This window comes from Amycolatopsis sp. cmx-8-4 (assembly GCF_046548675.1).
In the GTDB taxonomy this organism is placed as follows: domain Bacteria; phylum Actinomycetota; class Actinomycetes; order Mycobacteriales; family Pseudonocardiaceae; genus Amycolatopsis.
Genome location: NZ_JAEBDZ010000040.1, coordinates 1 through 55,127, shown reverse-complemented (window position 1 = coordinate 55,127; position 55,127 = coordinate 1). Strand labels below are relative to the sequence as shown.

General features: G+C 69.7%; 58 protein-coding genes, 1 tRNA gene and 2 pseudogenes. 46 read left to right on the top strand and 15 right to left on the bottom strand.

Annotated features, from left to right (window positions below; translation table 11 throughout):
• Window positions 1–12 precede the first annotated feature (12 nt).
• Window positions 13–375, bottom strand: coding sequence for an SSI family serine proteinase inhibitor (locus ACLJQZ_RS43815; protein ID WP_410627136.1), 363 nt, complete (start codon window positions 373–375; stop codon window positions 13–15).
• Between the two features lie 28 nt (window positions 376–403).
• Window positions 404–2,041 carry a PucR family transcriptional regulator gene (locus ACLJQZ_RS43810; RefSeq protein ID WP_410627135.1) on the bottom strand — a complete coding sequence of 546 codons (1,638 nt, stop codon included), beginning with the start codon at window positions 2,039–2,041 and terminating at the stop codon, window positions 404–406.
• Between the two features lie 145 nt (window positions 2,042–2,186).
• Here ACLJQZ_RS43810 and ACLJQZ_RS43805 point away from each other — a divergent pair, with 145 nt between their 5' ends.
• Entirely contained in the window at window positions 2,187–3,677 is a 1,491-nt protein-coding gene (locus ACLJQZ_RS43805) for a CoA-acylating methylmalonate-semialdehyde dehydrogenase (RefSeq protein ID WP_410627133.1), read from the top strand.
• A gap of 75 nt (window positions 3,678–3,752) precedes the next feature.
• Complete coding sequence (locus tag ACLJQZ_RS43800) at window positions 3,753–4,607, top strand: aldo/keto reductase (RefSeq protein WP_326943281.1); 855 nt, start codon at window positions 3,753–3,755, stop codon at window positions 4,605–4,607.
• Between the two features lie 96 nt (window positions 4,608–4,703).
• On the opposite strand, the gene ACLJQZ_RS43795 is transcribed toward ACLJQZ_RS43800, so the two are convergent.
• Genes ACLJQZ_RS43795 through ACLJQZ_RS43780 form a run of 4 tightly spaced genes read right to left on the bottom strand, consistent with a single transcriptional unit; the run spans window position 4,704 to window position 7,151 of the window.
• A complete protein-coding gene (locus ACLJQZ_RS43795; RefSeq protein WP_410627132.1) occupies window positions 4,704–5,198 on the bottom strand; it encodes a hypothetical protein in 495 nt (164 codons plus the stop codon).
• Window positions 5,195–6,400: a hypothetical protein gene (locus ACLJQZ_RS43790; RefSeq protein WP_410627130.1), complete on the bottom strand. Its 1,206-nt coding sequence runs from the start codon at window positions 6,398–6,400 to the stop codon at window positions 5,195–5,197. The genes ACLJQZ_RS43795 and ACLJQZ_RS43790 overlap by 4 nt, the downstream gene beginning before the upstream one ends.
• Window positions 6,397–6,708 (bottom strand): type VII secretion target, encoded by a 312-nt coding sequence (locus tag ACLJQZ_RS43785; protein ID WP_326943278.1) that lies wholly within the window; start codon window positions 6,706–6,708, stop codon window positions 6,397–6,399. The genes ACLJQZ_RS43790 and ACLJQZ_RS43785 overlap by 4 nt, the downstream gene beginning before the upstream one ends.
• A gap of 8 nt (window positions 6,709–6,716) precedes the next feature.
• Window positions 6,717–7,151 carry a YbaB/EbfC family nucleoid-associated protein gene (locus tag ACLJQZ_RS43780; RefSeq protein ID WP_410627128.1) on the bottom strand — a complete coding sequence of 145 codons (435 nt, stop codon included), beginning with the start codon at window positions 7,149–7,151 and terminating at the stop codon, window positions 6,717–6,719.
• A 210-nt stretch (window positions 7,152–7,361) separates the two neighbouring features.
• On the opposite strand from ACLJQZ_RS43780, the gene hrcA reads away from it, so the two are divergent.
• The 21 genes and pseudogenes from hrcA to ACLJQZ_RS43675 all read left to right on the top strand — a co-directional run bounded on the left by hrcA (window position 7,362) and on the right by ACLJQZ_RS43675 (window position 23,515).
• The gene (gene hrcA / locus ACLJQZ_RS43775) at window positions 7,362–8,384 is read left to right on the top strand and encodes a heat-inducible transcriptional repressor HrcA (RefSeq protein ID WP_410627173.1); all 1,023 of its coding nucleotides are present in this window, start codon (window positions 7,362–7,364) and stop codon (window positions 8,382–8,384) included.
• 31 nt (window positions 8,385–8,415) lie between these two features.
• Entirely contained in the window at window positions 8,416–9,588 is a 1,173-nt protein-coding gene (dnaJ, locus tag ACLJQZ_RS43770; protein ID WP_410627126.1) for a molecular chaperone DnaJ, read from the top strand.
• Window positions 9,589–9,591: 3 nt separating this feature from the next.
• Complete coding sequence (locus tag ACLJQZ_RS43765) at window positions 9,592–10,344, top strand: 16S rRNA (uracil(1498)-N(3))-methyltransferase (protein WP_410627124.1); 753 nt, start codon at window positions 9,592–9,594, stop codon at window positions 10,342–10,344.
• A 452-nt stretch (window positions 10,345–10,796) separates the two neighbouring features.
• Window positions 10,797–11,156: a histidine triad nucleotide-binding protein gene (locus ACLJQZ_RS43760; RefSeq protein WP_410627122.1), complete on the top strand. Its 360-nt coding sequence runs from the start codon at window positions 10,797–10,799 to the stop codon at window positions 11,154–11,156.
• A gap of 90 nt (window positions 11,157–11,246) precedes the next feature.
• A pseudogene (locus tag ACLJQZ_RS43755) lies at window positions 11,247–11,990 on the top strand (PhoH family protein); the annotation flags it as partial.
• A pseudogene (locus ACLJQZ_RS43750) lies at window positions 11,979–12,794 on the top strand (LAGLIDADG family homing endonuclease); the annotation flags it as partial. The pseudogenes ACLJQZ_RS43755 and ACLJQZ_RS43750, both read left to right, overlap by 12 nt.
• 162 nt (window positions 12,795–12,956) lie before the next feature.
• On the top strand, window positions 12,957–13,400 hold the full coding sequence (locus ACLJQZ_RS43745) for a PhoH family protein (RefSeq protein ID WP_410627171.1): 444 nt from the start codon (window positions 12,957–12,959) through the stop codon (window positions 13,398–13,400).
• Window positions 13,397–13,975 (top strand): rRNA maturation RNase YbeY, encoded by a 579-nt coding sequence (gene ybeY / locus ACLJQZ_RS43740; RefSeq protein WP_410627120.1) that lies wholly within the window; start codon window positions 13,397–13,399, stop codon window positions 13,973–13,975. The genes ACLJQZ_RS43745 and ybeY overlap by 4 nt, the downstream gene beginning before the upstream one ends.
• Before the next feature lie 9 nt (window positions 13,976–13,984).
• Window positions 13,985–15,331: a hemolysin family protein gene (locus ACLJQZ_RS43735; protein ID WP_410627118.1), complete on the top strand. Its 1,347-nt coding sequence runs from the start codon at window positions 13,985–13,987 to the stop codon at window positions 15,329–15,331.
• Window positions 15,324–15,662 carry a cytidine deaminase gene (locus ACLJQZ_RS43730; RefSeq protein ID WP_247055064.1) on the top strand — a complete coding sequence of 113 codons (339 nt, stop codon included), beginning with the start codon at window positions 15,324–15,326 and terminating at the stop codon, window positions 15,660–15,662. The genes ACLJQZ_RS43735 and ACLJQZ_RS43730 overlap by 8 nt, the downstream gene beginning before the upstream one ends.
• A complete protein-coding gene (gene era / locus ACLJQZ_RS43725; protein ID WP_247055062.1) occupies window positions 15,659–16,555 on the top strand; it encodes a GTPase Era in 897 nt (298 codons plus the stop codon). Before ACLJQZ_RS43730 ends, era begins: the two co-directional genes overlap by 4 nt.
• 1 nt (window position 16,556) lies before the next feature.
• Window positions 16,557–16,859, top strand: coding sequence for a CD225/dispanin family protein (locus ACLJQZ_RS43720; protein WP_247055060.1), 303 nt, complete (start codon window positions 16,557–16,559; stop codon window positions 16,857–16,859).
• 28 nt (window positions 16,860–16,887) lie between these two features.
• On the top strand, window positions 16,888–17,211 hold the full coding sequence (locus ACLJQZ_RS43715) for a CD225/dispanin family protein (protein WP_410627115.1): 324 nt from the start codon (window positions 16,888–16,890) through the stop codon (window positions 17,209–17,211).
• Entirely contained in the window at window positions 17,208–17,657 is a 450-nt protein-coding gene (locus ACLJQZ_RS43710; protein ID WP_247055057.1) for a DUF2752 domain-containing protein, read from the top strand. The genes ACLJQZ_RS43715 and ACLJQZ_RS43710 overlap by 4 nt, the downstream gene beginning before the upstream one ends.
• A gap of 185 nt (window positions 17,658–17,842) precedes the next feature.
• Window positions 17,843–18,940, top strand: coding sequence for an RDD family protein (locus ACLJQZ_RS43705; RefSeq protein WP_410627113.1), 1,098 nt, complete (start codon window positions 17,843–17,845; stop codon window positions 18,938–18,940).
• A gap of 72 nt (window positions 18,941–19,012) precedes the next feature.
• Window positions 19,013–19,474 (top strand): CD225/dispanin family protein, encoded by a 462-nt coding sequence (locus tag ACLJQZ_RS43700; protein ID WP_247055052.1) that lies wholly within the window; start codon window positions 19,013–19,015, stop codon window positions 19,472–19,474.
• Window positions 19,475–19,523: 49 nt separating this feature from the next.
• A complete protein-coding gene (gene recO, locus ACLJQZ_RS43695) occupies window positions 19,524–20,348 on the top strand; it encodes a DNA repair protein RecO (RefSeq protein ID WP_410627111.1) in 825 nt (274 codons plus the stop codon).
• A 42-nt stretch (window positions 20,349–20,390) separates the two neighbouring features.
• On the top strand, window positions 20,391–21,242 hold the full coding sequence (locus ACLJQZ_RS43690; RefSeq protein ID WP_247055050.1) for an isoprenyl transferase: 852 nt from the start codon (window positions 20,391–20,393) through the stop codon (window positions 21,240–21,242).
• Window positions 21,239–21,664: a YbjN domain-containing protein gene (locus tag ACLJQZ_RS43685; RefSeq protein ID WP_247055048.1), complete on the top strand. Its 426-nt coding sequence runs from the start codon at window positions 21,239–21,241 to the stop codon at window positions 21,662–21,664. The genes ACLJQZ_RS43690 and ACLJQZ_RS43685 overlap by 4 nt, the downstream gene beginning before the upstream one ends.
• 76 nt (window positions 21,665–21,740) lie before the next feature.
• Window positions 21,741–22,784, top strand: a complete 1,044-nt coding sequence (locus ACLJQZ_RS43680) for a permease (protein WP_410627109.1) — start codon at window positions 21,741–21,743, stop codon at window positions 22,782–22,784.
• Window positions 22,781–23,515, top strand: a complete 735-nt coding sequence (locus ACLJQZ_RS43675; protein WP_410627107.1) for a TIGR03943 family putative permease subunit — start codon at window positions 22,781–22,783, stop codon at window positions 23,513–23,515. The genes ACLJQZ_RS43680 and ACLJQZ_RS43675 overlap by 4 nt, the downstream gene beginning before the upstream one ends.
• Window positions 23,516–23,525: 10 nt before the next feature.
• Here the strand turns inward: ACLJQZ_RS43675 and ACLJQZ_RS43670 are convergent, their stop codons facing one another.
• Window positions 23,526–23,939 carry a Fur family transcriptional regulator gene (locus ACLJQZ_RS43670; protein ID WP_410627105.1) on the bottom strand — a complete coding sequence of 138 codons (414 nt, stop codon included), beginning with the start codon at window positions 23,937–23,939 and terminating at the stop codon, window positions 23,526–23,528.
• Complete coding sequence (locus ACLJQZ_RS43665) at window positions 23,939–24,319, bottom strand: ArsR/SmtB family transcription factor (RefSeq protein ID WP_410627103.1); 381 nt, start codon at window positions 24,317–24,319, stop codon at window positions 23,939–23,941. The genes ACLJQZ_RS43670 and ACLJQZ_RS43665 overlap by 1 nt, the downstream gene beginning before the upstream one ends.
• A 269-nt stretch (window positions 24,320–24,588) precedes the next feature.
• Here ACLJQZ_RS43665 and ACLJQZ_RS43660 point away from each other — a divergent pair, with 269 nt between their 5' ends.
• The 12 genes from ACLJQZ_RS43660 (at window position 24,589) to ACLJQZ_RS43605 (ending at window position 37,415) form a co-directional block, all read left to right on the top strand.
• Complete coding sequence (locus ACLJQZ_RS43660; RefSeq protein WP_410627101.1) at window positions 24,589–25,680, top strand: hypothetical protein; 1,092 nt, start codon at window positions 24,589–24,591, stop codon at window positions 25,678–25,680.
• Window positions 25,681–26,319, top strand: a complete 639-nt coding sequence (locus ACLJQZ_RS43655) for a class F sortase (RefSeq protein ID WP_410627100.1) — start codon at window positions 25,681–25,683, stop codon at window positions 26,317–26,319.
• 80 nt (window positions 26,320–26,399) lie between these two features.
• Complete coding sequence (locus ACLJQZ_RS43650) at window positions 26,400–27,059, top strand: class F sortase (protein WP_410627098.1); 660 nt, start codon at window positions 26,400–26,402, stop codon at window positions 27,057–27,059.
• A 92-nt stretch (window positions 27,060–27,151) separates the two neighbouring features.
• Window positions 27,152–28,540 carry a glycine--tRNA ligase gene (locus tag ACLJQZ_RS43645; RefSeq protein WP_410627097.1) on the top strand — a complete coding sequence of 463 codons (1,389 nt, stop codon included), beginning with the start codon at window positions 27,152–27,154 and terminating at the stop codon, window positions 28,538–28,540.
• Window positions 28,541–28,700: 160 nt separating this feature from the next.
• Complete coding sequence (locus ACLJQZ_RS43640; protein ID WP_410627095.1) at window positions 28,701–29,633, top strand: ABC transporter ATP-binding protein; 933 nt, start codon at window positions 28,701–28,703, stop codon at window positions 29,631–29,633.
• Entirely contained in the window at window positions 29,630–30,370 is a 741-nt protein-coding gene (locus ACLJQZ_RS43635) for an ABC transporter permease (protein ID WP_410627093.1), read from the top strand. The genes ACLJQZ_RS43640 and ACLJQZ_RS43635 overlap by 4 nt, the downstream gene beginning before the upstream one ends.
• Window positions 30,371–30,408: 38 nt before the next feature.
• On the top strand, window positions 30,409–31,614 hold the full coding sequence (locus ACLJQZ_RS43630) for a sensor histidine kinase (RefSeq protein WP_410627091.1): 1,206 nt from the start codon (window positions 30,409–30,411) through the stop codon (window positions 31,612–31,614).
• On the top strand, window positions 31,611–32,216 hold the full coding sequence (locus ACLJQZ_RS43625; protein ID WP_410627089.1) for a DNA-binding response regulator: 606 nt from the start codon (window positions 31,611–31,613) through the stop codon (window positions 32,214–32,216). The genes ACLJQZ_RS43630 and ACLJQZ_RS43625 overlap by 4 nt, the downstream gene beginning before the upstream one ends.
• 32 nt (window positions 32,217–32,248) lie before the next feature.
• Window positions 32,249–32,902 carry a YdcF family protein gene (locus ACLJQZ_RS43620; protein ID WP_410627087.1) on the top strand — a complete coding sequence of 218 codons (654 nt, stop codon included), beginning with the start codon at window positions 32,249–32,251 and terminating at the stop codon, window positions 32,900–32,902.
• 45 nt (window positions 32,903–32,947) lie between these two features.
• Window positions 32,948–34,225 (top strand): deoxyguanosinetriphosphate triphosphohydrolase, encoded by a 1,278-nt coding sequence (locus ACLJQZ_RS43615; RefSeq protein WP_410627085.1) that lies wholly within the window; start codon window positions 32,948–32,950, stop codon window positions 34,223–34,225.
• Between the two features lie 284 nt (window positions 34,226–34,509).
• Complete coding sequence (locus tag ACLJQZ_RS43610; protein ID WP_410627083.1) at window positions 34,510–35,604, top strand: serpin family protein; 1,095 nt, start codon at window positions 34,510–34,512, stop codon at window positions 35,602–35,604.
• A gap of 95 nt (window positions 35,605–35,699) precedes the next feature.
• On the top strand, window positions 35,700–37,415 hold the full coding sequence (locus ACLJQZ_RS43605; protein ID WP_410627169.1) for a glycosyl transferase: 1,716 nt from the start codon (window positions 35,700–35,702) through the stop codon (window positions 37,413–37,415).
• Between the two features lie 82 nt (window positions 37,416–37,497).
• Here ACLJQZ_RS43605 and ACLJQZ_RS43600 read toward each other — a convergent pair whose 3' ends face one another.
• On the bottom strand, window positions 37,498–38,184 hold the full coding sequence (locus ACLJQZ_RS43600) for an alpha/beta fold hydrolase (RefSeq protein WP_410627082.1): 687 nt from the start codon (window positions 38,182–38,184) through the stop codon (window positions 37,498–37,500).
• Window positions 38,185–38,234: 50 nt separating this feature from the next.
• Between ACLJQZ_RS43600 and ACLJQZ_RS43595 the strand changes: the two genes are divergently transcribed.
• The gene (locus tag ACLJQZ_RS43595) at window positions 38,235–38,774 is read left to right on the top strand and encodes a DinB family protein (RefSeq protein ID WP_410627080.1); all 540 of its coding nucleotides are present in this window, start codon (window positions 38,235–38,237) and stop codon (window positions 38,772–38,774) included.
• Between the two features lie 203 nt (window positions 38,775–38,977).
• On the opposite strand, the gene ACLJQZ_RS43590 is transcribed toward ACLJQZ_RS43595, so the two are convergent.
• Both ACLJQZ_RS43590 and ACLJQZ_RS43585 read right to left on the bottom strand, forming a co-directional pair.
• Window positions 38,978–39,328, bottom strand: coding sequence for a VOC family protein (locus ACLJQZ_RS43590; RefSeq protein WP_410627078.1), 351 nt, complete (start codon window positions 39,326–39,328; stop codon window positions 38,978–38,980).
• A gap of 24 nt (window positions 39,329–39,352) precedes the next feature.
• On the bottom strand, window positions 39,353–39,958 hold the full coding sequence (locus ACLJQZ_RS43585) for a TetR/AcrR family transcriptional regulator (RefSeq protein ID WP_410627077.1): 606 nt from the start codon (window positions 39,956–39,958) through the stop codon (window positions 39,353–39,355).
• 102 nt (window positions 39,959–40,060) lie between these two features.
• On the opposite strand from ACLJQZ_RS43585, the gene ACLJQZ_RS43580 reads away from it, so the two are divergent.
• The 3 genes from ACLJQZ_RS43580 (at window position 40,061) to ACLJQZ_RS43570 (ending at window position 42,260) form a co-directional block, all read left to right on the top strand.
• Window positions 40,061–40,762 (top strand): carboxymuconolactone decarboxylase family protein, encoded by a 702-nt coding sequence (locus ACLJQZ_RS43580; protein WP_410627075.1) that lies wholly within the window; start codon window positions 40,061–40,063, stop codon window positions 40,760–40,762.
• 98 nt (window positions 40,763–40,860) lie between these two features.
• Complete coding sequence (locus ACLJQZ_RS43575; RefSeq protein ID WP_410627073.1) at window positions 40,861–41,427, top strand: carboxymuconolactone decarboxylase family protein; 567 nt, start codon at window positions 40,861–40,863, stop codon at window positions 41,425–41,427.
• Between the two features lie 62 nt (window positions 41,428–41,489).
• On the top strand, window positions 41,490–42,260 hold the full coding sequence (locus tag ACLJQZ_RS43570) for a hypothetical protein (RefSeq protein WP_410627071.1): 771 nt from the start codon (window positions 41,490–41,492) through the stop codon (window positions 42,258–42,260).
• Here the strand turns inward: ACLJQZ_RS43570 and ACLJQZ_RS43565 are convergent.
• On the bottom strand, window positions 42,232–43,182 hold the full coding sequence (locus tag ACLJQZ_RS43565) for a sigma-70 family RNA polymerase sigma factor (protein WP_410627069.1): 951 nt from the start codon (window positions 43,180–43,182) through the stop codon (window positions 42,232–42,234). The two genes, ACLJQZ_RS43570 and ACLJQZ_RS43565, sit on opposite strands and share 29 nt — an antisense overlap.
• A gap of 64 nt (window positions 43,183–43,246) precedes the next feature.
• Here ACLJQZ_RS43565 and dnaG point away from each other — a divergent pair, with 64 nt between their 5' ends.
• Genes dnaG through ACLJQZ_RS43550 form a run of 3 tightly spaced genes read left to right on the top strand, consistent with a single transcriptional unit; the run spans window position 43,247 to window position 46,491 of the window.
• The gene (dnaG, locus tag ACLJQZ_RS43560) at window positions 43,247–45,154 is read left to right on the top strand and encodes a DNA primase (RefSeq protein ID WP_410627067.1); all 1,908 of its coding nucleotides are present in this window, start codon (window positions 43,247–43,249) and stop codon (window positions 45,152–45,154) included.
• Between the two features lies 1 nt (window position 45,155).
• A complete protein-coding gene (locus ACLJQZ_RS43555) occupies window positions 45,156–45,680 on the top strand; it encodes a hypothetical protein (protein ID WP_410627065.1) in 525 nt (174 codons plus the stop codon).
• Between the two features lie 49 nt (window positions 45,681–45,729).
• Window positions 45,730–46,491: a trans-aconitate 2-methyltransferase gene (locus ACLJQZ_RS43550; RefSeq protein WP_410627063.1), complete on the top strand. Its 762-nt coding sequence runs from the start codon at window positions 45,730–45,732 to the stop codon at window positions 46,489–46,491.
• On the opposite strand, the gene ACLJQZ_RS43545 is transcribed toward ACLJQZ_RS43550, so the two are convergent.
• A complete protein-coding gene (locus ACLJQZ_RS43545) occupies window positions 46,488–46,664 on the bottom strand; it encodes a hypothetical protein (protein WP_410627061.1) in 177 nt (58 codons plus the stop codon). The two genes, ACLJQZ_RS43550 and ACLJQZ_RS43545, sit on opposite strands and share 4 nt — an antisense overlap.
• 164 nt (window positions 46,665–46,828) lie before the next feature.
• On the opposite strand from ACLJQZ_RS43545, the gene ACLJQZ_RS43540 reads away from it, so the two are divergent.
• From ACLJQZ_RS43540 to ACLJQZ_RS43530, 3 genes are all read left to right on the top strand, one after another.
• Window positions 46,829–46,901 (top strand) — tRNA-Asn (locus ACLJQZ_RS43540).
• Window positions 46,902–47,299: 398 nt separating this feature from the next.
• Entirely contained in the window at window positions 47,300–47,785 is a 486-nt protein-coding gene (locus ACLJQZ_RS43535; protein WP_410627060.1) for a hypothetical protein, read from the top strand.
• 174 nt (window positions 47,786–47,959) lie between these two features.
• Entirely contained in the window at window positions 47,960–48,163 is a 204-nt protein-coding gene (locus ACLJQZ_RS43530; protein ID WP_410627058.1) for a hypothetical protein, read from the top strand.
• A 23-nt stretch (window positions 48,164–48,186) separates the two neighbouring features.
• On the opposite strand, the gene ACLJQZ_RS43525 is transcribed toward ACLJQZ_RS43530, so the two are convergent.
• Window positions 48,187–49,356, bottom strand: coding sequence for a restriction endonuclease (locus ACLJQZ_RS43525; protein WP_410627056.1), 1,170 nt, complete (start codon window positions 49,354–49,356; stop codon window positions 48,187–48,189).
• A 329-nt stretch (window positions 49,357–49,685) separates the two neighbouring features.
• Here ACLJQZ_RS43525 and ACLJQZ_RS43520 point away from each other — a divergent pair, with 329 nt between their 5' ends.
• Window positions 49,686–52,892: a CHAT domain-containing protein gene (locus ACLJQZ_RS43520; RefSeq protein ID WP_410627054.1), complete on the top strand. Its 3,207-nt coding sequence runs from the start codon at window positions 49,686–49,688 to the stop codon at window positions 52,890–52,892.
• A 25-nt stretch (window positions 52,893–52,917) separates the two neighbouring features.
• Here the strand turns inward: ACLJQZ_RS43520 and ACLJQZ_RS43515 are convergent, their stop codons facing one another.
• Window positions 52,918–53,865: a hypothetical protein gene (locus ACLJQZ_RS43515; RefSeq protein ID WP_410627052.1), complete on the bottom strand. Its 948-nt coding sequence runs from the start codon at window positions 53,863–53,865 to the stop codon at window positions 52,918–52,920.
• Between the last annotated feature and the right edge of the window lie 1,262 nt (window positions 53,866–55,127).

Here is a 55,127-nt window from a genome sequence, read left to right as displayed (position 1 = left end):
GAAGGCGCTGCGTCAGAAAGCGAAGACGTCGTCGGAGTCGCGGACGGCCTCGCAGCGGTTGGCGTAGGTCGTGCGGAACGACACCGGCCGGCCGCGCCAGGTGCCGGCCACCGTGATGTCGACCGGGGCGTAGATCAGCGTGCACGCCTGGTGCCGGCCGCGGATGCGGGTGAAGTCGCCGTTCACGCTTTCGAGGACGTCGCACGCCTTCCCGCGCTTCGGGTGCGTGCCGCCGGTCGGGTCGCAGGTCAGCACGACCGAGCCGATCCGGTCGGCGGTGTCGTGGCTGGTCAGCTGCAACGTCGACGCCGGCGGCTGCGCGGGCGCGAGACAGCTCAGGCTCAGCAGGCAGGCAGCGAACGGGAGGAGGGCCATATCGGTCTCATCGGCAGGCCGAAGGTGATCACTGTGCTGCACGTCCGGGTGAGTCTTCTTCGCTCGGCCGGGTGAGGTCCACCGCCAGCAGCGCGACGTAGAGCGAGAGCATCGACTCCGGCTCCTCCAGCCGGACGCCGAGGACCTGCTCGATCCGGGCGAGCTGCTGGTAGTACGCCGTCCGCGAGGTGTGCGCGGCCGCGGCCGCCGCGGACTTGTTGCCGCCCTGCTCGCAGTAGTGCCGCAGCGCCTGCACGAGCCGGCTGCCGGACGCGGCGTCGCGGTGCAGCAACGGCCCCAGCTCGCGGGTCGCGAACGCCGTCACCCGCTCGTCCCCGGCGAGCAGGTGCAGCAGGCCGCGCAGCCGGACGTCGGACAGCCGGTGCAGCACCCGCTCTTCGCCGGCGCCCAGGGCGGCGGCCGCGACCTGCCCGGCTTCCAGCAGCGTCCGGCTCGCTTCGGCGGGCGAGAGCACCGTGGTGCCGACCGCGAGCACCCCCGGGGCGCTGCTGCGCGCCTCGTGGACGTCGGTGGCGAGCCGCTGCAGCACCGCGTCGGCGTTCGCCTCGGGGGACAGCGCGATCAGCGCCCGCACCCCGATGTCGTCGGTCGCCACCAGTGCCGACACCTTCGCGCGGCGCGCGGCCAGCGCCGTCGCCTCGGCCAGCTCGCGCAGCACCGGCGGCGCGGACAACGCCGGCCGTCCGGTGCCGGTGAACCGCGGCCGCACCGCGAGCCCGACCAGCTGCCGCCCGGCCAGCGGCACGGCCAGCGCGGACGCCCGGGCCAGCAGCTCCGCCGACGGCGCGGGCGAGGCCAGCAGCTCGGCGAGCACCGCGCGGTGGGCCTGGCGCTCCAGGCCGTCGGAGTCCTTGGCGACCAGCCGGTGCACGGCGAGCGCGGACGCGGCGCGTTCGGCGACCACGCGGTGGCGGTGCGGCGGCTGGTCGGCGCACACGACGATCAGCCGCGCCCAGTCGTGGCCGCGCGCGCCGACGATCGTGACCAGCCAGCCCGCGTTCGCGTGGTAGCCGGTGCGCTCGCCGACCTGGACCACCCGGGACCGCGCGGGCCAGCCGGTGAGCAGCTCGGCCGGGTCGGTGCCGGCCGCGTCGTAGGCCAGCACCTCGTGCGAGAGCGTCTCCAGCACGACCGGCTGCTCGGTGAGCCGCGCGACCTCGCCCAGCACGACGCCGGGTTCGGCGCCCGCGACCGTGAGCGCGGTGAACGTCTCGTGCACCCGCTCGGCCGCGCGCAGCTCGGCGACCTGGGCGTCGACGATCTGGCCGTTGACGGCTTCGGTGACGCTCACGAACCGCGTCTCGCGTGACAGCGTGACCAGCGGAAATCCGTGCTCTTCGGCGGCCTCGACCAGGGCCGCGGGCAGCTTGTCGCTCCAGTGCCGGACCAGCTCGATCACCACGCCGGCGGCGCCGACGCCGGCCAGGTCGGCGACGTAGCGGGCCAGCGACGGGCCGTCGTCGGGCAGCGCGACGCCGGTCGTCAGCACCAGCTCGCCGCCGCGCAGCAGGTGCGCGATGTCGGCGACCTCGGCGACGTGCGCCCAGCGCACGGGCGCGTCCAGCCCGGCGGCGCCCGCTACGACGTGCGGCCGGCCCTGGCGCAGCACCGGCAGCGCGAGCACGTCGGCCACGGTCGGGTACACGGCACCTCGCTGGTGATGGTTGCGAAGATCGGCAGGGGACAGACTGTACGGCCGGGGCGGCGAGTCCGTACACGTTGCCGATGGCGTCCGCGTGGCGCCCGCCCGGACACTCGCAGGGACGTCCCCGAGCGAAGGAGTGCCCGTCGTGACCGACCGCATCAGCCACTGGATCGACGGCAAGCCGTTCACCGGGACCCCGGCCCGCACCGGCGACGTCTTCGACCCCGCCACCGGGCAGGTCCGCGCGCAGGTCGACTTCGCCGGGCAGGCGGAGGTCGACCAGGCCGTGGCGGCCGCGACCGCGGCGCTGCCGGGCTGGCGCGGGACGTCGCTGGCCGGCCGGACGCGGGTCCTGTTCGCCTTCCGCGAGCTGCTCTCGGCGCGCAAGCACGAGCTGGCGAAGATCGTCACGAGCGAGCACGGCAAGGTCGAGTCCGACGCCGCCGGCGAGATCGCCCGCGCGATCGAGAACGTCGAGTACGCCTGCGGGGCCGCGCAGCTGCTCAAGGGCGGCTTCAGCGAGAACGCCTCCACCGGCGTCGACGTCTACTCGATCGCCCAGCCGCTCGGCGTCGTCGGCGTGATCTCGCCGTTCAACTTCCCGGCCATGGTGCCGCTGTGGTTCGTGCCGAACGCGCTCGCCTGCGGCAACACCGTCGTGCTCAAGCCCAGTGAGAAGGACCCGTCGGCGGCGGTGTTCCTCGCCGAGCTGTTCGCCGAGGCCGGGCTGCCCGCAGGCGTGCTCAACGTGCTGCACGGCGACAAGGTCGCGGTCGACGGCCTGCTGGAACACCGCGACGTCAAGGCGATCTCGTTCGTCGGGTCGACGCCGATCGCGCGGTACGTCTACGAGACCGGCACCCGCCACGGCAAGCGCGTCCAGGCCCTCGGCGGCGCGAAGAACCACATGATCGTGCTGCCGGACGCCGACCTCGACCTGGCCGCCGACGCCGCGGTGTCCGCCGGGTTCGGCTCGGCGGGGGAGCGCTGCATGGCCGTGTCGGTCGTGGTGGCCGTCGACCCGGTCGGCGACGAGCTGGTCGCGAAGATCGCCGAGCGGATCGGGAACCTGAAGGTCGGCGACGGGCGTGACCCGGAGTCCGAGATGGGCCCGCTGGTCACCCGCGCCCACCACGAGCGCGTCGAGTCCTATGTGGACGCCGGGGTCGGGGCGGGCGCGGCGCTGGTCGTCGACGGCCGCGGCGTCGAGGTGCCCGGTGACGGTTTCTGGCTCGGCCCGACGCTGTTCGACCACGTACGCCCGGAGATGTCGATCTACACCGACGAGATCTTCGGCCCGGTGCTGTCGGTGGCGCGCGCGGCGTCCTACGACGACGCCCTGGACCTGGTCAACGCCAACCCGTACGGCAACGGCACGGCCATCTTCACCGGCGACGGCGCGGCCGCGCGGCGGTTCCAGAACGAGGTCGAGGTCGGCATGGTCGGGGTCAACGTCCCGATCCCGGTGCCGGTCGGCTACTACTCCTTCGGCGGCTGGAAGGACTCGCTGTTCGGCGACAGCCACGCCTACGGGCCGGAGGGCTTCCACTTCTTCACGCGCACCAAGGTCGTCACCTCGCGCTGGCCCGACCGGTCGCACGCCGGGGTGAACCTCGGGTTCCCGCGCAATTCCTGACGTGATCCGGGATTGTCCGGGGTGCTCCGCGGGTTGAGACCCGGTGGAGCACCCCGGACGACGATGGGACGAAAGATGAGTGCGAAGAACTCGGGCACCTTCACGATCGGTGGCGACCTGCCGGTGACCCGGCTGGGGTACGGCACGATGCAGCTCACCGGGCCTGGCGTCTGGGGCGACCCGAAGGACCCGGAGGAGGCCGTGCGCGTGCTGCGGCGCGCCGTCGAGCTGGGTGTCACGCTGATCGACACCGCCGACGTCTACGGCCCGTTCGTCGCCGACCTGCTGCTGAAGAAGGCCCTGCACCCGTACGCCGACGACCTCGTCATCGCGACCAAGGCCGGTTTCACCCGGCAGGGGCCGAACGAGTGGATCCCGGTCGGCCGGCCCGAGTACCTGCGCCAGCAGGTCGAGCTGAGCCTGCGCCACCTCGGCCTGGAGCGGATCGACCTGCTGCAGCTGCACCGGATCGACCCGAAGGTGCCGGTCGCCGAGCAGATCGGGGAGCTGAAGAAGCTGCAGGACGAGGGCAAGATCCGGCACATCGGCCTGTCCGAGGTCGGCGTCGCGGATCTGCAGGAGGCGCAGAAGACCGCGGAGATCGTGTCCGTGCAGAACATGTTCAACCTGGTCAAGCGCGACGCCGAGCCGCTGCTGGAGCACGCGACCGAGCACGGCATCGCGTTCATCCCGTGGTTCCCGCTGGCCACCGGCGCCCTCGCCGGCCCGGACAGCCCGCTGAGCACCCTGGCCAAGGAGCACGACGCGTCGCCGTCGCAGCTCGCGCTGGCCTGGCTGCTCAAGCGCTCGCCGGTGGTGCTGCCGATCCCGGGCACGTCGTCGGTCGCGCACGTCGAGGACAACATCGCGGCGGCGGACATCGAGCTGACGGACGCGGAGTTCGACGCCCTGTCCGAGGCGGCCGCCTGACCCCCTGCGGGAAAGCCGTGAAGGCATCCTTACCGGCCATAAGAGCCGGGAAGGAGGCCTTCACGGCTTTCAGGTGGTGGTGAGGGCGGGAGATCGCTAAGCGGGGAGCACGTTGATCAGCAGCTTGCTGCGCGGCGTGATCAGGACGGTGTTGACCCGGTCCGGCCGGATCCGCCCGCGGAGCTCGCGCTCCAGCGGGTAGGTCCGGCCGCCGGCGCGCAGGCTGAACGTCTCGACGCTCTTGAACCCGGCCGGGCTGTGGTGCAGGCCGATCGGGTACTCGTCGGTGAGGCGCGCGGTGTCGAAGTCGTGCGTCCAGCCGGTGACGGCGAGCAGCCGCCCGCCGAGGGCGTCGGCCAGCCGCCGCCAGCTGATGTAGGCGAACCAGGCGGTCAGCGCCAGGATCGGGACGACGGTGCCCAGCACCTCGCCCGCGGTGTCGGCCACCGTCGCGACGAGCACCGCGACCACCACCCCGGCGATCGCCACCACGGCGGCGGCCCAGAAGTTGAGGTCGAGCAGCTTCCCGCGCTGGGCGGGGTGGAGCTGCCCGTTGCGGTTGGCCAGCTCCACCTCGGCCTGCTCGATCACTCGCCCTCGCCCTCGGGGTGTTCCTTCTCGTAGGCCTCCGTGGCCTCGTGGTTCCGGTCGATCTGCTCGTTCTCCTGGCGGCGGCCCTCGGTCACGACGCCGACGGTGTCGGCCGTGCTCCAGTGCACCTTCTCGTTCGGGTCGAGCAGCTTATGCTGGTTCAGCACGCTGCGGCCCTCCTCGGAGTACTTCTCGCCGGGACCTTCGACCTTCTCGCGGCCGGGCACGTGCTCCTTGGCGGCGTCGCTCCACCCCTTGGCCGTCTCCTCGGCGGTCTTCGCCTCCTTGCCGGCCTGCTTCAGCTCGTTGGCCTTGCGCTCGATGCCCGCGGCCGTGTCGACGCTCTTGTCCACCAGCTTGTCGACGCCCTTGCCCACCTTCTTCAGCGCGTTCGCCGCGCCTTCGAGGGCCGCCTTCGACTTGCCGGCGCCCTTGGCGAGGCTCTCCAGCTTCTCGACGACCTTCGTGATGCGCGTGCTGATCTTCTCCGCGAGCACCCCGCCCTCGACGACGGAGTCGGCGATGAACGCCGCGATCGTGCCGCCGAAGGTGCACCACGACGCCGCGAGCGCGGCCAGCGCCTTGACGATCAGCTCGCCGACGAACGACGAGATCAGGTCGCGGATCAGGCCGCGCTCGGTGCCGACCAGCGCGGCGCCGACGTTCATCGCCGTCGACGCGCTGTCGGCGTGCGAAGCCGCTCCGCGCAGGACGCCGACGTAGCTCTCCGCCGTCCGCTGGTAGGCCTCCGCGGAGCCGCAGTCGCTGAACGACTGCCCGACCTTCGCCGCCTTCTGCTCGTACTGCTCGGCCGTCTCGGTGAGCTGCTTGGAGATGTTCGACCAGGTCACGGCCTTGGCGGTGACGGCCTCGGGCTTGCCGGCGAGCTTGTCGAGGCCATCCTTGAGGAAGCTGATGTGCTCGATCAGCCAGCCGACGCCGGCGCTGGCCAGCGTGCCGAGCGGGTCCATCGCCGCGCCGAGCAGGTCGAGGGCGTCCGTGCCGACGTCCATGGCGAGGTTGCCCCAGTCGCCGTTGCGCGCGTCGGTCAGCGTCGAGGCGGCGTCGCTGAAGATGCCGGCGCCGCCGGTCTGGGCGTTGACGTTGTCCAGCTCGCCCTTCGAGCCGTCACCCATCCCGCTCCAGAAGCCGCCTGCCGGCTCGCTGGTCGCGACGAGGGGGTTCTCCTGCGTCTCGGTCATGCCGGCAGCTCCTTGCCGATGCCTTCGATGAGGCTCTTCGTGTGCTGCTCGTGCTCGCTGAACGCCGTGTGCGCGGTCTTCACCCGGTCCGCGACGTCGTGCCCGGCGTCGACGGCGGCCTGGAGGAGGCCGTCGGCCTGGTCGACCCAGCCCTGGATCGGGACGGCGAAGACCTGCCCGACGATGCCGAACGCGTCGAAGTCGAGCGCCTGGGCGGTGCCCGCGGCGTCGAGCGCCTGCTGCACCCGGCCGGCGATCTCGCGGATCTCGTCCTCGTGGCCGCCGAGGACGTCGAAGTCGACCTTCATGGCCGTCATCACAGCCCCCGGCGCAGGATCGGGCCGCCGAAGTCCTCTTCGTCACCCGGCCGCGGCGGCGGTTTCCGGGGGAAATCCCGAGGTGATTCCTCTTCGGGCAATTCGGGCTCCGGAATCTGTTCCCGGAGGAATTTCATCGCGTCGCTGTCGGCGCCGATCACCGGCGCCATCACGCTCGTCAGCTGCTGGGCCGCCTGCACCTGGGCGCGTTTCGCGGTGGCCACGACGGCGGCGGCGAGGCGGGCGCGCGGCAGCTCGTCGGCACGCGGCCCGAAGGTGAGTTCCTGCAGCGCACCGCTGGTGTTGACGGTCACCGTGACGGCGCCGTCGGCGCTCGTGGCCGTCGCCGAGATGTGCTGGAGCCGGACCTTGGCCTCCGCGGCGCGCCGGGCGATTTCGGGCATACCGGCCGAAGCGGGTTCACTGGTGTTCACGGCGACCTCGAAAGTCGGGGGAGGGCATGCGGATCAGAGGCAGCAAACCCCGTTTCGGTTCCGCCGACAACCCGAAAATCTTTCCGAGAACAACGCATGGGAATTCATTTGTCCGTTCTTTACCCGGAGCGAGACGGGCGGTGTTGAGCGCGACCGGCTCAGGCTTCCGTAAACTCGGCATGAGCAGCGAGCGAAGTGGGTGAGGAACGGGTGGCCAACGCGGACGAACGCCGCTTCGACGTGCTGCGCGCGATCGTCGCCGACTACGTCTCCAACCAGGAGCCGGTCGGCTCGAAGACGATCGTCGAACGGCACAACCTGGGCGTGTCCAGCGCGACCGTGCGCAACGACATGGCCACCCTCGAAGAAGAGGGCTACATCACCCAGCCGCACACCAGCGCCGGGCGGATCCCGACCGACAAGGGCTACCGGCTCTTCGTCGACCGGCTGTCCGAGATCAAGCCGCTGAGCGCGGCCGAGCGCCGCGCGATCACGACATTCCTCGACAGCGGCACCGACCTCGACGACGTCCTGCGCCGCTCGGTCCGGCTGCTCGCGCAGCTGACCCGGCAGGTCGCCGTCGTCCAGTACCCGATGCTGACCAACGCCGCGGTGCGCCACCTCGAAGTGGTGCCGCTGACCCCGGCCCGGCTCATGCTGGTGCTGATCACCGACTCCGGCCGCGTCGACCAGCGGACCGTCGACCTCGGCGACGTCATCACCGAGGACGGCGTCGCGCGGTTGCGCACGGTGCTCAACGCCGCGATGGCCGGCCGGCGGCTCAACGAGGCCGCCGCGCGCGTCGCCGAGCTGCCCGACTCCTCGCCCGGCGAGCTGCGCGACGCGCTCATCCGCGTGTGCACGGTGCTGGTCGAGTCACTGGCCGAACACCCCGAAGAACGCCTGGTCCTGGGCGGTACGGCGAACCTCACCCGCAACGTCGCGGACTTCCCCGGCTCGCTGCGCCAGGTCCTCGAAGCGCTCGAGGAGCAGGTCGTCGTCCTCAAGCTCCTCGCCGCCACCCGCAACCCCGGTGCGATCACGGTGCGCATCGGTGAGGAAAATGAGGACGAGCAGATGCGCAGCACCTCGGTCGTCTCGATCGGATACGGCCAGGACATGGTGCTCGGCGGCATGGGGGTGGTCGGCCCGACCCGGATGGACTACCCCGGCACGATCGCCGCGGTGCGCGCGGTCGCCAACTACGTGGGTCAGATCCTGTCCGGCCGCTGAGCCGGGCAGAGCAGAAGGAGAAGCAGAGACGGTGGCGAGGGACTACTACGGCATCCTCGGGGTGGCGAAGAACGCGAGCGACCAGGACATCAAGCGCGCGTACCGGAAGCTGGCCCGAGAGCTGCACCCCGACGTCAACCCGTCGGAGGACGCGCAGCACAAGTTCGGCGAGGTGACGACCGCCTACGAGGTGCTGTCCGACCCGCAGAAGCGCAAGATCGTCGATCTCGGCGGCGACCCGATGGACGGCGGCGGCCGCGGCGGCGCGGGGGGCGGCGACCCGTTCGCCGGCTTCGGCGGCCTCGGCGACATCATGGACGCCTTCTTCGGCGCCGCGGGGGGAGCGGGAGGCGGTCGCGGGCGTGGCCCGCGCAGCCGCGTCCAGCCCGGTTCCGACGCCCTGATCCGGCTCGGCCTCAGCCTCGAGGACTGCGCGACCGGCGTGGACAAGGAGATCGCCGTCGACACCGCGATCGTCTGCGACCTCTGCCGCGGCGCGGGCACCACCGAGGGCACCGGCGTCAAGACCTGCGACACCTGCGGCGGCGCCGGCGAGGTCCAGTCCGTCCAGCGGTCGTTCCTCGGCCAGGTCGTCACGGCCCGCCCCTGCCCGGTCTGCCGCGGCTTCGGCGAGGTCATCTCCGACCCCTGCCGCCAGTGCGGCGGCGACGGCCGCATCCGCGCCCGCCGCAACGTCACCGCGAAGATCCCGCCGGGCGTCGGCGACGGCATGCGCATCCGGCTGTCCGGCCAGGGCGAGGTCGGCCCCGGCGGCGGCCCGGCCGGCGACCTGTACGTCGAGATCGACGAGACCCCGCACGAGGTCTTCGTCCGCCAGGGCCACGACCTGCACTGCAACTTCCGCATCCCGATGACCACGGCCGCGCTCGGCGCCACGGTGCCCATCGCCACCCTGGTCGACGGCGACTACGAGCTCGACGTCGAACCGGGCACCCAGCCCAACGCCGAGCTGGTCCTCACCGGCAAGGGCATGCCCCGGCTGCGGTCCTCGGGCCGCGTCGACGGCCGCGGCGACCTCCACGTCCACATCGACGTCGTCGTCCCGACCAAGCTCGACGAAGCCCAGCGCGAGCTGCTCATGGACCTCGCCACGCAGCGCGGCGAAGAAGTCCCGACGCTGGCGTCCAACGGCAACAAGCACGGCGGGCTGTTCTCCAAGCTGCGCGCCAAGAACCACCGCTGAGCCGTGCCCGACACCACCCTGCCGGTCTTCCTCGCCGAATCGGTGCCCGCGTCCGGGCGCACCGTGCTCGACGGCGAGGAAGCCCGGCACGCGGCGACCGTCCGCCGCCTGCGCGTGGGGGAGCGGCTGATCCTCTCCGACGGCGCCGGCGGCCTGGCCCGCTGCGTCGTCGACGCCGTCCAGCCCGGCCGCGACGCGCTGCTGACCCTCACGATCGAGGAACGCTGGACCGAAGAGCCACCCGCACTGCGCGTCGTGGTGGCACAGGCCCTCGCCAAGGGCGACCGCGGCGAACTCGCCGTCGAACTCGCCACCGAGGCCGGCGCCGACGCCATCGTCCCCTGGCGCGCCGCCCGCAGCGTCGCCAAGTGGGACGACGGCGGCCGCGGCGACAAGGCCCTCGCCCGCTGGCGCACCACCGCCCGCGCGGCCGCGAAACAAGCCCGCCGCGCGCACGTCCCCGACGTCACCGAACCCGTCGGCACCCGCGAGCTCGCCGGCCTCGCCGCGACGATGTCCCTGGTCATCGTCCTCGAATCCGACGTCCCCGACCGGCTCACCGACCTGGCACTGCCCGACACCGGCGACATCCTCCTCGTCGTCGGCCCCGAAGGCGGCATCACCGACGACGAACTCCACACCCTCCGCGAAGCCGGCGCCCGGGCCGTCCGCCTCGGCACCACCGTCCTGCGCACCTCCACCGCCGCGGCGGTCGCCCTCGGCGCGCTGGGCGCCCTCACCACCCGGTGGCAGTGAAAAGATCACCCCCGAAAAAAAGGCTGGTTTTTGCGCCCAGTTATGGCGCGATCACACTCCGACCCGTTACTCTCGTTTACTAACGCGCCACACAGTGTTTCGGCGCGCTACTGGGAAAACACAGACCCCGCCGGGCACCTCCCCCCTCGGTCCGGCGGAGCCGCGCAAGCGGCGGATCGACCCCCAGGATCCGCCGCTGCGCGGCATCTTCCTCCGCTTCGCTCCGTCAGTTGCCGCTTCGCTTCGGTGTGTCTTCTGGGGGTCAAACCCCCAGACCCCCAGCCGGGGCAAGCCCCGGACCCCCGCGGCTTTTGTGTTGCTCTCGTTCAAAAGGCGCGTTCCTTGCTTGGGCCTTCGGCCCTCGCCTCGTGTGGTCGGGTTGCTTGCTCGCTCGCTTCACTCGCATCGGCTCGTGTGGGCGGCTTCCGGGGTTGGTGGCTAGGGTTTGTTCTATGAGTGAGGACGAGACGCTCTTCGAGCGGATCATTGCTGGTGAGATCCCTGCCGATGTTGTGTACTCAGACGAGGCGACCTTTGCGTTCCGGGATATTCGGCCTCAGGCTCGGGTTCATGTGCTTGTGGTGCCCAAGAAGCGGTATCGGAACCTTGGGGAGCTTGCCGCTGCTGATCCCTCGCTGTTGGGGCGGGTTGTTGGGGCCTGTCGTGCCGTTGCTGAGCTTGAGGGCGTCCTTGACAGTGGGTATCGGGTGGTTTTCAACACTGATGGGGATGCCGGGCAGACCGTGTTCCACGTGCATGCTCATGTGCTTGGTGGGGAGCCCCTGGGGTTCTTCGGGGCTCATGCGGGCTGATTAGCGGAAACCCGTCTGCGTTCTGTCGGTGGGTGCCAGTAGCATCGAGGGGTCAGTAGTCCCTCACCGAGAAAGCAGGGCCGAGGCCACGTGGCCGGAACCGCACCGGGTGGAGCCGCCCGACCCGACGTCCCCGGAGACGTCCCCAAGACCGACGACAACGCTGCCACCCAGGCGGCACAGTCCCGGTTCCCGATCCCCGACGCCGCCGCCCTCAGCCTGCTCGGCTCCCGCGACGAGAACCTGCGTGTCGCCGAGGAACTCCTCGCCGCCGACGTGCACGTGCGCGGCAACGAGGTCACCCTGACCGGCACCCCCGCCGACGTCGCCTTCGCCGAACGCGTCTTCGCCGAGCTCGTCACCCTCGCCACCGGCGGGCAGCAGGTCGGCCCGGACACCGTCCGCCGCACCATCGGGATGCTGAGCACCGGGGACGCGTCCCCGGCCGAGGTGCTCAGCCTCAACATCGTCTCCCGCCGCGGCAAGACCATCCGGCCCAAGACGCTCAACCAGAAGCGCTATGTCGACGCCATCGACAAGCACACCGTCGTCTTCGGCATCGGCCCGGCCGGCACCGGCAAGACCTACCTCGCCATGGCGAAGGCCGTCCAGGCCCTCCAGGCGAAGCACGTCACCCGCATCGTGCTCACCCGCCCGGCCGTCGAAGCCGGCGAGCGCCTCGGCTACCTGCCCGGCACCCTCAACGAGAAGATCGACCCCTACCTGCGGCCGCTCTACGACGCGCTGCACGACATGGTCGAGCCCGAGTCGATCCCGCGGCTCATGCAGGCGGGCACCATCGAGATCGCGCCGCTGGCCTACATGCGCGGCCGCGCGCAGCCTGTCGACACACCGGTGCTGACCCCGGACGGCTGGCGCCCGATCGGCGAGCTGGCGGTCGGTGACCTGGTCGTCGGCTCCAACGGTGAGCCGACCCCCGTCCTCGGGGTCTACCCGCAGGGGGAGAAGGACATCTACCGCGTCACGGCCGGCGACGGCTCGTCGACGCTGTGCTGCGGTGAGCACCTCTGGACAGTCCGGACCGCGGCCGACAAGCGCCGCAACAAGCCGTGGCGTGTCCTCGAGACGAAGGAGATGATCGGCAAGCTCCGGGCCGCGCACACGCGCCGGTACGAGCTGCCGATGCTGACGGCGCCGGTCTGCCACCCGCAGCGTGAGGTCCCGATGGACCCGTACGCACTGGGACTTCTCCTCGGTGACGGCTGCCTGACCGGCTCGACCACACCGAGTTTCGCGACCGAGGACCCGGAACTCGCCCTCGCGCTCGGCGCGGCACTGCCCGGCGTCGTCGTGCGGCACAAGGAAGGTCCCGACTACGTTCTCAACCGGGTACGGCAGCCGGGCGACGTGATCACACTCGAGAACCCGGTCACGGCCGCCCTGCGTGCCCTGGACCTGCTCGGAACACGTTCACACACGAAGTTCGTGCCCGAGGTCTACCTCCGGAACTCCGCCGCCGTCCGGCTCGCCGTCCTGCAGGGGCTCCTGGACTCCGACGGAGGGCCGGTCACCCAGCTCGCCCGCACCTGCCGCATCCAGTACACGACCACGTCGCCCCACCTCAAGGACGACGTGATCGGCTTGGTCCGTTCGCTTGGCGGGGTCGCCTACATCCGCAACCGGGCCGCCCTCGGCCGCAAGCCGGGCCGGGCCAAGGGGCGGGACGTCGGCTACCGGCACGACGCCCACGTCCTCGACATCCGGCTTCCGGCCGGGGTCGAGCCGTTCCGTCTCGACCGCAAGCTGGTCAAGTACCAAGCGGCGGGGGGTGGGCGCCCGATGCGGTTCATCGACCGCATCGAACCGGCCGGCCGGGCGGAAGCCGTGTGCATCCAGGTCGCGGCGGAGGACTCGCTGTACGTCACCGAGGACCACCTGCTCACGCACAACACCCTCAACGACGCCTTCATCATCCTCGACGAGGCGCAGAACACCACGCCCGAGCAGATGAAGATGTTCCTCACCCGGCTCGGCCAGGGCTCCAAGATCGTCGTCACCGGTGACATCACCCAGGTCGACCTGCCCAACGGGCAGCGCAGCGGCCTCCGCGTCGTGCGCGACATCCTCGGCGGCGTCGAGGGCCTGCACTTCGCCGAACTGACCAGCCAGGACGTCGTCCGGCACAAGCTCGTCGGCGACATCGTCGACGCCTACGAGAAGTGGCAAGCCGTGCAGGACGCCCAGGACCAGCAGAGCAACGGCTGGAAGGGCAACCGGCGTTGAGCATCGAAATCGCCAACGAGTCCGGCGTCGACGTCGACGAGACGTCCATCGTCTCCGCGGCCCGCTACGCCCTCGAGAAGATGGAGGTCAGCCCGCTCGCCGAGCTGTCCATCCTGCTGGTCACCCTCGAAGTCATGGAAGACCTCCACGAACGCTGGATGGACCTGCCCGGCCCCACCGACGTCATGGCCTTCCCGATGGACGAGCTCGACTCCTCCCGCCGGCCCGACGCGCCCGACGCGTCGCCGGCGCTGCTCGGGGACATCGTGCTCTGCCCGGCGTTCGCGAAGGACCAGGCCAAGACCGCGGGCCACCGCCTGATCGACGAGCTGCACCTGCTCACCGTGCACGGCTGCCTCCACCTCCTCGGCTACGACCACGCCGAGCCCGCGGAGGAACGCGAGATGTTCGCCCTCCAGAAGCGCATCCTCGGCGAGTACCAGGACGCCGTCGCCGCCCTGGAGAAACGCAACGCCCAGCGCAACACCGACGACCGCGTCCTCGGCATCGCCGGACTCGACGCGGACGCCGAGCCGGCCGTGGACGCCGGGCCAGCCGCCGGGGAAGCGCCCTAGGCGCCAGCCATGGTCCAGCTCCTCTTCGCGATCGCGCTCGTGCTCCTCGCGGGCGTGTTCGCGGCGGCCGACGCCGCCGTCAGCACCGTCTCGCAAGCCCGGGCCGACGGCCTCGCCCGGATGGGCGTGCCCGGCGCCGGCCACCTCGCCGCGGTCGTCGCCGAACGGCGCCGGCACATCAACCTGCTGCTCCTGCTGCGCCTCGGCTGCGAGCTCACGGCCACCGTGCTGGTCACCGTCTTCGTCGGCACGCGGCTCCGGCCGCTCGGCCTCGCCGTGCTGGTCACGGCGGTCGTCATGATCGTCGTGAGCTACGTCCTCATCGGCGTCGGCCCGCGCACCCTCGGCCGCCAGCACCCGTACCGCATCGGCCGCTACGTCGCCGGGCCCGTCCGCGTCCTCGGTTCGGTCCTCGGCCCGCTGTCCCGGCTGCTGATCCTCGTCGGCAACGCCATCACCCCCGGCCAGGGCTTCCGGGAAGGCCCGTTCAGCTCCGAGGTCGAGCTGCGCGAGCTCGTCGACCTCGCCCAGGAACGCGGCGTCGTCGAGGACTCCGAGCGCGAGATGATCCACTCGGTGTTCGAGCTCGGCGACACCGTCGCCCGCGAGGTCATGGTGCCGCGCACCGAGATCGTCTGGATCGAGCGCACGAAGACCATCCGCCAGGCCCTCGCGCTGGCCCTGCGCACCGGCTTCACCCGGCTCCCGGTGATCGACGAGTCCGTCGACGACATCGTCGGCGTCGTCAACATCAAGGACCTCATGGCCGGGTACATGGACCCGGATGGCCCGAGCACCGTCGTCGACACGCTGATGAACGAGGCCTGCTTCGTCCCCGACTCGAAGCGGCTCGACGAGCTGCTCAAGGAGATGCAGCGCTCGCACAACCACATGGCCATCGCGGTCGACGAGTACGGCGGCACCGCGGGCCTGCTCACCATCGAGGACGTCCTCGAGGAGATCGTCGGCGAGATCACCGACGAGTCCGACGCCGACGAGCGCCCCGAGGTCGAAGAGCTCGACGACGGCGCGGTCCGCGTCTCGTCCCGGATGGGCATCGACGACCTCGGCGAGCTGTTCGGCATCGACCTCGAAGACCACGACGTGGAGACCGTGGGCGGGCTCCTCGCGGAACGACTGGGTAGGGTCCCGCTACCGGGGGCCGAAGCCGAGGTCGCCGGCCTCCGGCTGTTCGCCGAAGGCGGCAAGGATCGGCGCGGCCGCATGCGCATCACCTCGGTGGTGGTGCACCCGGCCGATGCCGACGCGATGACCGACCCCGCCGACCGGACCACCCGGCGCCGCACGCGCCTGCCCCACCCCGACGAACGCGACAGGAGCGTCGAACATGCCTGACCTCGAGGCGGAGGACCAGAAGCTGGTCACCCTCGCCCGGTCCTCGCGCGCCCGGATCCAGGCCTCGGAGGGCGCGGCCGTCCGCGACACCGACGGCCGCACGTACACCGCGGGCACGGTCGACCAGCCGTCCTTCAAGCTCACCGCGCTGCAGGCCGCCGTGGCCGCCGCGCTCTCCAGCGGCGCCGAAGGCATCGAAGCCGCCGCCGTCGTCACCGGGGAGGGCCTGCTCAAGGAGGCGTCCCGGCACGCGATCCGCGACATCGCGAAGTACGCGCCGATCATCCTCGCCGACCCGGCGGGCGACGTCATCGAGGTGCTGAAGCGATGACCGAACACCGTTCCGGCTTCGCCTGCTTCGTCGGCCGGCCCAACGCGGGCAAGTCGACGCTGACCAACGCGCTCGTGGGCACCAAGGTCGCGATCACGTCGAGCAAGCCGCAGACCACCCGCCACGCGATCCGCGGCATCGTGCACCGCGAGGACGCCCAGCTCGTCCTCATCGACACCCCCGGCCTGCACCGCCCGCGCACGCTGCTCGGCCAGCGGCTCAACGACATCGTGCACACGACGTGGTCCGAAGTGGACGTCGTCGGCCTGTGTGTGCCGGCCAACGAGAAGATCGGGCCCGGCGACAAGTTCATCGCCGCCGAGCTGGAGAAGATCGCCCAGCGCACACCGGTCATCGGCATCGTCACCAAGACCGACCTGGTCCAGCCGCAGCAGGTCGCCGAGCAGCTGCTCGCGCTGCAGAACGTGATGGACTTCGCCGAGCTGATCCCGGTGTCCGCTGTGGACGGCTTCCAGGTCGGCGCGCTCGCGGACCTGCTCGTCACGAGGCTCCCCGAGGGCCCGCAGCTCTACCCGGGCGGCGAGCTCACCGACGAACCCGAGCAGACGCTGGTCGCCGAGCTCATCCGCGAGTCGGCGCTGGAAGGCGTCCGCGACGAGCTGCCGCACTCGATCGCCGTCACCGTCGAGGAGATGCTGCCCCGCGAGGGGCGCGACGACCTCATCGACGTGCACGCGTTCCTCTACGTGGAGCGGCCCAGCCAGAAGGGCATCATCCTCGGGCACAAGGGCGAGCGGCTGCGCGAGGTCGGCGCCACCGCCCGCAAGAACATCGAGGCGCTGCTCGGCTCGAAGGTCTACCTCGACCTGCACGTCAAGGTGGCCAAAGAGTGGCAGCGCGACCCCCGCCAGCTGCGCCGGCTCGGGTTCTGACGTGACCGAGCGCCCGCGGCCGCCCGCCGACTACAACCCCGGGCCCCCGCCGTCGAGCAACCTGGCCTGGGGCATCGTCGCCGCGATCCTCTGCCTGCCCTTCGGCATCGTCTCGATCTTCCAGGCGGCCAAGGTCGAGCGGCTCTGGGCCCAGGGCGAGCCGGACGCCGCCCGGGGCGCGGCCGGCGCCGCGCGGCGCTGGGCGATCATCGGCGGTGTCGTCGGGGTGGTGTTCTGGGTGGCGCTGGTCGTCGGCGGTGTGCTGCTGCTGGGAACGCTGCTCGACGACGCCGCGTCCCACTGACGACCGTCGGCAGCAGGAGGCGATACCGGTGACCCAGCCGTACCCGCAGCAACCCCCGTACGGCTGGCAGCCGAACTACGGGCCGCCCCCGGAGAACAACCTGGTCTGGGCGATCCTGTCGACGGTGATGTGCTGCCTGCCGTTGGGTATCGTCGCCATCGTGAAGGCGAACCAGGTCAACACCCTGTGGTTCCAGGGCTACCACGTCGAGGCGCGCCGGGCCGCCGATGAAGCCCGCAAGTGGGCGATGTGGTCGGCGATCGCCTTCGGTGGCCTGATCGCGCTCTACCTGCTGTTCGTCTTCGTGATGTTCGCGATCGCCGGCGTCTCGTTCTGGGGGCTGGCGTCGTGACGACCGTCTACACGGGATTCCCGGCCCAGGGGGCCAAGGCCCGGCTGCGCGCCTTGAGCGCGCCGATGGCCGTGGTGGGCGGGCTCGGCGCGTGCTGCGTGGCCGTCTGGCTCGGCGACCCCACCACCCCCGGCGGCTGGCTCCCGGTCTGCCCCACCAAGGCACTGCTCGGCATCGACTGCCCGGGCTGCGGCGGCATGCGGATGGCCTACAGCCTGATGCACGGCGACCTGCCCGCGGCCCTGCACTACAACGCCGTCTCGCTCGTCTTCGTGCTGCTCTTCGTCTGGAGCACCGTCGCCTGGGCGGTCGGGCGGCTGCGGGGCCGGTGGGTGAACAGCTGGCTGCACTGGCGCTGGACGCCACTCGCCGTCGGCGTCGTGTTCGTCGCCTGGTTCGTCATCCGCAACCTCCCGTTCGCGCCGTTCACCGGTTTGCGCGTCTGAATGGCAACAGAGCGGAACCGGCGCGCCGTGTAACGCGTCGGACCTCCACGACGTTCACTCGGACAGTGGACGCCTGACACACGCGGGCGAACGCGAACCGAGTACGCTCCCGCGGACCGTGCCGTACATTCGGGCCGGTTCCGCATGAGGTGTGCGGTGGAGTGACCAGCGAGGGGGAGACCCACATGACCGATCCCTACGGTCAGCAGCCGTTCGGGCAACAGCCCGGCGGCCAGCAGCCGTTCGGACAGCCGCAGCCGGGACAGGCGCCGCCGCCCTACGGGCAGCAGGCGCCGTACGGTCAGCAGGCCCCGTTCGGGCAGCCCGCGCCGTTCGGCCAGCAGGGTGCTCCGTTCGGCCCGCCCCAGAACTACGCGCCCTGGGGGCTGCGCGCCGGCGCTCTGCTGATCGACATCGCCCCGCTGATCGTCATCGACCTGCTCGGGTTGATCGTGACGATCGCCGGCAGTTACACCCTCGGCTCCATGCTGTACCTGCTCGGCGCGCTCGCCGGCATCGGCTGGTCGGTCTACAACCGGTGGATGCAGCAGGGCACCACCGGCCAGTCGCTCGGCAAGCGGATCACGAAGATCAAGCTCGTCGGTGAGTCCACCGGGCAGCCGATCGGCGCCGGCATGGCGTTCCTGCGCGACCTCGCCCACTTCGTCGACGGCATCATTTGCTACGTCGGCTACCTGTGGCCCCTGTGGGACGACAAGAGCCAGACCCTCTCCGACAAGATCATCGGTACCGTCGTCATCAACGCCGACGACGCCGCGCCGTACGGCCGGCCCGGTGCGCAGCAGTTCGGCGGCGGTTACCCGCCGGCGGGGCAGCAGCCCGGCCAGTTCGGCCAGCCGCAATCCGGTGGCTTCGGCCAGCCGCCGTCGGGTGGTTTCCCGCAGCAGCCGCAGTCCGGCGGGTTCGACCAGCCGCAGTCCGGTGGTTTCCCGCAGCAGCCCGCCCAGGGTGGTGGCTTCGGCCAGCCGCCGCAGGCCGGCGGTTTCCCGCAGCAGCCCCAGTCCGGCGGCTTCGGCCAGCAGCAGGGCCAGCCGCTCGCGCCGCCCCCGGGCCAGGGTGCCTTCGACGAAGGCGCCGAGCGCACCCAGATGCTGCGTCCCGATTCGGGCGGCAGCGGCGCTTCGCCGTTCGACGAAGGTGCGGAGCGCACCCAGATGCTGCGTCCCGAGGCCCAAGGTGAGGCCGAGGCGACCCAGAAGATCCAGCCGGGCCAGTTCGGGCAGCAGCCGCCGCAGCAGCCCGGCCAGCCGCCGCAGCAGTAGCCGCGGCACCTGACTTCCGCACCACCGCCGGGATTGCCGGCGGAAGTTCACGAGTAATTGGGGTAGACGTTCATGACCAATCCCTACGGCCAGCAGCAGCCGCCTTACGGTCAGCAGCCGCAGTCCGGCGGTTTCCCGCAGCAGCCGGGTTACGGCCCGCCGTCCGGTGGCATGCCCGCTCCGTACGGCCAGCCCGCGCCCTACGGCCAGCCGCCCTCCGGCGGTTTCGGCGCCCCGGGTTACGGCATGCCCGGTGGTGGCGACATCAACCAGATCAAGGACTACAAGGGCTGGGCGATCGGCTGCATCTTCCTCTGCTGGATCCTCGCGATCTTCGCGATCATGAAGTCCAACGAGGTCCAGACGTACAAGATGCAGGGCAACTACATGATGGCGGAGCAGGCGTCGAAGACGACCAAGACGCTCTGCCTCATCGCCTCCATCATCGGCGGTCTCGGCTGCGCGTTCGCGATCATCTGGATCATCGTCGCGGCCACCGCGGTGAGCACATACTGCAGCGGCTACTACTGCTGAACCCGGGTCGGTCCACCCCGGCGTCGTCCGATAGTGGGACGATGTCGGGGTGGTGAACCTCTACCGCGACACCGGGGTGGTGTTGCGCACGCACAAGCTGGGTGAGGCCGACCGGATCATCACCCTGCTGACCCGGCGGCACGGCAAGGTCCGCGCCGTGGCGAAGGGCGTGCGGCGCACCTCGTCCCGCTTCGGGGCCCGGCTGGAGCCGTTCGGCCACGTGGACGTGCAGTTCTACACCGGCCGCACGCTCGACGTGATCACCCAGGTCGAGACCGTGGACGCGTTCGCGCTGCCGCTGGTCGCCGACTACCAGCGCTACACCGCGGCCAGCGCGATCGCCGAAACCGCGGACCGGCTCTCGGCCGAAGAGGGCGAACCGGTGCTCAAGCTCTACCTCCTCGTCTGCGGCGCGCTGCGCTCGCTCGCCGCGGGGGAGCGCGACGCCTCCCTGGTGCTCGACGCGTTCTTCCTCCGCGCGATGTCCTACGCCGGCTGGGCGCCCGCGCTCACCGAGTGCGCCCGCTGCGGCCTGCCCGGCCCGCACGTCGCGTTCAGCGTCGCCGCCGGCGGCTCGATGTGCCAGGACTGCCGCGTGCCCGGTTCGGTGCACCCCGCACCCGAGGTCCTGGACCTGCTCACCGCCCTGCTGCACGGCGAATGGCCGATGGCCGAGTCGACCCTGCCCGGCACCCGCCGCGACGCTAGTGGCCTGGTCGCGGCGCACCTGCAGTGGCATCTGGAGCGTCAGCTCCGGTCCCTTCCCCTGGTCGAGCGACGCGCGCGGGAGACCACGGTGACATCCGGGGCTTCGCCCCGGGCCGGGGGCTCCGCCACCCGGACCCCCGACGGATATGTGGTGCGCGGGCAGTAAGGTCGGCCCCGATCGATTTTCACCCATCCAGGGAGGCTCGCCGTGCTGCGCAGGGGACGCGAGAACAAGGCGTCGCGATCGGAGCTGCGGGTCCCGGAGCCGCACCCGACCGGTGCGGTGCCGCCGGAGATCCCGCGTGAGCTGGTCCCGAAGCACGTCGCGCTGGTCATGGACGGCAACGGCCGCTGGGCCAACCAGCGCGGCCTGCCGCGGATCGAAGGCCACAAGCGCGGTGAAGCGGTGATGATCGACGTCGCCGCCGGTGCGGTCGAAATCGGCGTCAAATGGCTCTCGGTGTACGCGTTCTCGACGGAGAACTGGAAGCGCAGCCCCGAAGAGGTGCGGTTCCTGATGGGCTTCAACCGCGACACCATCCGCCGTCAGGTCGACTACCTCGGCTCGATCGGCGTCCGCATCCGCTGGGCCGGGCGCCGGCCCAAGCTGTGGGCGTCGGTGATCAAGGAACTGCAGGCGGCCGAAGAGAAGACCAAGCACAACACCGCGCTGAACATGACGATGTGCGTCAACTACGGCGGCCGCGCCGAGCTGGGCGACGCCATGCAGCGGATCGCACGGGACGTGGCCGACGGCAAGCTGAGCCCGGACAAGGTCACCGAGAAGACCATCGGCAAGTACCTCTACCAGCCGGACATGCCGGACGTGGACCTGTTCCTGCGGCCCTCGGGCGAGCAGCGGACGTCGAACTTCCTGCTGTGGCAGTCGGCCTACGCCGAGATGGTCTACCAGGACACGCTCTTCCCGGACTTCGACCGGACCCACCTGTGGCGGGCCTGCCTGGAGTTCGCCAAGCGGGACCGCCGGTTCGGCGCTGCCGTCGACCAGGCTGCTGCCGATCAGGCGGCCGTCGACCAGGCTTCGGAGGCCACGTCGTGAGCTCGACCGAGGCGGCCGAGACCGCGGAACTGCTGACCAGCGCCAAGGGTGCCCTCGAGCGCTACCTCGAGGTGCACGTCGACGACGACGGCGCGCTGACGTTTTCCCACGGCGACGTCCCGTGCGTCATCCAGGCGACCCGCCTCGGCGAGGGCCTCACCGTGCTGACCCTGACCTGCGTGGTCGGCTGGGACCTGGCGGACGCGCCCGAGCTGTCGATCGCGGTCGCCGAGCGGGCCGGCCAGGGGCTGTTCGGCACCCTCGGCGTCGGGCACTCCGACAACGGCGTCGACGTCACGCTGCGGTACGCGTTCCCGGCCGTGGGCCTGGACGCGGCGGCGCTGGGGACGCTGCTGATGCTCGTGGTGTCGACGGCGTCGCAGCTGCGGACCGAACTGCCGGGGATCCTGCCCGCGCAGTAGCGTTTTCGCCGCGAACGGTGATTTCCGGTCCGAAACGGACGGTATCCGGCCGTTCGCGGCCTGTGCGGATCAGGTGATGTCCCGGCGTCCTGGCATCATCGCCGTCGTGGACACCCTTTCCGAAACTTCCACCGAGCCCGGCCGGCGCACCCGCCGGTTCCGGGTCAGCTCGGTCGAAGTGCTGTGCGCGATCCTGCTGGTCGCGATCCTCGGCCAGGGCTGGCTGCAGCGGCTGTTCGACGTGCCCGCGCTGCGCACCGGCTCGACCGTGTTCGTCGCCGTCTGCGTGCAGGCGCTGCCGTTCCTCGTGCTGGGCGTGCTGATCAGCGGCGCGATCGCGGCGTTCGTGCCCGCGCGCGTGCTGGAGAAGGTGCTGCCGCGCCGCGCCGGTGCCGCGGTCGGTGTCGCCGGGCTCGCCGGGGTCGCGCTGCCGGGCTGCGAGTGCGCGTCGGTACCGGTGGCGCGGCGGCTGATGGGCCAGGGCGTGGCCCCGGCCGCGGCGCTGACGTTCCTGCTGGCCGCGCCGGCGGTGAACCCGGTGGTGCTGGTGGCCACCGCGGTCGCGTTCCCGGGCAAGCCGGAGATGGTGCTGGCCCGGTTCGTCGGCTCCTTGGCCACGGCGATGGTGATGGGCTGGCTGTGGGCCCGCTGGGGCAAGCTCGAGTGGATCACCGAGCGCGCGTTGCGCCGCCTGCCGGACGTCGCGGGTGGGCAACGGTGGCGCGTGTTCGCCGAGACGGCCCGCACGGACCTGGTCGAGGCCGGCGGTTTCCTGGTGCTGGGCGCGTTGATCTCGTCGGCGCTGAACGTGCTGGTCCCGGCGAAGTGGTTCGGCGTGCTGGGGGATCAGCTCGTGCTGGGCATCGTGGTGATGGCGGTGCTCGCGGTGGTCCTGGCGCTGTGCAGCGAGGCTGACGCCTTCGTGGCGGCGTCCCTGACGGCGTTGCCGCTGTTGCCGAAGCTGGTGTTCCTGGTCGTCGGCCCGGCGGTCGACGTCAAGCTGTTCGCCTTGCAGGCGGGCACGTTCGGCCGGGCGTTCGCGGTGCGGTTCGCCCCGGTGACGTTCGTGGTGGCAGCCGCCTGCGCGGTGGTGACCGGACTGGTGGTGGGGCTGGCGTGAAACGGGAGACCCAGAACATCCTGCTGATCCTGCTCGGCGGCGCGCTGGTCAAGATCGCCGTCAACGGCGACTACCTGCGCTACGTCAAACCCGCGCAGCAGCCGTGGATCATCGCCGGTGGGGCTGTCATGGTGCTGCTCGGCGCGGTCGCTGTCGTGCGGGATCTGCTGGCCGCGCGCGCGAAAGCGGCCGAAAAGACCATGCACGACCACGACGACGGCCACTCCCATTCGGCCCGGCCCGCCTGGCTGCTGCTGGTCCCCGTGCTGGCCGTCTTCCTCGTCGCGCCACCCGCGCTGGGCGCCGACTCGGTGATCCGCACCGAAGCGCGCGTACCGGCGAGCGCGGCCGCGGCCGACGCGGCGGCCTTCCCGCCCTTGCCCGCGGGGAACGTCGTTGCGTTGCCGGTCAACAAGTTCGTCAGCCGCGCGGGGTGGGACAAGGCCGGCACCCTCGACGGCCGCACCGTCTCGCTGACCGGGTTCGTGGTGCACACCGAAGGCCGGACCCTGCTGGCCCGCTTGGTGATCAGCTGCTGCGCGGCGGACGCCTTCCCGGTGACGGTCCGCCTCACCGGCACCGACGCCGCCCGGTACGCGAGCGACGCGTGGATCCAGGTGACGGGCCAGGTCGTCCCCGGCACGGCGACCCAGGCCAACAGCTACACGCCGGACTTCACCGCGGCCTCGGTCGCGACCGTCCCGACCCCGAAGGATCCCTATGAGTACTAGTTAGTGCTGCTTAGTGCTGCCCGCAGGTGCCGGTGATCTCCACGGTGTGGGAGATCTCCGAGAAGCCGTGCTCCGCCGCGATCTTCTCGGCCCAGCGCTCGACCGCCGGCCCCTCGACCTCCACTGTGCGGCCGCACAGGCGGCAGACCAGGTGATGGTGGTGGTGCGCCGAGCAGCGGCGGTAGATCGCTTCGCCCGAGTCGGTGCGCAGGACGTCGATCTCGCCGGCCTCCGACAGGGACTGCAGGGTGCGGTACACCGTCGTCAGGCCGATACCGTCGCCGCGTTTGCGCAGCTCGTCGTGCAGTTCCTGGGCGGAACGGAAGTCGTCGACGGCGCTCAGCAGCTCGACGACCGCGGCCCGCTGCTTGGTCGATCGGCGGCCGGGCACCGGAGCCTGGCCGCGTGGCGCGACGGGAGTCATCACTGCTTTCCTTCCTGCACGTGGGCGACGGCGTCGACGACGATGTGCGCCAGGTGGTCGTCGGCGAGCCGGTAGACCACCTCGCGGCCGCGCCGCTCGCCCTGCACCACCCCGGCGGTCTTCAGCACCCGCAGGTGCTGGCTGATCAGCGGCTGCGCGACGTCGAGGGCGTCCACCAGCTCGTGCACGCACCGGTCGGCCTCGCGCAGCTGCAGCACGATCGCGATCCGGACCGGCGCGGCCAGCGCCCGCAGCAGGTCGCCGGCGTCGGCCAGCACCGCCGTCGACGGGTGCCGGGACGGGGCCACCCGGTCCCGTTCGGGCTCGTGGGTGTGCGGTCCGGCCTCGTCCGCGACGCCGCTCCCCGTCACCGTCGCCATCGCTGCCTCCACGTCGTCGCCGTGCGGACCATGAATTCCGTAGTCATTGCCGATAACGGCCCGGCCCATCCTAGTGTTCCCCCGGACGGGCCCCGTCCGGTCACCGCGTCCTGAGGGGTACGGCAGGACGCATTACCCCGTTCGGGTGAGTTCGTGGGATATTGGCTCTTCGGCTTCGCATGTCGTGGCCGACGGTGCAAGGTTGTCGCGGGGCGTTGCGTCGCTTCTCGTGCGCCGACGCCCGCCCGAGCAGAACGCAGTGGGGAGACATGACCCGATTCGCAACGAAGGCAGCCGTCGTGACGGCCGTCCTGTTTCCGCTGGTCGGAGTGGGTGTGGCCGGGGCGCAGAGCCAGGCGGTCGACGAGAAGACCGGCCCGGTTTCGTTCGCGAACGTGGCGTCGGTCCGGATCGGCGGCGAAGGCCAGCACGGCGGCTCGCTGATCACCGAGACCCAGCGCTCGCCCCTGCTGCCCGGCCAGTCGAAGCTCGGCACCGACCGGGTCGCCGTGCCCAAGGACGACGGCGAGCGCGCGACGTTCGGCGGGCACTACGCGATCGACCTCGGCCGCTACAGCGGGTCGCAGGACCCGTACCCCGCGGGGATCGCGAGCCGGGACCACAACGTCGTCGCCGCGCTGCAGGCGAGCACCGTGCCCACCGCCGTCGCCGAGACCAACTACGCGCTGCGCGACACCTGGCAGGGTGGCGCCAAGCCGGTCGACGACACCGTGCTCGTGCTCGAAGGCGCCAAGACCGCGGTCGACTGCACCGCCCCGGCGAAGCTCACCGGCACCTCCTCGGTGGCCCGGCTGTGGGTGCGCCAGGCCGGCGGCGCGCTCGGCATCGTCCCGATGCCCGGCGGCAACGCCGGCCTCCAGCTGCAGAACCTGCGCCTGGGCCCGCCCGGCGACATCACGAACGCGAGCAAGGACACCACGCTCTCGGACCTCAAGCTGACCCGCGTGGCCGCGTTCGACCAGCTGATCCGCCAGGACGGCTGGCGCGGGGGCGACTTCACCGCCGTCGCCGGCTGGCGGGTCGAGATCACCACCCACGTCAAGGATGCGGCGGGTGCCGCGCTGCAGGACGTCCAGACGAACGTCGTGCTCGGCGGGGTCAGCTGCTCGGTGCCGAAGGGCTTCGTCGCCAAGGCTTCCGGCACCACCGGCGGCGGCCCGAGCGCGACGCAGCCCGCGGTGCCGACGCAGGTCCCGGCCGGGTACCTCGGCGCGGCCGCGCCGGACACCGGCGGCGACCTCTCGCGCATCCCGCTCGGCATCGGCCTGCTCTTCGGCGGCGTGTTCTTCGGGAGCGTCGCCCTGCTGCTGGGCAGGCGGCGCAAGTCCGGGACGGACTAGGTGCTGCGCACCGGGCTGGCCGCCGTCTCGGGGTCGCTGGCCGTCGCCGCCTTCGCGGCCGGGGTCGTCGTGCTGACCTGGCTGCCGCCCGCGCCCACGTCGATCGCCGCGCCCGCGCCCGGCACGCTGCCGGGGGAGAACGCGGCCCCGGCCGTGCTGCCCGCCGACAGCTCGTCCACCGAGCAGCAGCGCCCGGGCACGGTCCGGCTGCCCGACGGCGCCACCGCCCGGCTGGTCCGCACCGAGCTCACCGACACCGGCGTGCTGCCGATCCCGCGCGGCCTCGGCGACGCCGCGTGGTGGGGCGCGAAGCTGGGCGCCGACCACGGTGCCGCGCTGCTGTCCGGGCACGTGAACTGGGAGGGCGACCGTGGGCCGTTCGACGAGCTGTGGCGGATGCGCGACGGCGAGGACGTCAGCGTCGTCGACGCGCGCGGCGGGCGCTGGGTCTACCGCGTCGACGACGTCGTCACGCTGCCCAAGGAGACACTGCCCGCGCAGGCCGCCCGCTGGTTCGGCCAGGACGGCCCGCACCGGCTGGTGCTGGTGACCTGCGGTGGTGACTACGTCGGCGGCACCGAGGGCTACGATGAGAACCGCCTGGTGACCGCGACCCTGGTGACCCGCCCCACCGGCTGACCGAGTTCGATGCAACCTCCGCCGCCCGTCGCGGCATGTGTGTCTGTGCACTGCCCACGACAGCGAAGGAGCACAGGCACATGCAGGACCAGCACCCGGTGACGGCGGAGCGCGAGAAGGGCCCCGGCCGCTGGTGGATCGTCGGCGCGGCCGGCGCGTTCGTGATCGCGGCGATCGTCGCGTCCCTGCTCGTGTTCACCGGAAAGGATGAATCTGCCAGCGCGAACGGCGCGACCACGCCCGTTCCGGCGGCGCCCGCCACAGCCGCGCAGGGCACCCCGCAGGACACCGGGCAGGCGCCGGCGCAGCTGTCGCTGCCCGGTGGCGGCGCCGCGAAGCTCGTCCAGGAGGACCTCGACGCGAACGGCGCGCTCAAGATCCCCGAAGGTCTCGACGAAGCCGCGTGGTGGGGCGCGAAGCTGGGCGCCGACCACGGCGTCGCGCTGCTGTCCGGGCACGTGAACTGGAAGGGCAAGAAGGGCCCGTTCGACGAGCTGTGGCAGGTCAAGCAGGGGCAGGACGTCAAGCTGACCGACGCCGCCGGCGGCGCCTGGGTGTACCGGGTCGACGCGACCGAGACCGTCCACAAGTCCGAGCTGGCCGGGCGGTCGGAGCAGCTGTTCTCCCCGGACGGCCCGCACAAGCTGCTCCTGGTGACCTGCGGCGGCGAGTACGTCGGCGGCACCGAGGGCTACGAGGACAACCGGGTGGTGACGGCGTCGCTGGTCTCCCGGCCCTGACGAGGCTCACCTGCGCGGAAACCCGGTGGGCCCGGCGGATACCCTTGACGTTCTAGTCCGATAACCGTCCCCGCATGCTTCCGGAGCGTGGAGTGCCCACGAACACCATCGATACCGTAGTCAGCCTGTGCAAGCGCCGTGGTTTCGTCTTCCCCAGCGGAGAGATCTACGGCGGTACCCGCTCGGCGTGGGACTACGGGCCGCTCGGGGTCGAGCTCAAGGACAACATCAAGCGCCAGTGGTGGAAGACCGTGGTCCAGAGCCGCGACGACGTCGTCGGCCTCGACTCCTCGGTGATCCTGCCGCGCCAGGTGTGGGAGGCGTCCGGGCACGTCAAGGTGTTCACCGACCCGCTGGTCGAGTGCCTCTCGTGCCACAAGCGCTTCCGCGCCGACCAGCTGGCCGAGGACTACACGGCGCGCAGCGGCAAGGAGACGTCGGAGGACGACCTGTCCGACGTCCCGTGCCCGAACTGCGGCACGCGCGGCCAGTACACCGAGCCGCGGGCCTTCAACATGATGCTGAAGACCCACCTCGGCCCGGTCGAGACCGAAGAGGGCCTGCACTACCTCCGCCCGGAGACGGCGCAGGGCATCTTCGTCAACTTCCTCAACGTGCAGACGACGTCGAGGAAGAAGCCGCCGTTCGGCATCGGCCAGATCGGCAAGTCGTTCCGCAACGAGATCACGCCGGGCAACTTCATCTTCCGGACGCGCGAGTTCGAGCAGATGGAGATGGAGTTCTTCGTCGAGCCGGGCGAGGACGAGACCTGGCACCAGTACTGGATCGACCAGCGCACGGAGTGGTACAAGGACCTCGGCATCAAGCCCGAGAACCTGCGCCACTTCGAGCACCCGAAGGAAAAGCTCTCGCACTACGCGAAGCGCACGGTCGACATCGAGTACCGGTTCGCGTTCAACGCCGGGCAGGAGTGGGGCGAGCTCGAGGGCATCGCCAACCGCACCGACTTCGACCTGACCACGCACTCGAACCACTCGGGCGTGGACCTGTCGTTCTTCGACCAGGCGTCCGGGCAGCGCTACCGGCCGTTCGTGATCGAGCCCGCGGCGGGTGTCGGCCGCTCGATGATGGCGTTCCTGGTCGACGCCTACCACGAGGAAGAGGCCCCGACCGCCAAGGGCGGCGTCGAGAAGCGGATCGTGCTCAAGCTCGACCCGCGGCTGTCGCCGTTCAAGGTCGCGGTGCTGCCGCTGTCGCGCAACGCCGACCTGACCCCGAAGGCGAAGGACGTCGCCGCCCGGCTGCGCAAGCACTGGAACGTCGACTTCGACGACGCGCAGGCGATCGGCCGCCGCTACCGGCGCCAGGACGAGATCGGCACGCCGTACTGCGTGACGGTCGACTTCGACTCGCTGGAAGACCAGGCCGTGACCGTGCGCGAGCGCGACACCATGGCCCAGGAGCGCGTCGCGATCGACAAGCTGGAGTCCTACCTGGCCGGCCGCCTGATCGGCTGCTGACCCCGCTTCCCCAGGTCCGTGAAGGCCTCCTTACCGGCCATAAGAGCCGGTAAGGAGGCCTTCACGGCTTTCGGGGGACCGGGCACCCCTGACACCTGTCACCCCCAGGTCGTGACGCACGGTCTGGGGACGGCGCCCCGCGAGGCGGCAGCCTGGGGGCATGCGAGACACAGACATCCAGGCGGTGGCGGCGGGGGCCGCGATCCACCTCACCGGCCTGCGGAAGCACTACGGCGACGTTTACGCGGTCGACGGCGTCGACCTGACCATCGCCCCGGGCGAGGTCGTCGCCCTGCTTGGCCCCAACGGCGCGGGCAAGTCCACCACCGTCGACATGATCCTCGGCCTCAGCACACCGGACAGCGGTGAGGTGCGGGTCTTCGGCCGGAAGCCGATCGACGCCGTCCGCGCGGGCCTGATCGGCGCGATGCTGCAGGGCGGCGCGCTGATGGACGACCTGACCGTCGCCGAGACCGTCGGCATGGTCGCGGCGCTGCACCGCAAGCCGATGCCGGTCGCCGAGGCGCTGCACGCCGCCGGCGTCGAAGAGCTGGCCGGGCGCCGCGCGAACAAGCTGTCGGGTGGGCAGAAGCAGCGCGTGCGCTTCGCCGTCGCCCTGGTCAGCGACCCCGACCTGCTGATCCTCGACGAGCCGACCGCGGCCATGGACGTCGGCACGCGCCGGGAGTTCTGGCAGTCGATGTACTCGTTCACCGAGTCCGGCCGCACGGTCGTGTTCGCCACGCACTACCTCGAAGAGGCCGAGGAGTTCGCCGACCGGGTGGTGCTGATGCGGCGCGGCCGGATCGTCGCCGACGGTTCGGTCGCCGAGGTCCGCGCGCTGGCCGGGGGCCGCAGCCTGCGCGCCGCCGTCCCGGGCGCCACCGAAGCCGCGATCGCGGCCCTGCCCGGCGTCAAGGAGTTCGAGCTGCGCGGCGACCGCGTCGCCATCTCCACCGGCGACTCCGACGCGACGCTCTGGGCCCTGAAGGCCGCGGTGCCTTCGGTGTACGACATCGAGATCAGCGCCGTCGGCCTCGAAGGCGCCTTCCTTTCCCTGACCGCCGACGAAACCGCGGAGTCCGTCCGATGAACGCCACCTACCTGGTCACCGAGATCCGCCGGAACTTCCGGGCGCCGCGGTTCCTGATCTTCGTCGTGGCGTTCCCGGTACTGATGTTCCTGTTGCAGGCCAACGTCTTCACCAAGTCCTCCGATCCGGATCACGTGCAGATCGCCGCCGTGATCATGATCAACATGATGACGTTCGGCGCGTTCGCCGCCGCGACCAACAGCGGCGCCCGGCTCGCGCTGGAGCGGGCCGCGGGCTGGCAGCGGCAGCTGCGCCTGACCCCGCTGACCGGCACCGGCTACCTGGCCGGCAAGGGCATCTCCGGCCTGCTCGTCGGGCTGCCCGCGCTGATCCTCGTGCCGGTGCTCGCCGTGGCCGTCGAGGGTGTGCACCTCGACGCCGCGGGCTGGGTCCGCATCTTCGCCGGCGTCTGGCTCGGCACGATCCCGCTGGTGCTGCTCGGGCTGCTGCTCGGCCAGTTCGGCACGCCCGACTCGATGCAGCCGGTCAACATGATCGTCACGCTGGGCATGGGCTTCCTCGGCGGGCTGTGGATCCCGATCGAAAGCATGCCGGGCTGGATGCACGACGTCGCCCAGCTCATGCCGACGTACTGGGTGCTGCAGCTGGCGCGGCCCGCGGTGACCACCGACATGGTGGTGTCGCTGCCGCACGCGGTGGCCGTGCTCGCGGGGTGGACGGTCGTGCTGGGGGCCCTGGTGATCAGGCGTTACCGTAAGGACAGCGCCCGGGTCTGAGGGCCATTGAGAGCCGGGGGACGGGAGAAGGAACGGCGATGGCGAACGACGACACGAACCGCCGGTTCGGGCTCAACACCCGGGAAGGGTGGTGGGACGATCCGCTGCCCGACCCGAAGAACCAGGGGCCCGACAGCGTGCGCTGGCCGATCATGGGCGCGGTCTTCCTGCTGCCGTTCCTCATCCCCATCACGAAGTCGCTCCTGGCCGAGACCGTCGTGACCGTGCCGCTCGTGCTCATCTGGATCCTGGTCTACGCCTACGCCGCCTGCTACCTGCTGTTCCCGTACTTCTTCCGCCAGGTGCGCCCGCTGAAGCTGGGCTTCGGGATCGTGATGGTCGCGCTGGGGCTCGGCGTGGTAGCGGCGGTCGAGGCGAGCCCGTTCATCCTGCTCTACGGCACGGCCGTGATGGTGTTCCTGGCCCCGGCCGCGTGGTCGGTGATCGTGGACGTCGTCGCGCTGCTGCTCGGGGCGCTGATCCTGCTGGCGGGCGGCCGGTTCCAGGACGGCTACGGCGACCTGATCACCGTCGGCTCGGTGACGCTGGCGATGTTCTTCATGGCCAACCTCATCCGCGCCATCCGGCGTCTGGAGCTGGCCAACAAGGAGATCGCCACGCTCGCCGTGACGAACGAACGCCAGCGCGTCGCCCGCGACCTGCACGACCTGCTCGGGCACAGCCTCACCACGATCACCGTCAAGGCGGGGCTGGCCCGGCGGGTGCTGGAGAGCGCGGGCGACATCCCGCGCGCGGTGGCGGAGATCCGCGAGGTCGAGAGCCTCACCCGCAGCGCGCTGTCGGACGTCCGCGCGACCGTGTCGGAGTACCGCGAGGTGTCGCTGTCGGCGGAGCTGGTCGGCGCCCGCGCGGCGCTGCGGGCCGCGGAGATCGACGCCGACCTGCCGCACGCGGTCGACAACGTCCGGCCCGAGTTCCAGAACCCCTTCGGGTACGTGCTGCGCGAAGCCGTCACGAACGTGCTGCGGCACTCCGGGGCCAAGCAGGTGAAGGTGAAGCTGGGCGGCAACTGGCTGGAGATCGAGGACGACGGCACCGCCGCCGACGTCGTCCCGGGCAACGGCCTGCGCGGCCTCACCGAGCGGCTCGCCGCGGTCGGGGGCACGGTGCGCGCGTCGGTCCGGCCCGGGGGAGGATTGACGGTGCGAGCGGAGATCCCGCTGCCCGAACCGCGCGCGGCCGCTCCGGCCGTGCGCGCCGAACCCGCGGGAGGTCTCGCTTGATCCGGGTGCTGCTGGCCGACGACCAGGCCATGGTGCGCGGGGCCCTGGCCACCGTGCTGGGCCTCGAATCCGACATCGAGGTGGTCGGGCAGGTCGGTTCCGGCGACGAGGTGGTCGCCGCCGCCCGCGAGCTGAAGCCCGACGTCGCGCTGCTGGACGTGCAGATGCCGGGCAAGGACGGCCTGGAGGCGGCGGGCGACCTGCGGGCCGCGCTGCCGTCGTGCCGGGTGATCATCTGCACCACGTTCGGCAGGCCCGGCTACCTGGCCCGCGCGATGGCCGCGGGGGCCGCCGGGTTCGTCGTCAAGGACGCGCCGCCCGAGCAGCTCGTCGAAGCCGTCCGGCGAGTCCACAGTGGACTCCGGGTGGTGGACCCGGCGCTGGCCGCGGAGTCGCTCGCCACCGGCGCCAGCCCGCTCACCGGGCGCGAGCGGGACGTGCTGCGGGAGGCCAGTGACGGCAGCACGGTCGCTGACGTCGCCCGCGCGCTGCACCTGTCCGAGGGGACCGTCCGCAACCACCTCTCCGCCGCGATCGGCAAGACCGGCGCCCGGACCCGCGCCGAAGCGGTCCGCGTCGCCGAGGAGCGCGGCTGGCTGTGAGCGGCCGGTGACCTTCTGACAAGATGGGCGGGGTGGGTACCGCTGAACGCACCAAACCGTCGCACGCGAGCTGGGCGCGCCGGATCGCCTTCGGCACGGTCCTCATGCTGCTCGCCCTCGTCGGCGGCACGGCGTTCCGGATCTGGCAGGTCGCCCGCGACAACGACCGCACGCGGGCCGACGTCATCGTGGTGCTGGGCGCGGCCCAGTACAACGGCAAGCCGTCGGACATCTACGCCGCGCGGCTGATCAAGGCGAAGCAGCTCTACGACGCGGGCGTCGCGAAGATGATCGTCACCGCGGGCGGCAAGAAGGCCGAGGACAACTTCACCGAGGCGCGGGCCGGCCAGCTGTGGCTGACCCGCCGCGGCGTGCCGGCGACGGCGACGCTGGCCGTCGGGGAGGGCAGCGACACGCTGCGCAGCCTGCGCGCGGTCGCCCAGCAGGTCGAGGCGCGCGACTGGCACACGGCGGTGCTGGTCAGCGACCCGTGGCACTCCTTCCGCGCCCGCACCATGGCCGACGACCTGGGCCTGGACGCCTGGACCGCGCCGACGCACAGCGGGCCGATCGTCCAGGAGCGCGTCACGCAGGTCCGCTACATCGTCCGCGAAACCGGCGCGCTGCTGTACTACCGGCTGACGAAGACCCCCGCCGACGACCTCTTCGCCACTTTCCTGGGCTGATTGGCGGCTGAGCGTTTTGTCGGTCGTCCCGCTTAAGCTGAGCGGGTGGACCACGGTTACAGCGAGCACGACACCGCCCGCCTCCGGCCGGAACCGGCGAAGGGCGCGGCGCTGGCCGGGGCGCGCGCGGACGGGCGCAGCGCGTTCTCCCGCGACCGCGCCCGCGTGCTGCACTCCGCGGCGCTGCGGCGGCTGGCCGGCAAGACCCAGGTGGTCGGCCCGGGGGAGGGCGCCGAGATCACCGGCGCGCCGCGCACCCGGCTGACGCACTCCCTGGAGGTCGCCCAGATCGGTCGCGGCATCGCCGAGGAGCTGGGGGCCGACCCGGACCTGGTGGACACCGCCGGGCTGGCGCACGACATCGGGCACCCGCCGTTCGGGCACAACGGCGAGCGCGCGCTCGACGAGGTGGCCGCCGCGTGCGGCGGGTTCGAGGGCAACGCGCAGACGTTGCGCATCCTGACCCGGCTGGAACCGAAGCTGGTCGACGAGAACGGCGCCACGGCCGGGCTCAACCTGACCCGCGCGTGCCTCGACGCGACCACGAAGTACCCCTGGCCGCGCAAGCCCGGCCAGGGGAAGTACGGCGTCTACGCCGACGACGCCGCGGTCTTCACCTGGTTCCGCGACGGCGCGGCGGCGGCGGAAACGTGCCTGGAGGCCCAGATCATGGACTGGGCCGACGACGTCGCGTACTCGGTGCACGACGTCGAGGACGGCGTGCTCGCCGGCCGGATCCGGCTGCGGGTGCTGGCGTACCCGGACGAGCGCGCCGCCGTCGCCGAGGCCGCGGCCAAGCACTTCTCCGGCCAGTCGGTGTCCACTTTGGAGAGTGCGGCCGACGAACTGCTGGCACTGCCGGTGGTCGCGGCCCTGGCCGAGGCGGCACCGGACGGCTCACCCGGCACCCAGGTCGCGCTGAAGCGGCTGACCAGCGAGCTCGTCGGCCGCTTCGCGACCGCCGCCGTCACCGGAACGCGGGCCCGCTTCGGCGAGGGCCCGCTCGGCCGCTACCGGGCCCGGCTCGCCGTGCCCGAGCAGGTCGCCGCCGAGGTGGCCCTGCTCAAGGCCCTGGCCCTGCGCTACGTGATGAGCGACCGGCGGCGGCTGGCGATGCAGGAAGGGCAGCGCGAGCTGCTGGGCGAACTGGTCCACGCACTGGCCAGGCGGGCCCCGGAGTCACTGGACCCGCTGTTCCTCCCGGCGTGGAAGGCCGCGAAGGACGACGCGGGCCTGCTGCGCGTGGTCGTCGACCAGGTGGCCTCCCTGACCGACGCCCAGGCGCACGCCTGGCACTCCTGGCACGTGACCCGCCACCACTAGCCGGGTCCGGCGTGACGGAAGCGCCAACACCCGTGATCAACGCGCCAACACGCGTGATTGAAGGGTCGACACGACGCGGGGGCCCGCTCCTCACCGTGTCGACCCTCGAATCACGCGTGTCGTCCTCCCAATCACGCGTGTCGACCTCTGGATCACGGGTGTTGACCCTTTGATCACGTGGGCCGGCGCTTCCAGCACGGGTGGCCGGCGCCGGATTCGTCACCCGGTGGGGGAGTTCCGCGTGGCCGCCCGGCTGGGTGAGGGGTTCCGGTAGTCTCGCCCGCATGGCCACGGACAGCCACCTCCGGTTCGCCCTCGCCGTCCATGGGGCCCTCGGCGCCGAGGGCGGGAACTCCTGTTTCTCGCCGTATTCGGTGGCCAGCGCGCTGACGCTGGCCGCGCTCGCCGCCCGGGGGGCCACCCGCGATGAGCTGGTCGCCCTGCTCGGCGAGCCGGCCGCGCAGGCCGAGCTGCTGCGGGCGGCCACGCAGCTCGTCGAGGAGGGCCGGGGCGCCGAACCGCCCGAGATCGCCGTCGCCAACACGCTGTGGGCCGCCGACAGCCTGCCGCTCGAGGACGGCTTCAAGACCGAACTCGCCGGGTGGCCCGGGGCGAACGTCGAGAGCGCGCCGTTCGGGGAGGATCCCGAACGCGCCCGCGCCCTGATCAACGAGGACGTCGGCCGCACCACGCACGGCCTCATCCCGCAGCTGCTGCCGCCGGGCTCGATCGACACCGGCATCGCGGCCGTGCTCGTCAACGCGCTGTACCTGAAGGCCGCGTGGAAGCTGCCGTTCCGCGAGGCCAACACCACCGACGCGCCGTTCCACGCCCCGTCCGGCACCCGGGACGTGCCGACGATGTGGCTCGGGGAGAACGTCGGCTACGCGCACACCGGCGGCTGGCAGGCGGTTCAGCTGGTCGCGGCCGGTGGCCTGCAGGCCGTGGTGCTGCTGCCCGACGGCGACCTCGCCGAGGCGGAGGCGTCGCTCGACGAAGCGGCGTTGACCGGCCTGCTCGGCAAGATCCGCTCGACGCGCGTGGAGCTGGCGCTCCCCAAGGTCTCGCTCGACGTGCCCAGCTCGCTCACCGGCGTGCTGCACGGCCTGGGCGTGCGCACGATGTTTACCGACCGCGCCGACCTGAGCGGGCTCTCCCCGGACCCGCGGCTCGCGGTGTCCGAGGTGGTGCACCAGGCCGTGCTGCGCGTCGACGAACAGGGCTTCGAAGGAGCCGCGGCGACGGCGTTGACCATGCGCCTCACCTCGATGATCACGTCCGACCCGGTCGCCGTGACGGTGGACCGGCCGTTCCTGCTGCTGGTCCGGCACGCCGGCACCGGCGCGCTCTACTTCTTCGCCAGGGTGGTCGAGCCGTGAGCTTGAAGTCCGAAGCCGTCCCCGAGCTCGTCCCACCCGCTCCCGAAGCCCCACCCGAAGGCCCGAAACGCTGGCAGTGGCCGGACTCCGCCATCATGGGCGGGTTCCTGCTCTTCACGATCCTGCTCTACAACGGCTTGTGGTTCGACCTCAAGCGCGGCTACCTGTGGAACGGCGCGTCGGACCAGAGCCAGTGGGAGTGGTACTCGACGGTCGTCGCGAAGTCCGTCCTGCACTTCCAGAACCCGTTCACCACGGACCTGCAGAACTACCCGTACGGCGTGAACATGGCGGCGAACGCGGCGATGTTCGGCCTGAACATCCCGCTCGCCCCGATCACGCTGACCTTCGGTGCCACGCTGACCTGGGCGATCGTGCTGACCGCCGGGCTCGCCGGCACCGCGATCGGCTGGTACTGGGTGTTTTCCCGGCACCTGGTGCCCAACCGCACGGCCGCCGCGATCGGCGCCGCGTTCTGCGGGTTCGCCCCGCCGATGATCTCGCACGGCAACGCGCACCCGAACTTCGTCGTGCTGTTCGTGCTGCCGTTCATCGCGCTGAAGGCGTTCCAGATCGCGCGCAACGTACGGCCGGTGCGCAACGGCGTCGTGCTCGGCCTGCTCGTCGCGTGGCAGATCCTGCTCGGCGAGGAGCCGCTGGCGATCTTCGGGCTCACGTTCCTGGTGTTCGTGATCGCCTACCTGGTCCCGCACCGCGCCGAGATCCGCGGCATGCTCGCGCCGCTGGCCAAGGGCGTCGGCATCGGTGCCGTCGTGGCGTTGCTGATCGCGGGTTTCCCGTTGTACTGGCAGTTCTTCGGGCCGCAGAGCTTCCATTCGCTGCTGCACGGCCCGGCGGGCAACGACACGGCGGCGTTCACCCGGTTCGCGACGCAGTCGATCGCCGGCTGGCCGGAGTCGGCCGCGGACGTCTCGATGAACCGCACCGAGGAGAACGCGTTCTTCGGCTGGCCGCTGATCGTGCTCGTGGTGGTGCTGACGATCTGGCTGTGGCGCGACGTCGTGGCGCGCGCGCTCGCGATCACCACGTACGTGCTGGCCTTCCTCTCGCTGGGCGTCGAGATCACGGTGGCGCACCAGGACACCGGCATCCCCGGGCTGTGGAAGTGGCTGGGGCAGCTGCCGTTGCTGGACTCGCTGCTCGAATCCCGGCTCGCGATGGGCTGCATCCCGGTGGTCGGCGGGCTGCTGGCGATCGCGACGCACCGCGTCTGGACGGCCGCGGCGGAGCAACCCGAATCCCTGGACGGCAAGCAGCGCTTCCCCCTGCGCCTGGTCTGGGTCGGCGCGGTGGTGGCGGTGCTGCTCCCGATCGCGCCGACGGAGCTGGTGACGCACGAGCGCCCGCTGTCGCCGCCGTTCTTCGCCGACGGCATCTGGCGCCAGTACATCGCTCCCGGCGGCTCGCTCGTGCCGGTGCCGCTGCCGAGCACCGGCGAAGCGGAACCGTTGCACTGGCAGGTGGACGCGGGCCTCGGCTACCCGATGCCCGAGGGCTACTTCGTCGGCCCGACGTCCGCGGAGGACCGCAGCGGCCGCTACGGCGCCGTCCCGCTCCCGACGTCGGACCTGTTCGCCGAGGTCGAGCGCACGGGCCAGACGGCGGAGGTCACCGAAGCCGACCGCACCCAGGCCCTGGTGGACCTGCGCAAGTGGAACGCCGACGTGCTGGTGGTCGGCCCGCGGCAGAACCAGGAAGCGCTCAAGTCCACTGTGGAGCTGCTGCTGCGCAAGCCGGCGGAGTTCGTCGGCGGGGTCTGGGTCTGGGACGTCCGCGCGCTGACGGCGTAAGCCGTCGGCGCCGGGCCGCACGAGCTGCCGATGGCGTGGCCGGCCACGGTGGGGCTCCCTCCGGAAGCCCCACCGGCGGCGGTCAGGCCTTCACGGCGTCGAGCAGGATCGTCGCGAGCTCCTTCGGTTGCGAGAACATCGGCCAGTGACCCGTGTTCAGCTCCACCAGGTTCCACCGGTCGCTCTTGAGCAGCTCGACGACGTCCGGGCTCGGCGTGTCGCCGTCGAGCAGGCACTTGACGTAGGTCGCCGGCAGCTCGCCGAGGGGCCGGCTCAGGACGGCCGGTTCGGTGAGCGACGCGGCCGGGTGCGGGGTCGAGCCGCCGATGATGCGGGCGATCTCGGCGTCGGAAAGGCCTTGTCCCGCATAGTCTTCCGCGGTCAGGGGCGGCCAGAAGCCGCGTTCGGTGAGCGCGGCCACCTGGGCCTCGGACCAGACGGACGTGAACGACTCGCCGCCGGTCGGCACGTTCGAGTCGACGAACACCACGCGCGCCAGCCGGTCGCCGATCCGCTCGGCCGCCTGCCCGACCGGGATGCCCGAGTAGCTGTGCCCCACCACCACGACCTCACGCAGGTCCGCGCCCTCGACGACGTCGACGATGTCCTGGACGTGGGTCGCCTGCCCGGCGGGCACCGCGCGCTTCTCGGCGACGCCGGACAGCGTCACGGGGTGGGCGCCGTGCCCGGCCGCGGTGAGCTCCGGCACCACCTCGCTCCACGCCCACGAGCCGAGCCAAGCGCCTGCTACGAGTACGAATTCAGCCATGCCCGGAAACCTAGCGGAGCCCACCGACAAAATCGGTAGAGTGCCCGCTCATGACCATCGTGGACGAGCAGGGCCGGACCGAACCGCCGGTCGACGCCGACGAAGCCGGGACCCTGCTGGGGTTCCTCGAGTACCACCGCGCGACGCTGGCGTGGAAGTGCGCGGGCCTGGACGCGGCGGGCCTGCGTGCGACCGTCGGCCCGTCCCCGCTGACCCTCGGCGGGATGCTCAAGCACCTGTCCTACGTGGAGGACCACTGGTTCTCCCGCATCCTGTTCGGCGACGAGCGGGCGGAACCGTGGAACTCGGTCGACTGGACGGCAAGCCCGGACTGGGACTGGGATTCCGCCGCCGACGACACCCCGGAGCAGCTCCGCGAGCTGTGGGAGTCGACGGTCGCCCGCTCGCGCGAGCTGGTCGCGAAGGCGATGGAGAACGGCGACCTCTCGCAGCCGGCCGTCCGCGGCTGGCCGGACGGCCGCAAGCCGAACCTGCGCTGGATCCTGGTCCACCTGGTCGAGGAGTACAGCCGCCACAACGGCCACGCGGACCTCATCCGCGAGTCGGTGGACGGCAGCACCGGCGAGTAGGTCAGTGGTCCCTGGTCACCGAATCCGAGTCGGCGGCCGGCTCTCCTGAGCCGTCGGCACGGTGGTGTCCGCCGCCGGTCCGACCCGGGTGAACGTCTGGGTTTCGGCGGGTGGAACGGGGAAATCACGAGGTGCGCCCAGCGCGGCACGCGCCCCGCCGCGGGCGTGCCCGGGCGCAGCAGGCTCGGGCGCAACGGCGCCGCTCAGTCGCGGGCGTGGGCGATCTGGAAGATGTTGCCGAACGGGTCGCGGATCATCGCCCGCCGGTCGCCGTACGGGGTGTTCGACGGTTCCTCCAGGCTCGTCGCGCCGCAGTCGAGGGCCCGGCGGTACGTCGCGTCCGCGTCGGCCACGTACACGTACAAGAACGCGGGGAACAGCTCCCGCTCGCCCTCGGCGGAGACCAGGACGCGCGAGCCGCCGATGCGGAGGTCGGCGGGGCGGCCGCTCTCCAGCTCACCGGTCGCGCCGAACACCGTGCGCAGGAACGCGACGGCGGCGACGAGATCGCGCACCACCATCCGCGGGGTCACCGTCTGGTAGTCCTGGCTCATACCGGCCCACCCAAGTCCGTTTCGTCACGGAACACAAGGGAGGCCGACCAGCTTCGCCAGGAACCGGTCGACCTGCTCGACCGCGGGTGACCACGGCAGGTCGGGCTCGTTGATCCGTTGCGCCAGCATGCCGTTGACGGCGGTGCGCAGGTCGATGGCGACCGTGACCGGGTCGTCCTCGGGGGCCAGGCCGGCGTCCATGCACGCCCGCACGCCGTCGACCGTGCGGGCGACCATGACCTCCTTGAACGGCATCCCGAGCCGCCGGTGGACCTTGCTCTCGTGCAGCACCTTGTAGAGGCCGGGGTGCTCGCGCGCCCACGCGGCCTGCGCGAGGATCCGCGCGCGCAACGCGGCCGCCGGGTCCGGCGCCGCCGCGTAGGCGTCGTCGCCAGAGCGCACCAGCTCCTCGTGGCAGCGCTGCATAGCGGCCAGGACCAGTGCGTCGCGGTCCGGGAAGTGCAGGTAGACCGACGTCGCCGCGATCGACACTTCGCGCGCTACGGCCCGCAGCGAGAGCGCTTCGTCGTCGGCCAGCTCGTCGAGCATCCCGACGGCGGCCGTGACGATCTCTTCGCGCAGCAGCTCGCCCTTGCCGCGGGCGTTGGGACGGCGGCGGGTCTCGGTCATGGTCGTCCCACTATAGCTGGACACCCATTGCGCTACAGGTGTAGCGTAATTCGCACTACAGCTGTAGCGCTACGATCGTTCATCAACTGAGGGAGCACGACCTTGACCATCGCTGCCGCACCCACGAGCCTCGAGCGGCTCGCCGCGCTCGACCCCGCCTTCGCGCAACTGGCCGGCGCCACCGCGAAGTTCGTCCGGGCGATCCCGGAGCTGACCGGCCGCGAGAAGACCTTCCTGTGCGTCACGGCCGACGTCTGCCAGGGCAGCCTGGGCCTGGCGTTCACCGCGCACGTGCGGGCCGGCCTGGCCGCCGGGGTGTCCACTTCGGACATCCGGGAACTGCTGCGCTTCGTCTCCTACGACTGCGGTTACCCCGCCGCGACCGCGGGCGTCGAGCGGATCACCGAGCTCGAGACCGAGCTGGGCCTCCCGCGTCCGGAGGTCGAACTCCTGGCCGCCGAGCTGGTCTCGACCGGCCCGGACGCCGCGCCGAGCCCGCTCCCGGACGCGGTGCGCGCCCGGCTGAGCGAGCTGGACCCGCACTTCGCCGCGTACTTCGACCTGCAGTCGCGGATGCGGACCGGGCACGGCCCCGGCACGCTCACCGAGCGGGAGCGCGGCCTGGTCAGCATGAGCGTCGACGTCCACTACCAGACGCTCGCCGACACGTTCCGCATCCACGTCGGCCGCGCGCAGCGGGGCGGCGCGACGGCGGAAGACGTCCGCGCCGCGCTGCGGTTCCTGGCGCAGTTCGGCGTCACGAGGGCTTGGCACGCCTGGGAAGCGCTGAACGCGATGGACTGACCGGCCGGGAGCGGCCGGTGGCGTGGCTCACCCCGCCGGGTGTCACGTCCCCGGCCGCCGTCTCGTTCCCCTCCCGACCGAGACGAATGGAGACGGACATGCCCCGCATCGCCGCGAAGAAGACCACCGAAGCCGGACCGCTGCTCAAGCTCTTCTACCGCGTCGCCGGCCGGAAGTACGGCGCCGTGCCCGAGCCGATGGCCGTCGTCGCGCACCACCCCGGGCTGTTGCGCGCGAACGCGGTGCACGAGCTGATGGTGCAACACGCGTCGAAGAAGCTGCCGGCGAACGTGCGCGAGCTGGCCGTCTACCGCGTCGCCACCCGGATCGGCTGCTCGTGGTGCGTCGACTTCGGCACCATGCTGCAGAATCACGACGGCCTGGACGTCGAACGCCTGAAGAAGATCGACGGCTACGCGACGTCGCCCGCGTTCAGCCACCGGGAGCGGCTCGCGATCGCCTACGCCGACGCGATGTCCGCCGAGCGCGTCACGGTGACCGACGAGCAGGTCGCCGAGCTGGTGCGCGCGTTCGGCCGCGACGGCGTCATCGAGCTGACCTACCAGATCGGCCTGGAGAACTCCCGCGCCCGGATGAACAGCGCGCTCGGCATCGTCGAGCAGGGCTTCACCTCGGGCGACGCCTGCCGGGTCCCGCTCCCGTAGGACCCCGGGAACCAGACCCCGGTGGGACGCGCCCGGGGTGCCCGCCGCGGGACCGTTCCGGCATGCACCTCGTCGCCAGTGAACGGATCAAGCTCTTCAGCATCGCCACGCCGTGGGCGTGCGGCCTCTTCGCGGTCGTCGCCCTGGTCGCGCCGGCCGTGCTCACCGCGCTCACGGCCACCGAATCCCGGCTGCCGCCCACCGTCGCGAGCACCCAGTTCGGCTTCCAGCTCAGCCTGGTCGCCGTCCTGGTGCTCGCGGCCCTCTCCGTGACGAGCGAGTACCAGTCCGGCACGATCCACGGCACCTTCCAGGGCGTCCCGAGCCGGTGGCCGGCGCTGGTCGCGAAGGCCGCGGTCGTCGCCGGGTACGCCTTCCTCCTCGGCGAAGCCGCCGCCTTCCTCGCCTGGCTGGTCGCGCGGATCCTCGCCCCGGACGCCGATCTGGCGCTCGACAGCGTCGCGGACTGGACGATCGTCGCCGGCACCGGTCCGGTGTTCGCGCTCGCCGCGGTCTGCGGGGTCGGCGTCGGCCTGCTCGTACGCCACACCGCCGGCGCGGTCGCGCTGCTCGTCGGCTACCCGCTCATGGCCGAGAACGTCATCACGCTGATCCCGCGGGCCGGGCTCGCGATCCACCGCTGGCTGCCGCTGAACGCCGTCACGAAGTTCCTCAGCGGCTCCGGCGAGGCGAACGCCGGAAGGGACGGCGGCAACGCGGCGACCCTGTCCGACTCGCCGTTGAGCCCGGGCTGGGCGTTGGCCTACTTCGGCGCCTTCGCCGTACTCGTGCTGGTGGCCGGGATCACGAAGGCGCGGCGCCGGGACGCGTGATCCGGGTCAGCTTGTCCGGGTTGACGACGTCGTAGATCGCCACGATCTTCCCGTCGCGGACGCTCATCGCCTGGACGTGCTCGTCGAGCGCCAGGAAGCCCTCGCGTCCTGGCAGCGGCGGCAGGTAGAACCCGAGGTCGCCGTTGACCAGCACCGGCGCGCCGCGGGTGACGCTCTCCGGGGCGTACTTGCGCATGAGCCCGACGAAGAACCGGGCGAGCTTGTCGGCGCCGACCATGAGCTGGCGCGTGGTGCGGCCCTTGCCGTCCGAGTCGCCGATCAGCACCGCGTCCGGGTGCAGCAGTTCGACGACCGCGCCGATGTCGCCGGCGAGCAGCGCGGTGACGAACTTCTCGAGGATCTTCGCCTGCTCGTCCAGCGGCGCGCGCGGCGCCGGGTCCGCGTCGGCCAGCGCGCGGCGGCCGCGGGAGCCGTGCTGGCGCGCGGCGTCCACCGAGCAGCCGAGGATGTCCGCGATCTCGGCGAAGGGCAGCGAGAACGCGTCGTGCAGCACGAACGCGACGCGCTGCTCCGGGGTCAGCTTGTCGAGCACGACCAGCGCGGCCATCCGCAGGCCGTCGTCGCGGACGGCGACGTCGAGCGGGTCCTCGCTCACCGGCTGCCCGAACGGCGTCACGACCGGTTCCGGCAGCCACTGGCCGACGTAGCGCTCCCGCTGTGCCGTGGCCGACTTCAGCCGGTCGAGGCAGATCCGGCCGACGACCGTGGTCAGCCAGCCGCGCAGGTCGCGGATCGCGTCCTTCCCGGCGTCGTCGAGCCCGGCCAGCCGCAGCCACGACTCCTGGACGGCGTCCTCGGCGTCGGCGCGGGTGCCGGTGAGCCGGTAGGCCACCCCGATCAGGTGGCCACGGTGCTCGGCGAACCGCGCGGCGAGGGTGTCCTGGGCGGTGGGCGTGGCCATACCCTCAGTGTGCCGGATGAGGTCGAATCTTTCGCCGGATGAGGTCCAATCTAAGGTGGTACCTGTGGCAGGACGGATTCGGGACAGCGACATCGCGGAGGTGCGCGAGCGGAGCCGGATCGACGAGGTCGTCGGGGAGTACGTGGCGCTGCGCCGCGCCGGTGGGGGCAGCCTGAAGGGCCTCTGCCCGTTCCACAACGAGAAGACCCCGTCGTTCAACGTCCGCCCGACGCACGGCACCTTCCACTGCTTCGGCTGTGGCGAGGGCGGCGACGTGATCAAGTTCGTCCAGAAGATCGACCTGATCACCTTCGTGGAAGCCGTCGAGCGGCTGGCCGACCGGGTCGGCATCCGGCTCACCTACGAGGGCGGCGGCGCGACGATCCAGCGCGACCGCGGCAGCCGCAGCCGGCTGATCGAGGCGCACCGCGCCGCGCAGGAGTTCTACGCCGAGCAGCTGGTCACCGACGACGCGCGCGCCGCGCGGGACTTCCTGTCCGAGCGCGGCTTCGACGCCGCCGCGGCGAAGACGTTCGGCTGCGGCTACGCCCCGGCCGGCTGGGACAAGCTGACCAAGCACCTGCTCACCCGCGGGTTCGAGGTCAAGGAGCTGCTGACGGCGGGATTGTCCAAGGAGGGCCAGCGCGGCCCGATGGACCGCTTCCACCGGCGCCTGGTCTGGCCGATCCGCGACGTCGGCAACGAGGTTGTCGGCTTCGGCGCGCGGCGGCTGTTCGACGACGACCGGATCTCGGCCAAGTACCTCAACACCGCCGAGTCGCCGATCTACAAGAAGTCCCAGGTGATGTTCGGCCTCGACCTGGCCAAGCGCGAGATCGCGAAGAAGCACCAGGTCGTCGTGGTCGAGGGCTACACGGACGTGATGGCGATGCACGCGGCGGGCGTCCCGACGGCCGTGGCGTCGTCGGGCACGGCGTTCGGCGAAGACCACATGAAGGTGCTTCGCCGGCTGATGATGGACGACGACGCCTTCCGCGGCGAAGTGATCTTCACCTTCGACGGTGACGAAGCGGGCCAGAAGGCCGCGCTGAAGGCGTTCGAGGGCGACCAGACGTTCGCCGGCCAGACCTACATCGCGGTCGCGCCGGACGGCATGGACCCGTGCGAGCTGCGCCTGGCCAAGGGCGACAGCGCGGTCAAGGACCTCGTCGCGCGGCGGATCCCGCTGTTCGAGTTCGCCATCCGCAGCACGCTGAAGAACTTCGACCTCGACTCGGTCGACGGCCAGGTCTCGGCGCTGCAGAAGACCGTGCCGATGATCGCGGCGATCAAGGACCGCGCCGCGCGTGACGGCTACGCGTCGAAGCTCGCCTGGTGGGTGGGCTGGCAGGACGTCGCCCAGGTCGTCAACCGCGTGCGCGGCAGCGCGGGGGCGACCGACAAGCGCGGCGGCGTGCCCTTGAAGCAGCCGGCCCGCGTCGGCGCTCTCGAGGTGAAGGCCCCGGAGTCCGACGTCGCCCGGCCCGCCCCGAAGGACCCGCGGTTCGCGATCCAGCGCGAGGCGCTGAAGGCCGCGCTGCAGCAGCCCGCGATCGCCGGGCCGGAGTACGACGCGCTGCCGCTGGAGGCGTTCACGCACCCGGTGTACATCGCGGTGCACGAAGCCGTGCTGAAGGCGGGCGGGGCCGGTTCGGGCCTCACCGGCCCGTCGCTGCTGGACGCGGCGGCCTCGCACTGCCCGGAAGGGACGGTCCGCCGGGTGCTCTCCGAGCTGGCCGTGGAACCGTTGCAGGCCAAGGACGAAGTCGATTCCCGCTACATCTCCTCGATCCTCGCCCGGCTGCAGGAGAGCCTCGTCGGGCGGCAGATCTCGGAGATCAAGGGGAAGCTGCAGCGGCTCTCGCCGGTCGAGGCGCCGGACGACTACCGCGCCCTCTTCGGCGACCTCGTCGCGCTGGAGCAGTACAAGAAGTCGCTGGGCGAGCAGGCGTCCGCCAGCTCGTGGAGCTGACGTGAGCTTCCTGCGCCGGTTGCTCGGCGACCGCACCCCCGACGGTTTCGCCGGTTCGCTGGACGCCGGCGAGGACGTCGTGGACAGCGCCCCCGTCGAGGGCGGCGGGCACCTGGTCGTCACACCGCTCGGGCTGTGGATCCCGGACGGTGCCGGCGGCGCGCGCCGCGTCGGCTGGCACCTGATCGGCAAAGCGGCCTGGAAGAACGACGTCTTCACGCTGACCGAGTCGGCCGAGTCCGGCACCGCCGGGTCGGCCGTCGTGCTGACCGACCTCGCGCCCGTGCGGTTCAGCCTGCCGCAGCCGAGCCGGGTGCCGCACCACGTGCGGCTGCGCGTCGACGGCTCGGTGCGTTCGCGGCACCGCCAGGACATCGGGGACGGCGGCGCGTGGTTCGTCCAGCGCAAGGTCCCCGGCCGCGACGGCAGCGTCCTGCAGGTCAGGCCGGACCCGGGCACGGACGTCACGCTGGTGGCGGCCATCGCCGAGCAGGTCGCCGCGAAGCTGGCTACCGCCGTCGAATAGCAGTACGCTCGTACTCGGTACAAGCGTACTGTTTGTTCGGGAGGCGCCTGTGTGGGATCCGGAGAAGTACCTCGACTACGCCGACCTGCGGGCCCGGCCGTTCTACGACCTGACGTCCCGGATCGGCGCGGTTTCACCCAGGCGGGTGGTCGATCTCGGCTGCGGGCCCGGAAACCTGACGGTCGACCTGGGCAAACGCTGGCCCGGTGCCGCTTTGGAGTGCAGCGACAGTTCACCCGAAATGGTGGCAGCCGCGCGTGCCCGCGGCCTGGACGCCGCGACGCTCGACGTCAACGATTGGACACCGGCGCCGGACACCGACGTCGTCGTGTCGAACGCCGTCCTGCAGTGGGTGCCCGGGCACCGCGACCTGCTGCGCCGCTGGGCCGGGCAGCTGCCGACCGGCGCGTGGCTGGCGGTGCAGGTGCCGGGCAACTTCGACGCCCCGTCGCACGCGCTGACCCGCGAGCTCGCGGCGTCCGCGGCCTGGTCGTCCCGGCTGGCCGACGTCGTCCTGCGCGAGGACGACGCGGTCTCGACCCCGCTGGAGTACGCGAACCTCCTGGCCGACGCCGGCTGCGGCGTCGACGCCTGGGAGACGACGTACGTCCAGCCGCTGCGCGGGTCGCGCGCGGTGCTGGAGTGGATCACCGGAACGGCGTTGCGCCCGATCCGCGCGGCCCTCCAGGATGAGGCGTGGGACCAGTTCCGCGCCGAACTGGCCCCTCGGCTCGACAAGGCGTACCCGACGCGCGCCGACGGCACGACGTGGTTCGAGTTCCGCCGCGTGTTCGTCGTCGCGCAGGTCTAACGCCGGCGCCCCGCCTTCTCACTGATCTTGGCCCGGGCGACCCCGGCGGCACCCTGGACCATCGGATGGTCGACGACCCGGCGGTAGGTGCGCACGAGCTGCTCGTACCGCCCCCGGCCTGCCTTGGCGCCCAGTACGTAGCCCAGGCTCGCACCCAGCAGGAACTTCTTCATCCGTGTCCACGCCTCTCGTCGATAGGTCGTCCGACTGTCCATTGTCCAGGAAAACCGGCCGCAGGGGGCGGTTGCGCTAAGTGGGGGGTGGTGCGGACCGGGTTGCGGGGATGGTCTAAAGTTCTTCTTGTCGGGCGAGAGCGCGGCACCGGAAAGAGCGACATTCCCCTGTAGCTCAACTGGCAGAGCATTCGGCTGTTAACCGGAGGGTTCTTGGTTCGAGTCCAAGCGGGGGAGCAAAGCCCAGGTCACAGGCCTGGGCTTTTTTGCTACCCATGGGTAGGGGCGATTTACTGTCTATTTTGACGATCGTCCAAGGATCGGGTTGGCCATCGGCGCCGGTCTGCGGCAGTGCGTCGGTGCGGGTGCCATGGGCCAGCGTCATGACCTCGCGTGCGGCGTCCCACCGGCGACACGGTCGCGATGAGCTCCGCCGTTTGGGTAGGTCGATGACCGCGTGGCTCCCCGGCCGCTGACAGGGGCCCGCTGCGCCGGACGTGCCGCGAATGCCTTAAGCGGGCAAGCTGTCGTTCATGGGTCGAGGTCCCCGCCGCGAACGGGTCAGATTCAGGGAGTCGCCCGATGGAGCCGGCACGCGCGAGTTCGTTCGGCGCGACGAAGCTGATCCTGTCAACATGCGCAACCGCGACGGCCAGCCGATACGGACGCTGGAGAACCGTCGGAACTGGCAGGAGGAGTCGGAGCGGCTCGCGGTGTGGTTTTCGGATCTTCACCCGGCGACGCAGAAGAGGCTGACTGCGTTCGTGATCCGATGCCCGATGAGAGGCTGCCTGCTTGGCCGCGTGTTCCGGCACGGGGACCCGAAGGCAAGAATCCACTATGTCTGGCTGGCTCAGGCCAGTGCCGGCCAGAACTCAGCGGCCATCGTCAACTGGGCGTGGGATGGGGGTCGCGGTTCGAAGGAGTTCATGACCACGAGCTGCAGACACGGGACCGCGCACGTCGACATCGGGCTACTGCAGGGGATGATCGAGGCCCTGGACTTTCCACCGTCGCCGCCACCGGAGGGTTGGCTGAACCACTACGAGACGGCGATCCAACGCGGGTACGCCCGTCGAACGATCATCGTGTCCGACACGGACTGGACTGCGCGGACCTGACTCGCGGGGCATAGTTCGGTATCGTGGTGATCACAACCCAAGATCGCCTGCTCGAGCTACACGAGGCCCGCCCGGGCCGTTGGCGTCTGAGCGCCCCAGCTACCACAGGAAGAGCGCCGGCCGTAGCCGCTTGGAGATGAGCACCAGGACCATCCCCTGGAGGGTCCTGCAAGCATGCTCGTGAACATCCTGACTGCCGCGCTGCCGGGGCTGGCCGTGCCTGCCTTCAGCTACCTCAAGTACCGCGCCTACATGAAAACCGTTCGGCACGTCGTCGACAACCTGGGCGGCGATGGCCTCGACAAGCTCGACGCGATTCGTCCGCCAAGCCTAGTGCGGCAATCGCAGTCACCTCGACGAAACGCGAGTTCGCGCTGAAGAAGGTGGAGGAACGCGGTATCTCATCGAAGCCCGTGGCCGGCGGCGATGTGAGGCTTCTGGGCGAGAAGCGTCTCCAGCCTGCTGTCGGGCCAGAGTTCGATGAGGGGTGAAGCTCCTGTCTCGTTGTGTTTCTCTGCCCAGCTCACGGCATCGGCTGTGAAGCGGCCGGTAGTGGCGATGATGAGACCGCGTACCAGTGGCGGCTCCCACAGCTTGACCGTGGCGACGGTGTCCGACACATCAGTGGGGCGAACAGAACGCGAGCGCCAGTGTTTGGCTTGGACGATCACTCGCTCGTTACGCACGCCGCCGGTGCCGTCACGAAGGACGCGGTCCAGCGAAAGATCTCGTCCTCGATCGGGCGCTCGGGTCTGCATGAGCCACTGGACGTTGTCGTGTTCGGGGAAGCTTCGGAGCAGGTCGTACAGCAGGCGCTCGAAACCGCCGTCATCAAGGCGGTCCCACGGAAGAGCGATCGTGGCGCTCCCGGTCAGGCTTCCGGCTGCGGCCTGACCGAGATCAACGGCTGGAACAGGCAGTGGATCGGAGTCGGCAAGTGCACTGGCTTCGATGTCGGAACGCACGCTGGGCCAATCCAACTCGGCGATGTCGTGCCAATCGTGGCCTTCGCTGAAGCGTAGATGGCGGCGAAGGTCACTCCAGCGGCCTTGGCGCTGGGCCGTGTCTCCCAAGAGTCGCTCAATCTCGTCGATGGCGGCCCTGATCTTGGTCGCTTCTGGGCCTTCCAGCTTCATCGAGGAGTCATGTGCTACACCGGTGAGCAGAACGGGCAGCAAGGCGTCGATCGCCGACATCAGTTCGTCGAGCCGCTGGCGGGCGGCGCGGCGACGGGCACGGTTGAGCCTGTACCGATACTCGGCTAAATCCTTCGAAGGTCGTTCCCCGACTTCGTATGCCTCGAGCGGCGGCACATCTATCTCGAAGCAATCGACGAAAATCGCGCCAATTTCGTCGATATCAGGCAGTCCAGCAGTAATGGTCCAGCCATCGATCTCGGGCAGGCCCGCCAGGAGGTCTGACCACGCGCGTCGGAGGTCGTCGTACTCAGGATGTGAGCCTCGTGCGGGTCCGGTCGGGATGAACGTCTCGGCCCGGCGCCAGACGTCCTCGAGCTTCGCGACGTTCGCCGCCGTCCGGTCCATGGCGTTGAGCAGGTCGTCGAGCTCCACAGTGGAAGTGTGGCAGACGGTCACCACGTGCCTGCGTCGCGACACGAAGTAGATCGCGCGGCTCCGGGGCCCTTCCGCGTCGCGACCGAAGCAGCCGAGGTTCGCAGTTGCCGCGTCAACGCCGGAATCCTGCCCTGGCTGGTTGCCGGGAGGTACGCTCCCAAGTCGCTAAGCAGTGAAGATTTGAACGACGGCGAGGCGGGAGACGTGGGATGACGACATCACCAGGCGGGCTGTACTTCGTGCAGCACCTTGCCGGCCCGCACGACTTCGAGTTCAGCGAGGATCTAGCCGTCGTCACTAGTGCGGGCTTGCACTAAGAGACCGTCGTGGCTGACCCCGAGGAGCGGCATCGCAGTGAAAAGTTGCTGACATCGCTGCATGAGGTTCTGACTGCGCTGGACAGTAGTAGTGACCTGGCAGACGCGAAGGCATCTCGCGTCATCGAATTGCTGTCGCGGCTGTCCGGCTTGGCCGCGAGCGCCGAAGACCATCAATCGGTCAAGCTGATGTTCGACTGGTGGCAATGGTTGAACGACCCGGCACGATCGCCGGCGACTGCAGAACTGGATGAATCATCTGATTCCAAAAAAGAGTCAGACGTCATCCAGCCAATCGAGATTTTCCCATTTTATTTCGAGTTGACGCGACGAGGAATTGAGTGTCGCAAGAAGTTCTTCATGACAGGTGGGGCGGAATATCTTGATGAATCGGTAGTGCACTTCAGGGACGCGATCTACGTTGCTTCAGTAGATGACAAAAATTTTGAAGATCTAGTTTCAAATCTCGGCTACTCCTTGATCGCTTTGGGTCAATGGAAGGATGACGTATCTGCGTTGAATGAAGCAGTGCAACGTACTCGTGAAGCGGTAGTCAATACTCTGGTTGGGCATGAGAGAATGGCGGCTCGAATGAGTAACTATGCGGCAGCGCTGCGCGAGTTGTTCCTGCATGGTCGAGAAATTTCGATACTCGAAGAGTCAATCAAGAGTTCTCGAAGTGCGGTCAATCTTGTTGACAAGAGTGACCCTGAACGTGTTGGTATATCGGCGGAGTTATTTCTATCACTATATGAGTTTTACCGGCAGAATGGCGATGTTGAGACTCTTGAAGAAGCTGTCTCGGTGGCGCGGCGCGTATTTATTGCCGAATCGCGTGATTTCGAAAAGCGTGCAGAGCGCGCTGGTCGACTGTCGGATCTTGCGACGGCTTTGCAAGAACTGTTCCGTTGGCACGGAGACTCAGTGATGCTTAGAGATGCGACATTGATGGCGTCCGATGCGGCGAGAAGCACGCCGCGGGGCCATGTTGACCGAGCAATTCGACAGAGTCTTCACAGCGCTGCCCTCCGTGCCCAATATTCATGGGGTGGAGAGATTGGCGATCTTAACTACGCGCTCGAGCAGTCGAGAGAAGCAGTCAATGTCGTTCCGCGTGGTCATCCCCAGAGAATGATTGTACAAGCGGAGCTTAGTAGTGCCTTGATGGCACACTTTGAGGTAGGGCGCGATGAAGGAATGTTGGAGGAGGCTGCCCAGATTGCGCAAGATGTCGTTGAGGCCACATCGAGGGACAATGAACATTGGCCGAAATATGCGTCTAGTCTGGGTGTGATACTTCGGTCGAAGGCGGTTCTGAAGGAAGATCTCAAAATTTTGCGCGAGGCTGCGCGTTTCGGTGCTGACGCTGTAAGGGGCGTGCGGCTCGGAAATCCAGATCGAGCCGATATTCTTGGTGAACTCGCGGTTAGTCTGAGACTCATCTTCGAATGGACCGGAGACATCGAGTTCAGGGATGAAGCGAGGTCTCACTTCGCGGCGGCGGCCGATTTAAAGTCAACGCCGTTGCATGCGCGTTTGAATTTTTGTAGATATGCAGCCGAGCTCGATCTGATGGCTGGCGAACCTGGCAAGGCCCTCGGCATTATCGAACGTGCTGTCGATTTGCTCCCTGCCGTTGCCGCTCGCGTGGTCGGGCGAAACGACAGGCAGCACCGCCTCGCGACGCTAGCGGGGCTAGCGACAACGGCTGCGGTCGCCGCTATCCGATCAGGAGATCCCAACCGTGCTATCGAACTACTGGAGCAAACTCGCGGCGTCACGCACGCGGATGTGATGGACACTCGAACGGACATTGCCAAACTTGAAGCTCTGGCGCCAACACTTGCACGTGAATTCAATGTGCTGCGGAATTCTATCGAAGCGGCTCGACACCAGCTCAAGCGGACGGATTGGGCGGTCGATGGTCCTTATGGGAGCGGTAGGCGGGCGGCTTACCTGGAGTTAATTGATCGGCGCTCGGGCCTGAATTCGTCTTGGCTGGAGCTGTTGGGAAGAATTCGAAGTATTCGAGGGCTGCACGAATTTCTTCGACCGTTACCTATCGACAAAATTTCTGAGGAGGCGAGCGAGGGGCCGATCGCGTACTTCTTTGCGCATAAACAGTCAGGGTATGCACTAATTCTCGCGAAGGATCCCATCGCGACCGTTCGCATTGTTGAACTTCCGAATTTCACTGAGCTGGCTGCATTGAAGATGGTTGACCTCCTTGAAAACGCTCGAGTGGATGCTGTGAATCCGTCGTGTGCGGCTGCTGATCGGGTCCTGGCGCAACAGTGCATACTTGGTGTTCTTGGTTCGATATGGGAACATGTAGCGGAACCTATTCTGCGCAATTTGAACTACCTTTCATCTCCTAAATCAGGGCAACCTTGGCCCAGAATTTGGTGGTGTCCGGTCGGCGTCGCAGCCTCACTTCCGGTTCACGCAGCCGGCTATCATCCTATGGTTCAAGAAGTTGACGAGAACGCCACGGTAATGGACCGTGTGGCTTCTTCATATACGTCGACTGTTCGAGCGCTTGCGCACGTTCGAATGCTTCGACGCGTCGCGGCGGAGATGAATTCCAATGCGGGTGTCGAGGGTGAGAATTCTATGCTTATAGTTGCAGTCGCGGACGCCCCGCGGACTGAGGTGCTTGCTGGCGTAGCTGATGAAGTGGCTTTGATTAGGGAGCTAGTTCCAAGAGCTACTGTGATCCCATCCGCAGGAAACGAAGTCACACTTGAGTTGGTTACGGAGATGATGAACAAATATCGCATTATCCATCTCGCATGCCATGGTATTGCTGACGGAATTATTCCGGCTAGAAGCTACCTTGTCTTGCATGATCATCTTATGGCACCACTAACTGTTGCTGAAATTGCGCGCCTCAAGCTTGAGAACGGCGAACTCGCATACTTATCCGCATGCTCTACGACAACTACTAATTCTGGTCATTTGGATGAGGCTACCAACATTGCAACATCACTTCAAATGGCGGGATACAGGAACGTAATTGGGAGTATTTGGCCAATCAACGACCGAGGTTCGACTGATATTGCCGAGAAGTTCTACGATCTTCTGACAAGTGGCGGGGCCAGGTATCCTGAGGTGAGGGATGTTGCTGCCGCGCTTCATGGTGCTGTTCGTCACCAACGCAACCGATATCCTTTACTTCCCACTCGATGGTCGTCGGTCGTCCACGCTGGAGAATGATTTCTTCTTCTGCTCGATAAAGTACCTAAAGTGTATCTTTGCGTAAATATTCGTTAATCTTCCATCCGGCTTGCGGCCTTGGCTCCGCCAGCTGCTTTGCCAAGTTATTTGCGTGGAGATCGGCAGCTGTCTCAATTAGAGAGCAAAGAGTCTCTGTGCATGCGCGTGCTCGGATAATGGCCGTGACGGCCGCGCCGATTGCGGCCAGGCTCAAAGGCCACCATAATGCACTTGATGCGACGTAGAGTGCAGCCCAGGCCATCTGAATGCTTGAGTTAATATAGGCTGCTTGGGCTGTACTGATATCGCCTCGTAGCGAGTCAGGCAGGATCGACCAAAGCCGCGGCCAGGCTATCGTAAGATCAAGACCGTGCGCTCTATAGACACGCGAAACCGTGGACTGCCAGCGATCACCCAACCAGGTTGGCCGCACTGGGCGGTCAAGGCTCACGGCGTCGCGGCGTGCATAGGCTTCAGTGAAGCCGGGTGCCGCCGTCACGATCGGTACGCCCGTGGCAGGCACCTGAAACTCGTCAACTCCGTCGCTTGGCCTGCTGTGGTCCGAGTCGGTGTCGGCCGCTGCGCTGATAGCCAGCCGGGTCAATTCATCAATTTTCTGACCGTGTCGTTCCCAGCGCCAATTACGCCATGTGACTAACCAGCGGGCTGGTCGACGCCTGCCGGGGATGCCCCACAATCTTCGAATGGCGACCGCGAGCGCGCTAGAGAGCATGCCTGCGGCAATGCTTGCGCCGAGGATTCCGACGGTCAGAAAGATTATCGAGGTCGTTGTTGGAGTGTGGTCGATCGCTTTTGTGAAGGCGTTGATAGCGGGGCGGACGTCAAGCGGTTTGCGATGGGAGAGCGTAAAAGCGGCAAGTGACGACAGCGACCACACGACTCCGGGTAGGACCAGAAGCGTTAGCCATCGCTCTGCGGCCTTCTTGCCGAGTTCCTCGAGAAATCCGTTCACTTGCCGACAACCTTGACCCGCTCCAGTGCAGTTCCGGTCAGTCCGCAAGTCAGAGCAGTCGAACCGGCGGACTCCGCACGCCCGCAGCGCCGCGGGTGCGGACATTGAAAGCCCGATGTCGTGCGGTAGCCGACAGGGCCAGGCGGTAACAGTCGGAACTCGCGAACGGCGGTGGTCACTCCGTCAATCCCTTTCTGTGCAGCCGTGTTGTCGACCAGGTCGAGGAGTTCCTTGAGCCGACCAGAGTCAAGGTGGCCGAATACTGCCTGCTGTATGCCCTGCCAATGCTCGGAGGTGATTCCGCTGTCTGAAAGAACTTCACGTAGAGTCGCGTCGCTGGCCAAGTTTCGGCACAGCCTCTCCAGTCGCTCTGACGCCATTGGGCTCTCCCTTCCTGTCCCGGGGACATCGATAGAAATTGCGCTGCGTCGCGCGGAGGCAACTCGGACGACTCTTGCGAAGGCCATGTCAGGCGAGGGCTGGAGCATCACCATTCGGCGACGGTCCTTTCCTGGCGCTCGCGGCGAACTGCGATGACCAGCCGAGGCAACATCGTCGGCAGCCGTAACGGTGTGGTGGTGGACCGAATCAACATCGCCTCCAGCCCAAGGTTGACGCAGCCAGCCTCGGTGTCTTGCAGGGTACCGCTGCGGCAAGGAGAACGAACTAAAGCTTAGCGGCCTGTGCTGGCCAGGCGCACCTGAACTGCGGGTTCACTTTGGCCGCTCCCAAGCCCGCTCGTCGGTGCTCTGCCGGGTCAATGTGGGTCGCACGCGCCACATCATGTCCTCACTAGAACGGAGGACGGCGCGCGCAGCTGAGGATGACGATCGTCGCGCCGAAACGGCCATCCGATGGACATCGGAGGACCGGTTGGCGCTTGTGAGCCAGCCACGATCGTCTCGAAGACGATCGCGGTGGCGAGCGTGGCCAGCCACTGAGGTGGATACCGCCTACACGCCGGCCTTCCTGGTACCGCGGTTTGCTCCTTGGTGTTGATGAGAGGGCGGTGCCAGTGCCCCCTGCGGGATGGCGGCCACGTGGAGCGACACGTCCTGCGGCTGGAGCGATGTTCTCCTAAGCAGGTTGCCAGAAGTTGTGTCCGTAACTCGCCGAAGTTGATGTCTCCACAACATGAAGAGCCTCGTCAGGTTGGATTGGGTTACCACACTCAACACGACCCGACGAGGCCTTCACCAGTATGCGCCCAGCGCATGTCTACGCCAACCTGACCCCAGCCCAGCACGACGATCTGATCACCG

Excerpts from the sequence above, each read along its gene's own strand:
- ACLJQZ_RS43640 (WP_410627095.1), top strand. The coding sequence starts at position 28,701 with ATGCGAGACACAGACATCCAGGCGGTGGCGGCGGGGGCCGCGATCCAC.
- ACLJQZ_RS43630 (WP_410627091.1), top strand. The coding sequence starts at position 30,409 with ATGGCGAACGACGACACGAACCGCCGGTTCGGGCTCAACACCCGGGAA.
- ACLJQZ_RS43785 (WP_326943278.1), bottom strand. The coding sequence starts at position 6,708 with ATGAAGGTCGACTTCGACGTCCTCGGCGGCCACGAGGACGAGATCCGC.
- ACLJQZ_RS43585 (WP_410627077.1), bottom strand. The coding sequence starts at position 39,958 with ATGACCGAGACCCGCCGCCGTCCCAACGCCCGCGGCAAGGGCGAGCTG.
- ACLJQZ_RS43595 (WP_410627080.1), top strand. The coding sequence starts at position 38,235 with ATGACCATCGTGGACGAGCAGGGCCGGACCGAACCGCCGGTCGACGCC.
- ACLJQZ_RS43790 (WP_410627130.1), bottom strand. The coding sequence starts at position 6,400 with ATGACCGAGACGCAGGAGAACCCCCTCGTCGCGACCAGCGAGCCGGCA.
- ACLJQZ_RS43800 (WP_326943281.1), top strand. The coding sequence starts at position 3,753 with ATGAGTGCGAAGAACTCGGGCACCTTCACGATCGGTGGCGACCTGCCG.
- ACLJQZ_RS43665 (WP_410627103.1), bottom strand. The coding sequence starts at position 24,319 with ATGGCGACGGTGACGGGGAGCGGCGTCGCGGACGAGGCCGGACCGCAC.
- ACLJQZ_RS43650 (WP_410627098.1), top strand. The coding sequence starts at position 26,400 with ATGCAGGACCAGCACCCGGTGACGGCGGAGCGCGAGAAGGGCCCCGGC.
- ACLJQZ_RS43605 (WP_410627169.1), top strand. The coding sequence starts at position 35,700 with ATGGGCGGGTTCCTGCTCTTCACGATCCTGCTCTACAACGGCTTGTGG.
- ACLJQZ_RS43705 (WP_410627113.1), top strand. The coding sequence starts at position 17,843 with ATGACCGATCCCTACGGTCAGCAGCCGTTCGGGCAACAGCCCGGCGGC.
- ACLJQZ_RS43635 (WP_410627093.1), top strand. The coding sequence starts at position 29,630 with ATGAACGCCACCTACCTGGTCACCGAGATCCGCCGGAACTTCCGGGCG.
- ACLJQZ_RS43575 (WP_410627073.1), top strand. The coding sequence starts at position 40,861 with ATGCCCCGCATCGCCGCGAAGAAGACCACCGAAGCCGGACCGCTGCTC.
- ACLJQZ_RS43570 (WP_410627071.1), top strand. The coding sequence starts at position 41,490 with ATGCACCTCGTCGCCAGTGAACGGATCAAGCTCTTCAGCATCGCCACG.
- ACLJQZ_RS43600 (WP_410627082.1), bottom strand. The coding sequence starts at position 38,184 with ATGGCTGAATTCGTACTCGTAGCAGGCGCTTGGCTCGGCTCGTGGGCG.
- ACLJQZ_RS43815 (WP_410627136.1), bottom strand. The coding sequence starts at position 375 with ATGGCCCTCCTCCCGTTCGCTGCCTGCCTGCTGAGCCTGAGCTGTCTC.
- ACLJQZ_RS43545 (WP_410627061.1), bottom strand. The coding sequence starts at position 46,664 with ATGAAGAAGTTCCTGCTGGGTGCGAGCCTGGGCTACGTACTGGGCGCC.
- ACLJQZ_RS43590 (WP_410627078.1), bottom strand. The coding sequence starts at position 39,328 with ATGAGCCAGGACTACCAGACGGTGACCCCGCGGATGGTGGTGCGCGAT.
- ACLJQZ_RS43700 (WP_247055052.1), top strand. The coding sequence starts at position 19,013 with ATGACCAATCCCTACGGCCAGCAGCAGCCGCCTTACGGTCAGCAGCCG.
- ACLJQZ_RS43760 (WP_410627122.1), top strand. The coding sequence starts at position 10,797 with ATGAGTGAGGACGAGACGCTCTTCGAGCGGATCATTGCTGGTGAGATC.
- ACLJQZ_RS43745 (WP_410627171.1), top strand. The coding sequence starts at position 12,957 with ATGCGGTTCATCGACCGCATCGAACCGGCCGGCCGGGCGGAAGCCGTG.
- era (WP_247055062.1), top strand. The coding sequence starts at position 15,659 with ATGACCGAACACCGTTCCGGCTTCGCCTGCTTCGTCGGCCGGCCCAAC.
- ACLJQZ_RS43660 (WP_410627101.1), top strand. The coding sequence starts at position 24,589 with ATGACCCGATTCGCAACGAAGGCAGCCGTCGTGACGGCCGTCCTGTTT.
- ACLJQZ_RS43535 (WP_410627060.1), top strand. The coding sequence starts at position 47,300 with ATGCGCAACCGCGACGGCCAGCCGATACGGACGCTGGAGAACCGTCGG.
- ACLJQZ_RS43735 (WP_410627118.1), top strand. The coding sequence starts at position 13,985 with ATGGTCCAGCTCCTCTTCGCGATCGCGCTCGTGCTCCTCGCGGGCGTG.
- ACLJQZ_RS43610 (WP_410627083.1), top strand. The coding sequence starts at position 34,510 with ATGGCCACGGACAGCCACCTCCGGTTCGCCCTCGCCGTCCATGGGGCC.
- ACLJQZ_RS43670 (WP_410627105.1), bottom strand. The coding sequence starts at position 23,939 with ATGACTCCCGTCGCGCCACGCGGCCAGGCTCCGGTGCCCGGCCGCCGA.
- ACLJQZ_RS43530 (WP_410627058.1), top strand. The coding sequence starts at position 47,960 with ATGCTCGTGAACATCCTGACTGCCGCGCTGCCGGGGCTGGCCGTGCCT.
- ACLJQZ_RS43565 (WP_410627069.1), bottom strand. The coding sequence starts at position 43,182 with ATGGCCACGCCCACCGCCCAGGACACCCTCGCCGCGCGGTTCGCCGAG.
- ACLJQZ_RS43680 (WP_410627109.1), top strand. The coding sequence starts at position 21,741 with ATGTCCCGGCGTCCTGGCATCATCGCCGTCGTGGACACCCTTTCCGAA.
- ACLJQZ_RS43730 (WP_247055064.1), top strand. The coding sequence starts at position 15,324 with ATGCCTGACCTCGAGGCGGAGGACCAGAAGCTGGTCACCCTCGCCCGG.